Annotated in this window: 48 protein-coding genes and 2 riboswitches (1 of these 50 running past the window's edge); of the genes, 26 read left to right on the top strand and 22 right to left on the bottom strand. The window is 63.0% G+C overall.

The window, feature by feature from the left end; all coding sequences use genetic code 11:
- Both ACTHN9_RS00740 and ACTHN9_RS00735 read right to left on the bottom strand, forming a co-directional pair.
- Positions 1-1,037, bottom strand: partial view of a HoxN/HupN/NixA family nickel/cobalt transporter gene (locus ACTHN9_RS00740; RefSeq protein WP_440534835.1) — the 5' portion only. Its footprint begins 19 nt before the window's first position; 1,037 of the gene's 1,056 nt are visible here — the first part of the coding sequence; the start codon lies at positions 1,035-1,037; the stop codon falls past the left edge of the window.
- A 49-nt stretch (positions 1,038-1,086) separates the two neighbouring features.
- Positions 1,087-2,556, bottom strand: a complete 1,470-nt coding sequence (locus tag ACTHN9_RS00735) for a cobyric acid synthase (protein WP_440534834.1) — start codon at positions 2,554-2,556, stop codon at positions 1,087-1,089.
- Positions 2,557-2,712: 156 nt separating this feature from the next.
- Here ACTHN9_RS00735 and ACTHN9_RS00730 point away from each other — a divergent pair, with 156 nt between their 5' ends.
- From ACTHN9_RS00730 to ACTHN9_RS00720, 3 genes are read left to right on the top strand one after another with little or no spacing between them, the layout of a single operon-like run.
- Complete coding sequence (locus ACTHN9_RS00730; RefSeq protein WP_440534833.1) at positions 2,713-3,705, top strand: CobD/CbiB family cobalamin biosynthesis protein; 993 nt, start codon at positions 2,713-2,715, stop codon at positions 3,703-3,705.
- A gap of 6 nt (positions 3,706-3,711) precedes the next feature.
- Complete coding sequence (gene cobD / locus ACTHN9_RS00725) at positions 3,712-4,770, top strand: threonine-phosphate decarboxylase CobD (RefSeq protein ID WP_440534832.1); 1,059 nt, start codon at positions 3,712-3,714, stop codon at positions 4,768-4,770.
- Positions 4,716-5,003 carry a DUF1289 domain-containing protein gene (locus tag ACTHN9_RS00720; RefSeq protein ID WP_440534831.1) on the top strand — a complete coding sequence of 96 codons (288 nt, stop codon included), beginning with the start codon at positions 4,716-4,718 and terminating at the stop codon, positions 5,001-5,003. Before cobD ends, ACTHN9_RS00720 begins: the two co-directional genes overlap by 55 nt.
- On the opposite strand, the gene ACTHN9_RS00715 is transcribed toward ACTHN9_RS00720, so the two are convergent.
- From ACTHN9_RS00715 to cobA, 4 genes are all read right to left on the bottom strand, one after another.
- Entirely contained in the window at positions 5,004-6,131 is a 1,128-nt protein-coding gene (locus tag ACTHN9_RS00715) for an AVRPPHE avirulence protein (RefSeq protein WP_440534830.1), read from the bottom strand.
- 406 nt (positions 6,132-6,537) lie between these two features.
- A complete protein-coding gene (locus ACTHN9_RS00710; protein ID WP_440534829.1) occupies positions 6,538-7,839 on the bottom strand; it encodes a cobyrinate a,c-diamide synthase in 1,302 nt (433 codons plus the stop codon).
- 2 nt (positions 7,840-7,841) lie between these two features.
- Positions 7,842-8,444 carry a cob(I)yrinic acid a,c-diamide adenosyltransferase gene (gene cobO / locus ACTHN9_RS00705; RefSeq protein WP_440534828.1) on the bottom strand — a complete coding sequence of 201 codons (603 nt, stop codon included), beginning with the start codon at positions 8,442-8,444 and terminating at the stop codon, positions 7,842-7,844.
- 16 nt (positions 8,445-8,460) lie between these two features.
- Positions 8,461-9,645 (bottom strand): uroporphyrinogen-III C-methyltransferase, encoded by a 1,185-nt coding sequence (cobA, locus tag ACTHN9_RS00700; protein ID WP_440534827.1) that lies wholly within the window; start codon positions 9,643-9,645, stop codon positions 8,461-8,463.
- A gap of 214 nt (positions 9,646-9,859) precedes the next feature.
- Positions 9,860-10,136, top strand: a riboswitch (cobalamin riboswitch).
- A 58-nt stretch (positions 10,137-10,194) separates the two neighbouring features.
- Between cobA and cobW the strand changes: the two genes are divergently transcribed.
- The 4 genes from cobW (at position 10,195) to ACTHN9_RS00680 (ending at position 16,939) form a co-directional block, all read left to right on the top strand.
- Positions 10,195-11,286 (top strand): cobalamin biosynthesis protein CobW, encoded by a 1,092-nt coding sequence (cobW, locus tag ACTHN9_RS00695; RefSeq protein WP_440534826.1) that lies wholly within the window; start codon positions 10,195-10,197, stop codon positions 11,284-11,286.
- Positions 11,287-11,307: 21 nt separating this feature from the next.
- Positions 11,308-15,126, top strand: a complete 3,819-nt coding sequence (gene cobN / locus ACTHN9_RS00690) for a cobaltochelatase subunit CobN (RefSeq protein WP_440534825.1) — start codon at positions 11,308-11,310, stop codon at positions 15,124-15,126.
- Positions 15,123-16,256 carry an ATP-binding protein gene (locus tag ACTHN9_RS00685; RefSeq protein WP_440534824.1) on the top strand — a complete coding sequence of 378 codons (1,134 nt, stop codon included), beginning with the start codon at positions 15,123-15,125 and terminating at the stop codon, positions 16,254-16,256. Before cobN ends, ACTHN9_RS00685 begins: the two co-directional genes overlap by 4 nt.
- A gap of 206 nt (positions 16,257-16,462) precedes the next feature.
- Positions 16,463-16,939 (top strand): vWA domain-containing protein, encoded by a 477-nt coding sequence (locus ACTHN9_RS00680; RefSeq protein ID WP_440534823.1) that lies wholly within the window; start codon positions 16,463-16,465, stop codon positions 16,937-16,939.
- Between the two features lie 203 nt (positions 16,940-17,142).
- On the opposite strand, the gene cobJ is transcribed toward ACTHN9_RS00680, so the two are convergent.
- From cobJ to cobG, 4 genes are read right to left on the bottom strand one after another with little or no spacing between them, the layout of a single operon-like run.
- A complete protein-coding gene (gene cobJ, locus ACTHN9_RS00675) occupies positions 17,143-18,852 on the bottom strand; it encodes a precorrin-3B C(17)-methyltransferase (protein ID WP_440534822.1) in 1,710 nt (569 codons plus the stop codon).
- A complete protein-coding gene (locus ACTHN9_RS00670) occupies positions 18,840-19,574 on the bottom strand; it encodes a precorrin-2 C(20)-methyltransferase (RefSeq protein WP_440534821.1) in 735 nt (244 codons plus the stop codon). Before ACTHN9_RS00670 ends, cobJ begins: the two co-directional genes overlap by 13 nt.
- On the bottom strand, positions 19,571-20,197 hold the full coding sequence (locus ACTHN9_RS00665; RefSeq protein WP_440534820.1) for a precorrin-8X methylmutase: 627 nt from the start codon (positions 20,195-20,197) through the stop codon (positions 19,571-19,573). The genes ACTHN9_RS00670 and ACTHN9_RS00665 overlap by 4 nt, the downstream gene beginning before the upstream one ends.
- A 4-nt stretch (positions 20,198-20,201) precedes the next feature.
- Positions 20,202-21,683: a precorrin-3B synthase gene (gene cobG, locus ACTHN9_RS00660; RefSeq protein ID WP_440534819.1), complete on the bottom strand. Its 1,482-nt coding sequence runs from the start codon at positions 21,681-21,683 to the stop codon at positions 20,202-20,204.
- Between the two features lie 64 nt (positions 21,684-21,747).
- Positions 21,748-21,923: riboswitch (cobalamin riboswitch) on the bottom strand.
- Between the two features lie 77 nt (positions 21,924-22,000).
- Here cobG and cbiE point away from each other — a divergent pair.
- The 11 genes from cbiE to ACTHN9_RS00605 all read left to right on the top strand — a co-directional run bounded on the left by cbiE (position 22,001) and on the right by ACTHN9_RS00605 (position 32,293).
- Entirely contained in the window at positions 22,001-23,236 is a 1,236-nt protein-coding gene (gene cbiE / locus ACTHN9_RS00655; RefSeq protein ID WP_440534910.1) for a precorrin-6y C5,15-methyltransferase (decarboxylating) subunit CbiE, read from the top strand.
- Between the two features lie 2 nt (positions 23,237-23,238).
- Positions 23,239-24,342, top strand: coding sequence for a cobalt-precorrin-5B (C(1))-methyltransferase (locus tag ACTHN9_RS00650; protein ID WP_440534818.1), 1,104 nt, complete (start codon positions 23,239-23,241; stop codon positions 24,340-24,342).
- A complete protein-coding gene (locus tag ACTHN9_RS00645) occupies positions 24,339-25,112 on the top strand; it encodes a cobalt-precorrin-6A reductase (RefSeq protein ID WP_440534817.1) in 774 nt (257 codons plus the stop codon). The genes ACTHN9_RS00650 and ACTHN9_RS00645 overlap by 4 nt, the downstream gene beginning before the upstream one ends.
- Positions 25,109-25,834 (top strand): precorrin-4 C(11)-methyltransferase, encoded by a 726-nt coding sequence (gene cobM, locus ACTHN9_RS00640; RefSeq protein ID WP_440534816.1) that lies wholly within the window; start codon positions 25,109-25,111, stop codon positions 25,832-25,834. The genes ACTHN9_RS00645 and cobM overlap by 4 nt, the downstream gene beginning before the upstream one ends.
- Before the next feature lie 127 nt (positions 25,835-25,961).
- Positions 25,962-26,375, top strand: a complete 414-nt coding sequence (locus tag ACTHN9_RS00635; protein WP_440534815.1) for a VOC family protein — start codon at positions 25,962-25,964, stop codon at positions 26,373-26,375.
- Positions 26,376-26,444: 69 nt separating this feature from the next.
- On the top strand, positions 26,445-27,005 hold the full coding sequence (locus ACTHN9_RS00630; RefSeq protein ID WP_440534814.1) for a cupin domain-containing protein: 561 nt from the start codon (positions 26,445-26,447) through the stop codon (positions 27,003-27,005).
- Between the two features lie 113 nt (positions 27,006-27,118).
- Positions 27,119-27,493: a VOC family protein gene (locus ACTHN9_RS00625; protein ID WP_440534813.1), complete on the top strand. Its 375-nt coding sequence runs from the start codon at positions 27,119-27,121 to the stop codon at positions 27,491-27,493.
- A gap of 158 nt (positions 27,494-27,651) precedes the next feature.
- Entirely contained in the window at positions 27,652-28,629 is a 978-nt protein-coding gene (locus ACTHN9_RS00620; protein ID WP_440534812.1) for a chromate resistance protein ChrB domain-containing protein, read from the top strand.
- Positions 28,626-29,807, top strand: a complete 1,182-nt coding sequence (locus ACTHN9_RS00615) for a chromate transporter (RefSeq protein ID WP_440534811.1) — start codon at positions 28,626-28,628, stop codon at positions 29,805-29,807. Before ACTHN9_RS00620 ends, ACTHN9_RS00615 begins: the two co-directional genes overlap by 4 nt.
- A gap of 108 nt (positions 29,808-29,915) precedes the next feature.
- Positions 29,916-31,172 (top strand): MFS transporter, encoded by a 1,257-nt coding sequence (locus ACTHN9_RS00610; protein WP_440534810.1) that lies wholly within the window; start codon positions 29,916-29,918, stop codon positions 31,170-31,172.
- Between the two features lie 80 nt (positions 31,173-31,252).
- The gene (locus ACTHN9_RS00605; RefSeq protein ID WP_440534809.1) at positions 31,253-32,293 is read left to right on the top strand and encodes a hypothetical protein; all 1,041 of its coding nucleotides are present in this window, start codon (positions 31,253-31,255) and stop codon (positions 32,291-32,293) included.
- A gap of 163 nt (positions 32,294-32,456) precedes the next feature.
- Here the strand turns inward: ACTHN9_RS00605 and ACTHN9_RS00600 are convergent, their stop codons facing one another.
- A complete protein-coding gene (locus ACTHN9_RS00600) occupies positions 32,457-33,008 on the bottom strand; it encodes a hemerythrin domain-containing protein (RefSeq protein ID WP_440534808.1) in 552 nt (183 codons plus the stop codon).
- Between the two features lie 312 nt (positions 33,009-33,320).
- On the opposite strand from ACTHN9_RS00600, the gene ACTHN9_RS00595 reads away from it, so the two are divergent.
- A complete protein-coding gene (locus tag ACTHN9_RS00595; RefSeq protein ID WP_440534807.1) occupies positions 33,321-33,590 on the top strand; it encodes a DUF2249 domain-containing protein in 270 nt (89 codons plus the stop codon).
- Between the two features lie 20 nt (positions 33,591-33,610).
- Here the strand turns inward: ACTHN9_RS00595 and ACTHN9_RS00590 are convergent, their stop codons facing one another.
- A complete protein-coding gene (locus ACTHN9_RS00590) occupies positions 33,611-36,151 on the bottom strand; it encodes a penicillin-binding protein 1A (RefSeq protein WP_440534806.1) in 2,541 nt (846 codons plus the stop codon).
- Positions 36,152-36,402: 251 nt separating this feature from the next.
- Here ACTHN9_RS00590 and ACTHN9_RS00585 point away from each other — a divergent pair, with 251 nt between their 5' ends.
- Entirely contained in the window at positions 36,403-37,194 is a 792-nt protein-coding gene (locus ACTHN9_RS00585) for a hypothetical protein (protein WP_440534805.1), read from the top strand.
- Positions 37,195-37,367: 173 nt separating this feature from the next.
- On the opposite strand, the gene ACTHN9_RS00580 is transcribed toward ACTHN9_RS00585, so the two are convergent.
- The 5 genes from ACTHN9_RS00580 to ACTHN9_RS00560 all read right to left on the bottom strand — a co-directional run bounded on the left by ACTHN9_RS00580 (position 37,368) and on the right by ACTHN9_RS00560 (position 44,266).
- The gene (locus ACTHN9_RS00580) at positions 37,368-37,895 is read right to left on the bottom strand and encodes a ricin-type beta-trefoil lectin domain protein (protein WP_440534804.1); all 528 of its coding nucleotides are present in this window, start codon (positions 37,893-37,895) and stop codon (positions 37,368-37,370) included.
- Positions 37,896-38,687: 792 nt separating this feature from the next.
- Positions 38,688-39,788, bottom strand: coding sequence for a Rieske 2Fe-2S domain-containing protein (locus ACTHN9_RS00575; RefSeq protein ID WP_440534803.1), 1,101 nt, complete (start codon positions 39,786-39,788; stop codon positions 38,688-38,690).
- A 24-nt stretch (positions 39,789-39,812) separates the two neighbouring features.
- On the bottom strand, positions 39,813-41,513 hold the full coding sequence (locus ACTHN9_RS00570) for an NAD(P)/FAD-dependent oxidoreductase (protein WP_440534802.1): 1,701 nt from the start codon (positions 41,511-41,513) through the stop codon (positions 39,813-39,815).
- Positions 41,514-41,564: 51 nt separating this feature from the next.
- Positions 41,565-42,650, bottom strand: coding sequence for a monodechloroaminopyrrolnitrin synthase PrnB family protein (locus tag ACTHN9_RS00565; protein ID WP_440534801.1), 1,086 nt, complete (start codon positions 42,648-42,650; stop codon positions 41,565-41,567).
- Positions 42,650-44,266: a tryptophan halogenase family protein gene (locus tag ACTHN9_RS00560; protein WP_440534800.1), complete on the bottom strand. Its 1,617-nt coding sequence runs from the start codon at positions 44,264-44,266 to the stop codon at positions 42,650-42,652. Before ACTHN9_RS00560 ends, ACTHN9_RS00565 begins: the two co-directional genes overlap by 1 nt.
- A gap of 741 nt (positions 44,267-45,007) precedes the next feature.
- Between ACTHN9_RS00560 and ACTHN9_RS00555 the strand changes: the two genes are divergently transcribed.
- Positions 45,008-46,465 carry a phospholipase D-like domain-containing protein gene (locus ACTHN9_RS00555; protein WP_440534799.1) on the top strand — a complete coding sequence of 486 codons (1,458 nt, stop codon included), beginning with the start codon at positions 45,008-45,010 and terminating at the stop codon, positions 46,463-46,465.
- Positions 46,466-46,540: 75 nt separating this feature from the next.
- On the opposite strand, the gene ACTHN9_RS00550 is transcribed toward ACTHN9_RS00555, so the two are convergent.
- Both ACTHN9_RS00550 and ACTHN9_RS00545 read right to left on the bottom strand, forming a co-directional pair.
- A complete protein-coding gene (locus ACTHN9_RS00550) occupies positions 46,541-47,914 on the bottom strand; it encodes a type II toxin-antitoxin system HipA family toxin (RefSeq protein ID WP_440534798.1) in 1,374 nt (457 codons plus the stop codon).
- Positions 47,915-47,963: 49 nt separating this feature from the next.
- The gene (locus ACTHN9_RS00545) at positions 47,964-48,335 is read right to left on the bottom strand and encodes a helix-turn-helix domain-containing protein (protein ID WP_440534797.1); all 372 of its coding nucleotides are present in this window, start codon (positions 48,333-48,335) and stop codon (positions 47,964-47,966) included.
- A 144-nt stretch (positions 48,336-48,479) separates the two neighbouring features.
- On the opposite strand from ACTHN9_RS00545, the gene ACTHN9_RS00540 reads away from it, so the two are divergent.
- On the top strand, positions 48,480-49,541 hold the full coding sequence (locus ACTHN9_RS00540; protein ID WP_440534796.1) for an EamA family transporter: 1,062 nt from the start codon (positions 48,480-48,482) through the stop codon (positions 49,539-49,541).
- 96 nt (positions 49,542-49,637) lie between these two features.
- On the top strand, positions 49,638-50,090 hold the full coding sequence (locus tag ACTHN9_RS00535; protein ID WP_440534909.1) for an SRPBCC family protein: 453 nt from the start codon (positions 49,638-49,640) through the stop codon (positions 50,088-50,090).
- A 50-nt stretch (positions 50,091-50,140) separates the two neighbouring features.
- Here ACTHN9_RS00535 and ACTHN9_RS00530 read toward each other — a convergent pair whose 3' ends face one another.
- From ACTHN9_RS00530 to ACTHN9_RS00520, 3 genes are read right to left on the bottom strand one after another with little or no spacing between them, the layout of a single operon-like run.
- On the bottom strand, positions 50,141-51,004 hold the full coding sequence (locus ACTHN9_RS00530; RefSeq protein WP_440534795.1) for a class I SAM-dependent methyltransferase: 864 nt from the start codon (positions 51,002-51,004) through the stop codon (positions 50,141-50,143).
- Positions 51,005-51,020: 16 nt separating this feature from the next.
- Complete coding sequence (locus ACTHN9_RS00525; RefSeq protein WP_440534794.1) at positions 51,021-51,398, bottom strand: VOC family protein; 378 nt, start codon at positions 51,396-51,398, stop codon at positions 51,021-51,023.
- A 4-nt stretch (positions 51,399-51,402) separates the two neighbouring features.
- The gene (locus ACTHN9_RS00520; protein WP_440534793.1) at positions 51,403-51,576 is read right to left on the bottom strand and encodes a CopG family transcriptional regulator; all 174 of its coding nucleotides are present in this window, start codon (positions 51,574-51,576) and stop codon (positions 51,403-51,405) included.
- Between the two features lie 371 nt (positions 51,577-51,947).
- Between ACTHN9_RS00520 and ACTHN9_RS00515 the strand changes: the two genes are divergently transcribed.
- The 3 genes from ACTHN9_RS00515 to ACTHN9_RS00505 form a co-directional block, all read left to right on the top strand.
- Complete coding sequence (locus ACTHN9_RS00515) at positions 51,948-54,191, top strand: two-partner secretion domain-containing protein (protein ID WP_440534792.1); 2,244 nt, start codon at positions 51,948-51,950, stop codon at positions 54,189-54,191.
- A gap of 321 nt (positions 54,192-54,512) precedes the next feature.
- Entirely contained in the window at positions 54,513-56,795 is a 2,283-nt protein-coding gene (locus ACTHN9_RS00510) for a two-partner secretion domain-containing protein (RefSeq protein ID WP_440534791.1), read from the top strand.
- Between the two features lie 171 nt (positions 56,796-56,966).
- A partial coding sequence (locus ACTHN9_RS00505) for an ABC transporter substrate-binding protein (protein WP_440534790.1) occupies positions 56,967-57,671 on the top strand: 705 nt, incomplete at its 3' end.

Genomic DNA, 57,671 nt, shown 5'->3' with positions numbered 1-57,671 from the left:
TTGTCGTAACCGTTGATACGATAAACGACGATCGACGCAACCCACGCGAAGACGAACACGCCGATGATGACGAAACCCAAGTTGTTGAAGTTCTCGTTCAGCATCGCGATCAGATTCCAGAACCTGCCTTGCAGGTTGAATCGATCCGAGAGCAACCCTAGCGTTTCGATGCCGCCGATCAGCAACGCGGCGACGACCGACACCAGCGTAATCGTCAGGTTGTAGTAGAGCTTGCGAATCGGGCGGACGAATGCCCAATCGTAGGCACCGACCATCAAGATGCCGTCGGTCGTATCGACGAGCGACATGCCGGCGGCGAACAGAACCGGAAAGACGAGCACGGCGGCGATCGACAGGCCCTGGGACGCTTGACTGGCCGACATTCCCAGCAAACTCACTTCGGTGGCCGTATCGAATCCCAAGCCGAACAAAAAGCCGAGCGGAAACATCCAGACCGGTTTCGAGACGAGGCGAAACATGGGCCGGAACAAGCGGGCCAGCAATCCGCGGTTGTTAAGCAAGAGATCGAGATCGTCGTGGTTATAGGGTTGGCCGCGGCGTACGCGGTCGAATGCCTTCCATACACCGCGCAAAATCACGATGTTCATCGCGGCGATCAGAAATAAGAACAACGCGGAAACGCTGGTGGAAACGATCCCGCCGAATGCCTTCCATGCCTCGACTCGATGCTCCACCGCGGCCGCCGTCACTGCGACGATCGCCGTCACGATGAGCACGACGGCCGAGTGTCCGAGCGCGAAGAAGAAGCCGACGGACACGGGACGTTGGCCGTCTTGCATCAATTTTCGGGTGACGTTGTCGATGGCGGCGATATGGTCGGCATCGACGGCGTGACGAAGGCCGAACCCGTAGGCGAGCAGGCCGGTACTCAGTAGCAGCGGGTGCGCGCGAAACGCGACGAACGCCCAGATCCACGCGCCGATGTTGAACAGCGCGAGTACGCCATAGATGCCGCCGACGCGTTTGCGTAGTGCCCCTCGAGCCGTGACGGCAGCCGTTTGCGAATCGATGGCCATGGAGGATCCTCGAATTAAGTTGCTCTTTCGATCGATAACGACGCGCGCGCTACGTGCGGTTGTTCCAAAGCCCGTCGAGACGCACGTGCCGGGCGACCACATCCGCCAACGTGTCGATCGAAGCGAGCCTGCGTGCGTCGTGGTCGATACGCACCACATCGTGCACGCCTGCCCAGCGCAGTAGTGCTTCGCATGCATCCGGCGCGTCGAACAACCCGTGCAGATAGGTGGCTAGGATCTGACCGTCGTCGGACAATGCGCCGTCGGGGCGCGTCTCGTTGCCGGCCTGTAGCCGGAGCGCGGGACGCGCGAGCGCGGCGCCTTCGGTGGTTCCCATATGGATTTCGTAGCCCCGTGCCGGTACGCCGTCGCCTAGCAAAAGGGTGCCCGCCGTATTGACGAGTTGCTTATGCGGTTCGAGAGTCGTGACGAAGTCGAGCAATCCCAAGCCTGCGGTACTGGCCACATCGCTTTCGATTGCGAGCGGGTCGCGCAATTCGCGCCCCAGCATTTGCAGCCCCCCGCAGATCCCGATGACCTTGCCGCCGTAGCGCAGATGGCGCCGCAGATACGGCTCCCAACCGTGCGCACGCAGCGATTGCAGGTCGCGTTGCACGCTTTTGCTGCCGGGCAGGATGACAAGATCCGCGGCGGGAATGGCATCGCCCATGCGAACAAAGCGGAAATCCACTTGCGGATGCGCGCGCAACGGATCGAAATCGGTATGGTTGCTGATACGCGGCAGTGCCGGCACGACGACACGCAGGACGTCGTCCGAGGTGGGTTGCCGCCCTGGATTTTGCGGCAAGGCGTCTTCGGCGTCGAGCCAGAGCCCTTGCACGAACGGCACCACGCCCAAGACCGGCTTGCCCGTTTGCGCTTCGATCCAATCGATGCCCGGTTTGAGCAGCGAGACGTCGCCGCGAAACTTATTGATCACGATGCCCTTCACGAGCGCGCGCTCGTTTTCGGCGAGGCAGGCGAGGGTACCGAGAATTTGTGCGAACACGCCGCCTTTGTCGATATCGGCGACGAGCACCACCGGACAATCGACCGCGGTCGCGAACCCCATGTTGGCGATGTCGCCTTCGCGAAGATTGACTTCGGCCGGACTGCCCGCGCCTTCGACCAACACGAGGTCCGTCTTGGCGCGCACCCTGGCGAACGATTCGAGCACGGCCTGCTTGGCGATCGGTTTATACAGATGGTAGGCACGCGCATCGAGGTTGCCTATCGATCGGCCGTGCACGATCACCTGGGCGCCGATCTCGCTGTTGGGCTTGAGCAGCACGGGATTCATGTCGACTTCGGGGGCGATGCCGGCCGCCAGCGCCTGCCAGGCTTGCGCCCGACCGATTTCGCCGCCGTCGACGGTCACCGCACTGTTGAGCGACATGTTCTGCGGCTTGAACGGCGCGACGCGCAAGCCGCTGCGCGCGGCGATGCGGCATAGGGCGCCGACGAGGGTGCTTTTCCCCGAGTCGGAACTCGTGCCCTGAATCATCAACATGCCAGTCATGTCGCTCGTCCTAAACGGCACAACAAGGGTGCAGGGAACGCGTGGCGCCCCGCGCGGCGGGAACGTATCATGTCCACCCACGATTGAAAGACTAAAGGAAGGAGTGTAATTGAACGCTCGTCAAGGACGCCACCGCATGTTTCGCCGCCACATCGCATGAGTGGACTCTCCGCCCCGATCACGTGCGCGTTGTGCTTTGCCGGTGTCGCCGTGGATGCTTTATTCGGCGAGCCGTCCCGCGCGCATCCGCTGGTGGCTTTCGGCCGGCTCGCCGCGCGCATCGAGCGAACGCTGAATCCCGACCGGCATGCGGCGCATCGGTCGATACCAAGCGATCTTCCAGCGCCCGCCTCGCGACCGGTCACGGCGCGGATCGCCGGCGTAGTCGGCTGGAGCATGGCCGTCGTTCCGCCGGTCGCCTTGCTTGCCGTGTTGACGCACGCTTTGCCGCCGATGCTCTCGTGGCCCCTGCATGTCCTCGCGCTTTGGTTCGCCCTGGGCGCGCGGAGCCTCGTCGACCATATCGCGCCGGTGGAACAGGCGCTGAACGCGGGCGACCTCGTGCTCGCGCGCGCATTGACCTCGCGCGTGGTCACCCGCGATCTCGCCGATGCCGATGAACCCGCCGTCGCAAAGGCGGCCATCGAGTCTGCGCTGGAAAACGGCAACGACGCGATCTTCGGCGCACTATTTTGGTTCGTCGTTGCCGGCGGAGCTGGGGCCGTTGCCTTCCGCCTCGTCAATACGCTCGATGCGATGTGGGGCTACCGGACGCCGCGCATGCGATATTTCGGTTGGGCCGCGGCACGGCTCGACGATGCGGCGAACTACGTTCCCGCACGCCTCACGGCGCTGGCGTACGCCCTGTGCGGCAACGCGCGCCGCGCATTCGAATGTTGGCGAACGCAGGCGGCAGCATGGGAGAGTCCGAACGCCGGGCCTGTGATGGCCAGCGGCGCGGGCAGCCTAGAAGTGGCTTGCGGCGGCGCCGCTCGGTACCACGGCATGCTCGAGGCGCGGCCCGTGCTCGGCTGCGGGCCGGCGCCGCAAGCGAACGACGTCAAGCGGGCGTTGTCGCTCGTCAAACGTTCCATGGCTTTATGGCTTGCGGCCCTTGCAGCAGTGGCTGCCGTCTCGACGTTCTTTTGAAAGCCCATGTTCAATCTAGCTGACGCAATCGAAGTGCCGCACGGCGGCAATCTGGGCGAAGCGGCCGTGCGTTACGGCATTCCCCGTGAAAACTGGATCGACTTATCGACCGGTATCAATCCGCACGGCTATCCGGTCCCCCCTATCGATCCGCAGGCCTGGATCCGATTGCCGGACGACGACGACGACCTCGAAGCGATCGCCGCCGCGCATTACGGCGCGCCACGGGCGTTGGCTGTCGCAGGCACGCAGGCCGCCATACGTATGCTGCCGGCCGTGTTGCCCAAAGGGCACATCGGCGTGGGGCGGTTGACCTATGGCGAATACGCGCCGGCATTCGAGCGAGCGGGTTTTCAGGTCGAGCGGTTCGTGACGTCGCCATTTGCCGATTTGCACGCTCAGGCATCGTTCGTTCTCGATCCGGCGCGCGAATTGCCCGAGGATCTGCTGCATTTGATCCTCGTGAACCCCAACAACCCTGGGGCCGAGCGGTACACGCCGGACCAGGTGATGCAATGGCGCGAACAACTGAGGGCCCGCGGCGGAACGTTGATCGTGGACGAGGCGTTCGTCGAATCGATGCCCGAATTGAGCGTGGCGAACCGCGTGAACGACGAAGGGTTGATCGTGCTGCGCTCGATCGGCAAGTTTTTCGGTTTGGCCGGCGCGCGCGTCGGGTTCGTGCTCGGCTGCGCGCGTATCGATCGAGCCATGCGTTATCTGCGCGGCCCGTGGAGCGTATCGGGGCCCGCGCGTGGGGTCGTGCGTACGGCGCTGCTCGATACGGACTGGCAGGCGCAAACTCGAGCGAACCTCGCCGCTTCCGGCGCTCGGCTCGCCGAATTGTTAGCGCGATTTCATCCGGCGGTATCGCACACGCCGTTGTTTTCATGGGTGCGCGATGCGCAAGCGGCCCGGTGGCAGGATAAACTCGCGCGACACGGCATTTGGGTGCGTCGGTTCGACGCGATAGCGGGCTTCCGCTTCGGGCTTCCTGCCGATGAAGCGGCATGGGCTCGACTCGAGGCAGCGTTGAACGTGGTAAAGGCGGAGATGGGGATTTGATGGAAAAGGATGAAGTTGTCGATCGAAACGAAGCGCTTGCGCAGGCCATTGCCTTCGCCCGGACGCAAACGCCGGTCGGATCGCCCTGCATCGATGTGTGCCGGTTGGATCCGGCAAGCGGATATTGCGAGGGATGTCTTCGCAGCCGCGATGAAATCAAGGCGTGGAAGTCGATGGGCGATCGGGAACGGCTGGCGCTTTTGATGTCTTTGGGGACGAGAATGCGCGATTAACTACCGATCGTCGCGCTCGAACTGCTGCGGGTGCGGTTCCAGCGGGAAGCCGCGCAAGTCCACCGCCACGTCTGCAATGCGCGTGGCTGTGCGTACCACGCCTTGCACGCCCTGCGCGCCCAGTCTTCGCGCCATCGCGGTGGCGTGGATCTGATGGCGCATCGGAGCCATCCATTGTTCGCCGGTCAACACGGGGTCGGCCGATTCGTGCGCGGTGAACTCCGGCGGTGGCGCCAACGGCGCGGTATTCAACGGTCGGAAGATCGCTCTCGACGCACTCACCGCAAACTCGGGCCTGACGACGGCCGTCGGATCCCAGAGGTTTTCCTCCTGGTACCGAAACTTCGGCCCGACCTTTTTCATCTGTTTGCGGAACTGCGCTTCCAATCTCGCTTGCGGCAGCTTTTGCACCTCCGCGTGAACGTGGGCGCCGTAGGTCGGGTTGTAGTCGTGCTGGTGCACGGTCTCTTGTTCGTCGTGCGAGAACGCGCCGTCTTCCGCAAAGATCGCGGAGCCCTTGCCATGGGCATCCATGACGATCCGACGTTCTCCCTCCGACCCCTCGCCGCGCCATTCGGCCCACTCGTGGTCTTCTGTCTTGTGTCCCATGGTGTAGACCTGTTCGCCCTCCCGCATACGGGCCGCATGCAAAAAGGCAGCGATATCGGCATGTTCCGCGCAATTGCCTGCTTGCGCCGTCATCGCGCTAGCTACCCTGCTGACGTCCGGGGCCACTCCGGTAGCAAGAAGCTTCTGCTCCAACCGGCGGCCTGCCTCCGTACGAACGGTACTCTGCCCGCCACTGTAGTCGATGTCGGCTGTTACGTTGCCTCGGCCATGCCTGAGGGCCTTGCGCGTAGCGATGACGGTCTGGTTCGCGCTCCTTAAGCTGTCGAAATCCGCCCCCTCGACAGGGCCGGCGACGAGTTCTCTCGCCATCACGTAGCCGCCGAATTGGCATTCGCCATCGGGCAGCGCGTGGCGCGGTGCAAGGCCCGACAGCATCCCCGAGGCGCGGGGCGAGCTGCTCGTTGATTCGGCGACATGCCGCGCGTCGCGTGAGGTCTCGCCTTCCTCGGACACCGTAGGGTGAAAGCAGCACAGGACCGATTTCAACGGGGAGGGCATTGGGCGGCTCCTTAGGACGCGATATAAGCGGGGTGCGGGCAGCTTAAGCACGCTAGAGGCGTCACGCCAAAGGCCACAGCGAAATGGCGGGGCGGGGAGCGAAACATCGCTGCCTTGGCGTCTTTGGAGCAGCGAATCGAAGCGGGCGTTCGTCAGCCTACCCTGAGCGCCTCCTAAGGATCCGCTAAGCCTCGCGCGGATATCTTCTCCAGCGTGCCGATCGACGTTGGCAGCGCTGCGTGCCGGTGCGCCTAACCAGGCCGATTGCAAGGCGGCAATGACGCATTTGCTGGAAACATTCGACTCGCTCACGAGCAAGGCTTGATCGACGCTCGCACGGCGCTGGCGCAACGAGGACAACGGCCGGGCACGGCAACGACACACGACGCGGCAAAAACCCGGTGCCCTAAATCGCCGTCCCCACGAACAACGCTGCCGCCAGCGCCGGATTCGACGGCCAATAGCCGTGCATATAAGAGGCCGTGATCGCCCCCGAGCGAAACACGGGCTCTCCCGGAGGCCCGCCTTGCGGCCGCGTGGCGCGACATACCGGATGCATCTCGGTGGTCATGCTGGAGTAGTGAAAGGCGTGCCCGGTCATCGTGCCGTGCTGCGTCGAGTTCAGCATCTGCATCCCGAGCGCGCAAAGCCGTTCGTGCATCGCCGCGTGGCCCTGCAGCAGCCCGAGCATAGGGGTGCGAACGCCCTCGCTATCCGTCAAGCTTTCGAGCAAGTACAGCATTCCGCCGCATTCGGCCACGATCGGCTTGCCCGAGTGGGCGTGCGACCGTATCGCCGCGGCGCAAGCCGTATTGGCGGCGAGCGTGGCGGCATGCAGTTCGGGATAGCCGCCGGGCAAGAAGAGCGCATCGGCCGCGCTCGGAACGGGCTCGTCCGCCAGCGGCGAAAAGAATGACACACGAGCGCCAAGTGCCTGAAGCAGATCGACGTTGGCGGGATACACGAACGAAAACGCCGCGTCGCGCGCGATCGCAATATGCCGGCCGGCAAGCAACGGCGGCAGCACGCGCGCAGGCGGAGCCTCGAACGAGACCGGCGGCGGCAAGTCGGCCAGTGCCGTATCGGCCAGGGCATCGGCCGTCAGCGCGATGCGTTCTGCGAGCCGATCGATCTCGCTGGCCTGGTGCAAGCCCAGGTGCCGTTCGGGTAGCGCGATCCGTTCGGAGCGAGGGAGATGACCGAGCCAACGAACATCGGAAGGCAGACTCTCTTGAAGCATCTGCGCATGACGCGCCGAGCCGGTGTGATTGGCCAGCACCCCGTAGACCGATACGTCCGATCGATAGTGCGCCAACCCGAAGGCCACCGCCCCGAACGTCTGCGCCATGGCCTTCGCCGAAATCACCGCGGCAACGGGCACGCCGAAGGCCACGGCGAGGTCGGCGCTGCTGGGTGTCCCATCGAACAGCCCCATCACACCTTCGATCAAGATCAGGTCGGCATCATCGGCCGCCTCGGCCAACAGCCGGCGGCAGAGGTCGTCCCCCACCATCCATAGATCGAGCGATTGCACCGGCATGCCGCTCGCGCGCTCGAGGATCATGGGATCCAGAAAGTCGGGTCCCGTCTTGAACACGCGCACCCTTCGGCCAAGCCGGCGATGCAACTGCGCAAGGCCGGCCGTGACGGTCGTCTTGCCTTGCCCGGATGCCGGGCCGGCGATCAACAGGGCGGGGCAGGCAGGCATCGTCAGAACTCGATGCCGCGTTGCGCTTTCACCCCTTGCTCGCGATAGGGATGCTTGACGAGCCGCATCTCGGTGACGAGATCGGCCGCTTCGATGAGCGCATCGGGCGCATGGCGACCGGTCACGACGATATGCTGCATCGGCGCGCGCGCCGTCAGCACGCCAAGCACTTCGTCGAGCGGCAGATAGTCGTACTTCAGGACGGTGTTGAGTTCGTCGAGAATGACCAGCCGATAGTTGCCGCTCTCGATCATCGCGACGGCCTCGTTCCAGCCTTTGCGGGCGGTTGCCATATCGGCTTCGCGGTTCTGGGTGTTCCAGGTATAGCCGTCGCCCATCGTGACGAAATCGCATCGCGCGTGCGCGCCGAGGAAGTCTCGCTCGGACGTATGCAAGGCGCCTTTGATGAACTGGACGATGCCGACGCGTTCGTCGTGACCGAGCATGCGCACCGCCATGCCGAATGCCGCCGTGCTTTTACCCTTGCCGTTGCCGGTGTTGACGATCAACAAGCCTTTCTCGAGCGTGGCCGACGCTTGCTTCTTTTCGTGGCCTTCGCGACGCCGCTGCGTCATGCGCAGATGCGATTCATTGTCGGTCTTCATGATCCGTTCCTTGCACTTAGACTTGAACTCGCGGTAGGGCGCGATGCGTCCCATGTTCCGCCGACGAAGCGGCGATCGCCACCGTCACGGCGTCCGTCGCACGCTTGCCGCGCACCAGCGTCCCCCCGGGCGAGGCCAGCAACGCGCACGGCTCGCATACGCCGGGAACGCCGGCCCACTCCTGGACAACCTCGGAACCGCGTAACGACGAACCGGACGAACCGGACGAACCGGACGAATCGCGCGCGAAGCACTCTTGCACCTCTTTCGCCGAAAACGTCGTTAATCGTAGACGGTGGCGTTCGCAGAACGCAACGAGTCCCGGTTCGTCCGCTTTCGAATCGAGCGTCGCGACACACGCAACGTCGGCCATCGTATGCGGCGCGAGCGCCGGTAGAACCGCGGCTTCGATCTGTTCGACGGTGACGCCACGCCGACATCCAATCCCGACCGCCAGCGAGCGGCCAGGCGCGGCGGCCGCCTGTGTGTACGACGCGAGCGCCGCCACGCTGCCGATCACCAGGATCGCCGGCGATCCGAGGCCCATGCGCCGGACTTCGGCCGGCAAGGCTTCCAGCGATGCCAGGGTTTGCCGCTGCCCCGGCAGCGTAGCCGATTCGATGGCGGCACAAGGCGTGGCCGCCGGCATCTCGGCGCGCAGCAGGGCATCGACGATATCGTCTAGCCGCCGCATGCCCATATAGATAACGAGCGTGAGGCCCGTGGCGGCCAGCGCCCGCCAATCGGGTTCCTGCTCGCCAGCGCTGTGTCCGGTGACGAAAATTGCGCCCTGCGCCATCCCGCGATGCGTGACCGGAATCCCTAATGTGGCCGGCGCCGCGATGCCGGCCGTGATGCCGCTAACGATCTCGACTTGGATGCCCGCGGCGCGCAACGCCAGCAACTCTTCACCCCCGCGGCCAAAGACGAACGGATCGCCGCCCTTTAGCCGGGCCACGCTTCGGCCGGCGCCTAGATGCGCGAGCATCGTCGCGATGATCTCGTCCTGCGGCGTCGACGCGCTGCCGCCGCGCTTGCCGACATGCACGATCTGCGCGTCGGCGCGCGCCATGTCGAGGATCTCGGGGTTGACCAGATCGTCGACGAGCACGACATCGGCCTGCGCGAGCGCGCGCATGGCCTTGACGGTGATCAATTCGGCGTCGCCCGGGCCCGCGCCGATCAGCCAGGCTCGACTCATCGCGGCCGCCCCCAGGCGGATCGATGGACCGGCGTGCGCGGGAAGCGGGCGGCGCCGGCTCGCGTACCGCGCGAGCAGAGGGCCCATGAGGCGCCGAGGCGAGGGGACATGGTTGCGGAAAGCCGAATTCGAAGGGCAATGAAGATACCACAGGCCTTATGCCGTCGCGGCTGTACCGGGTCGGTTCTTCCTTGACGGACCCACCCCATGTACCTAAACTCGCGACTAATCTGGTGCTCGCGCGTGCGTTCCGATACGCGCAGTTAAACGGGAAACAGCGGTTCGGCATGGCGAGGCATCGCCGCGAACCTACCTGTGCTGCCCCCGCAACGGTAAGCGAACGTGTCGCATGCGTGCGATACACGGCCGGCTTCGGTACCTGCATCGGCATGCAGGTTCAATACCACTGCGCTTTAGCCTGACCGGCTGGCGTGGGAAGGTGAAGCGGTCTGTTCGTCAGCCCGGATACCGGCCGGAGAAGACGACAGGCGCTGCGGGTAGGCGGCGCGCTGTCGACACATCGGTGCTTCGTCACATTTTTCCGCCATTATGTCGACCCCCATGCGCAAGATCCCCGTGACCGTCATCACGGGCTTTCTCGGCAGCGGTAAAACCACGCTGCTGCGTCATATGCTGTCCCAGGCTAACGGCCTGCGTATCGCCGTGATCGTGAACGAGTTCGGCGAACTCGGAATCGACGGCGAAATCCTGAAGGGCTGCGGCATCGGCTGCGACGAGGCCGGCAACGAGCAGGCCGGGCAGTTGTACGAGCTGGCTAACGGGTGCTTGTGCTGCACCGTGCAGGAAGAATTTTTTCCCGTCATGGAAGCGCTGGTCGAGCGGCGTTCCACCATCGATCACGTGTTGATCGAGACTTCGGGCCTCGCGCTGCCGAAGCCATTGGTACAGGCGTTCAACTGGCCCTCGATCCGCAACAGCTTCACTGTCGATGCGGTGGTGACAGTGGTGGACGGGCCCGCGGCCGCTAGCGGACAATTTGCCGCCGATCCGAGCGCGGTGGACGAGCAGCGCAAGCGCGATCCGAATCTCGATCACGAATCGCCGCTACATGAGTTGTTCGAGGATCAACTGAGTTCCGCCGATCTCGTCGTGCTGAACAAAACGGATCTGCTCGACGAATCGGCGCAAGCGGCCGTTTCGGCGCTCATCCGCGAAGACATTCCCCCCCACGTGAAAATCGTGCCCGCTTGCAACGGCAAACTCGATCTGCCGGTCCTGCTCGGTTTGAATTCGGCGTCGGAGGCGACGATCGACGAACGGCCCGATCATCATGGTTCAGGCGATGATCACGATCACCATCACGACGATTTCGATTCCGTCATGGTCTCGGGTTCGCCGGCCACGCGCGAGGGGGCGGTCGCCGCGCTCGCGCAACTCGTCGAAAAACATACGATCTATCGCGCGAAGGGATTCGCCGCGCTGCCGAATGCGCCGATGCGGCTCGTCATTCAAGGGGTGGGCCAGCGTTTCGACAGCTATTTCGATCGCCGCTGGCGCGACGACGAACCGCGTGCGAGCAAGTTCGTTTTAATCGGCGAGGACTTGGACGTGGCGGTGCTGCAACGCGAGTTCGACGCGGCGCTGGCCGCTCACTCGGCTACGCCGGCCGCGGCCGTCTAGCTACCTTCAGGCGCACCTCGCATGCACTTGCTACGTACGGTCCCGGGCGGCTTCGTCGATGACACGGCCGGGGTCGTCCGTATCGATCAGCGCCCGGGCGATATCGTCGTCCTCAGTTCGGCCGATACCACGCTATCGCTGCTCGCCGGCGTAATCGACCGCCTCGGCCCCGGCTTTCCGAGCCTGCGGCTGACGAACGTCACCTACCTGCGTCAGCCCGCGTCCGTCGATTTCTATGTCGACGATGTCTTGCAGCATGCGCGCGTCGTCGTGATCGACCATCTGGGCGGAGAAAGCTACTGGCCCTACGGCATCGAACGCGTCGTCGATCTGGCGAGGCGCAAAGGGCAAACGCTCGTCATGTTCTCGGGCGATTTGCAGGAAGACCCGAATCTGATCGCGCAAAGCACGGCCAGTCCCGAGTTTTGTACGCGCTTATGGCGCTATTTGCGCGAGGGCGGGCCGGCCAACGCCGAAGCATTCCTCCGCGCGATTGCTTGGCGTGCGCTTGGCTGGGGCGAGGAGCCGCCGTTGCCGGTGTTCGTGCCGAACGCCACGCTCTATCATCCGCAGCACGATCGGCCGACGATCGCCGAGTGGCAGGCACGTTGGCGAGCCGGTTCGCCCGTGGTCGCCATTCTCTTTTATCGGGCGCATCTTCAGGCGTCGAACACGGCCGTATTCGATGCGCTCATCGACGCACTCGAGGCGCGCGCGCTAAACCCGCTGCCGATAGCGATTACCTCGCTCAAGGATGCCGTCAGCCTAGACTTGGTCGCGCAACTGTGCCGCGAGCACGAAGTCGGGCTCGTGCTCAACACAACGGCGTTCGCGGCGTCGGCACCCGGCGACGACGCTTCGCCCGAGTTCGGTCTCGATGCGCCCGTCTTGCAGGTCATTCTGAGCGGCGGCAATCGCGAAGATTGGATCAAGGACGATCAGGGCCTCAATTCGCGCGATATCGCCATGCATGTCGCGCTGCCGGAAGTGGACGGCCGCATCATTACGCGCGCGATCAGCTTCAAGGGCTTGGCGTATCGGTGCCCGCATACCGAAGTCGATGTCGTGCGCTACCAGCCGGATTCCGAGCGCGTGGCGTTCGTCGCTGAGTTGAGCCGGCGGTGGTGCCGGCTGCGCACGCTGCCCAACGACGAAAAGCGCCTAGCGTTGGTGCTCGCGAACTATCCGGCGAGCGAAGGGCGAATCGGAAACGGCGTAGGACTCGATACGCCAGCGTCGGTCGTCGAAATCCTGCGGTCGTTGCATAGCGAGGGCTATCGCCTCGACGCGCCACCCGCCGATGGCGATGCGCTCATGGCGCGCTTGACCGAGGGTGTGACGAACGACCCCGATGTGCGCGATCTGCGTCCGGCCTTGCAAAGTCTTTCGCTCGACGATTACCGAACTGCGTTCGCGGCGCTCCCGGCCGAAATCCGTCAGGCACTGAACGATCGCTGGGGGCCGCCGGAAAGCGACCCCACCGTGCGCCGCGGGCGGTTCATGATCGCCGGATGGCGATGCGGGCGCGTGTTCATCGGGATCCAACCGTCGCGCTCGCGCATAGCGGGCGATTATGCGAGCTATCACGACGCCGATCTCGTCCCGCCGCACGCCTATTTGGCGTTCTACTTCTGGCTGCGCCACGCCTTTCGAATCGATGCGCTCGTGCACGTCGGCAAGCATGGCAGCCTCGAGTGGCTGCCCGGCAAGAGCGTGGCACTCAGCGAACGTTGTTGGCCCGACCTGACGCTCGGGCCGATGCCGCATCTGTATCCGTTCATCGTCAACGATCCGGGCGAGGGCAGTCAGGCGAAGCGACGCGCACAGGCGGTCATCATCGATCACCTAATGCCGCCGCTTACGCGGGCCGAATCGTATGGACCGCTGCAGGATCTAGAGCGTCAGGTCGACGAATATTACGAAGCCCTGTTGGTCGACGCGAGGCGTGCCAAGCTGCTGCGCGGCACGATCCTTCAAACGATCGTCGAACACCGGCTGCACGAGGAGTTGAGTCTCGCGAAGCCTAGCGGACAAGACGAAGAAGATGCGCTGCTGACGCGCGTCGATGCGTGGCTGTGCGAGTTGAAAGAAACGCAAATTCGCGACGGCCTACATGTGTTCGGCCGCTCGCCGCAGGGGCGCGAGCGGCGCGATACGTTGCTCGCGCTGGCGCGTTTTCCCGTCGGCGACGGGCGCGGGAAAAACGCCGGTCTCATCGATGCGCTCGCGCGCGATCTGCAACTCGCCGAGGGGTTCGATCCGTTGACTGCGGATTGGTCGGCTCCCTGGACGGGGCCGCGCCCGGCGATGCTGGAACGGCTTGCCGATACACCCTGGCGTCACAACGGCGACACGCGCGAACGGCTGGAACTGCTCGCGCAGGCGTTGCTGGATACATGGGCGCCCCCGAACTCGAACCGAGAGAGTGCTCGCATCGACGCCGCGTCGATTTCATCGTTACCGCTGGCCTCGCAAGTGCTCGATCGCGTGCGCGAAGACATCGTGCCGCGTCTAGACGCATGCGGCAGCGAGGAATTGCGGCAGCTCAAGCGCGGCCTCGAGGGGCGCTTCGTGCCGCCCGGCCCGAGTGGATCGCCGTCGCGCGGACGGCCCGACGTGCTGCCGACCGGACGCAATTTTTATTCCGTCGACACGCGGGCCATCCCAACCCAGGCAGCCTGGGCGCTGGGGCTAAAATCGGCGCGGCAATTGCTCGAGCGGCACTTGCAGGAGCATGGCGATTACCCGCGTGCGATCGGGCTGTCGATCTGGGGCACCGCCACGATGCGCACGGGCGGCGACGACATCGCTCAGGCGCTGGCGTTGCTCGGGGTGCGGCCCAAGTGGGCGCCGGGCAGCCATCGCGTGACCGACTTCGAGATCTTGCCGGCCGGTGTGCTCGAGCGGCCCCGGATCGACGTCACGCTGCGCGTATCGGGATTTTTCCGCGATGCGTTCCCGAACGTCATGCACCTGTTCGATGCGGCCGTGCAAGCCGTGGCCGAACTCGACGACGAACCGGACGACGTCAATCCGATCCGTGCACGCGTGATGCGAGAGCGAGATGCGTGGGTGGCACGCGGGCTCGACGCGGCCGAGGCTCGCAAGCGCGCAGGCTGGCGCGTATTCAGTTCGAAGCCCGGTGCCTACGGCGTGGGATTGCAGCAAATCATCGACGCGGGAATGTGGGACACCGATGCGGATTTGGCCGATGCCTACCGAGCGTTCGGTGGGTACGCGTATGCCTCGTCCAGTGCGGGCGAGCATGCACATGGCGCCTTTACGACTCGGCTGGCGAGCATCGACGTCGTGCTGCAAAACCAGGACAACCGCGAGCACGATCTGCTCGATTCGAACGATTACTACCAGTTTCAGGGCGGTATGGCGGCTGCCGTGCGGCACTTCTCGGGGCAGCAGCCACGGATGTATCACGCCGATCACAGCAACCCCGACGCGCCGCGCGTGCGCCCGCTCAGCGAGGAGATTGCCCGCGTGATTCGTTCGCGTGTCGTCAACCCGAAGTGGCTCGACGGCGTCAAACGGCATGGGTACAAGGGCGCGGCGGAGATTGCGGCGACCGTCGACTACTTGTTCGGATACGACGCCACGGCACGCGTCGTGTCGGATCATCAATACGCGCTTGTCACCGATGCGTACTTGAACGATCCCGATACGCGAGCGTTCATGCAACGACACAATCCGCATGCACTTCATTCTGTTTGCGAGCGGTTGCTCGAAGCGATCGGGCGGGGGCTATGGCAAGCGCCCGGCGCCTACCGCGCGCAAATCGAAGAACACTTGCTGACCGCCGAGCAGCAAATCGAAGAGAGGTCGTCTTGAATCCGAATCGATCGAACCCGTCCCTATCTCCTTCGGGTGGGGGCGTGCCGCCGTTTCCGCTCAGCGCGTTGGTGGGCCAGGACGCATTGCGCGAAGCCTTGTTGCTCGTCGCGGTCGATCCGTCGATCGGCGGCGTGCTCGTGAGCGGCCCGCGCGGCACAGCGAAATCGACGGCGGCGCGTTCGCTTGCCGAATTGCTGCCCGATGGGCACTTCGTTACATTGCCGTTGGGCGCGAGCGAGGATCGGGTGGTGGGTACGCTCGATCTCGACGAAGCACTGCGCGCGGGCGAGATCAAGTTTTCGCCCGGGTTGCTGGCTCGGGCGAACAACGGCGTGCTTTATGTCGATGAAGTGAATCTGCTGGCCGATGCGTTGGTCGATGTGGTGTTGGATGCGGCCGCGAGCGGCATCAACGTGATCGAGCGCGATGGGATCTCTCATAGCCATCCCGCACGGTTCGTGCTGATCGGCACGATGAATCCCGAAGAAGGGGAACTGCGGCCGCAGTTGCTGGATCGATTCGGTTTGATGGTGCAGTTGGAGAACTGCTTCGATCCCGACGTTAGGCAGCGGATCGTCAAGGCTCGCATGGCCTTCGATTTGGACCCCGATGCGTTCCGCGAATCTTATGCAACCGAGCAGCAAAGCTTGGCGCGAGGCATTTGCGAGGCGAGGGCGGTTTTGTCGACACTCACGATCGGCGACGACGTTCATGAGGCCGTCGCGATGCGCTGCATCGAAGCGGCCGTAGACGGCATGCGCGCCGATCTCGTCATGCTACGGGCGGCGCGAGCCTTGGCCGCCTTGGAATCGGCCACGGCCGTCACGGGCGAGCACGTCGAGCGGGTAGCCGATCTCGTGCTAGGGCATCGGCGACGCGAGCCGACTCAGCGCACGAACGATGCGCAGAGCCGATCCGCGCCAGCGAATCGAGAACGCGAACAAGGCCGCGGCGACGAACGCGCAGCGGGCGACCGGAACGTTGCAGCCGGAGCGTCTGCGGGATCGGGATCCGACGGTCTCGGCGGCTCCGGCCATGACGATCCCGATTGGGGCTATCTACCGCCCGAGTCCGCGGGCATCGTCAACGTCAAAGGCGTGATCCCGCTCTCGGCAAAAAAACGCTGAGCCATCGAAAAGGCGCCGCCGCTGAGTCACCTAGCGGATTTCGATGGCAAACCGGCGTTCGTGGCGCTCATGGCGTCACGGCGCGCGGGGTATCGGCAGGCACCGGCCGCCGCATCGCATGGGGCAGCACGCTCGCGCGCAAGGGGCATGCTCCGTTGCGGAGCGAGCATCTTCGTTTCATCCTTCGCGAGCCCCGAGACGGTGCTTTGCATTGTTTTTTGCTCGACTGCTCGGCTTCGATGCTAGGCGGCGAGCGCCTATCGAAAGCCAAGGGCCTCGTGCTTGCGTGCTTCGATCGAGCAGCGGTGGAACGGGTGCATGCTGCGTTGATCTGTTTTGGCGGCGGCCGGGCCGACGTACGGTTCGGGCCCGCGATACCGCGCTGGTGGAACGAACGCTGGGTGGCGCCGATCGGCGGGGGCGGCGGGACGTCGTTCGAGATCGGCGTTGCCGCGGCAGCGAAGCTGATCGATCAGGCGAAACGCAGAAATCCGGCGCTAGAGTGCGTCCTTTGGGTGCTGGGCGACGGGCGCACACGCGAGCGCCCGGTCAAACCGCGCTCGGCGGATCGGGTGATCTTCGTCGACTGCGAAGTGGGCTATCCCCCGTTGGGAACTTGGGAGCGACTCGCCTCCGAATGGAAGGGGCACTACATGCGCGCCGAGGACCTGGTCGTTGCCTAGGAGCCGAGCGGCGGAGAGGGCGAAGAGGGCGAAGAGGTGGCGTCGGGATCTTGTCGCGGACTGTCGCGGCGAGAAGTGCGCGCATGCTGCTCTGTACCGATAATGTTCAACATACGTGACACTAGAGCAGGTTTGCCGCGTAATGTCATGTATACGATACACAACGGCTTTGCGTCGATGTGCCGTAAGCCCGCCGCCGCCCCTCACACTTCATACCAACGCGGCGTATAGATCCACTCGCCATGCGGCCCGCCCGGAATACCGCGAGTCGTCGAAGACCCGACGATGACCATCGTGCGCATATCGACCTGTGTCGATTGCAGCTCGCCTAACGTCGTGGCGATCAACGTCTCGCCCGGTCGGCCGATGTCTCGTCCCAGCACAACGCGTGTACCCGGGCTGCGATGGCCTCGCACGATCTCCAGCGCGCGATCGAGTTGCCAAGGCCGCGCACGCGATATCGGGTTGTAGAAGGCCATCGCCAAATCGGCCGCGGCCGCATGCTCCAACCGCTTTTCGATCACGCCCCAAGGCTTCAAGTTATCGGAGAGCGAAAGCACACAGAAATCGTGGCCAAGCGGTGCACCGGCTTTGGCCGCCGTCGCCATCGCAGCCGAGATGCCCGGCACGATGCGCAGATCGACGGTTTTCCAGCGCGGATCGTCGTTCCTTTCCAGCGCCTCGAATACGGCTGCCGCCATGGCGAATACGCCCGGATCGCCCGACGAAACCACGACAACCTGCCCACCTTCGCACGCCAATTCGAAAGCGTGCCGCGCACGCTGCAATTCCTCGCGGTTGTCGCTGCAATGCAGCCGTTGATCCGCACGAAACGGGCCGGCCATTTTCACGTACGTCTCATAGCCGAGCACATCGCTGGCTTCGTTCAAGGCCGCCCGGGCATCGGGCGCCATGAGCCCCGCGGCGCCAGGACCGAGCCCAACGACAGTCAAGCGCCCTTGTGGCCGGCCGATCCGGCTCGCATCGATAGGCTTGGCCGCGACGCCGAGCGCAACACCGTGCGCCGCCGACGTTCGCATTTCGTGGCTGACAGCGAGTGAATCGGCCAATAATTGCGACGCTTCTCGCGCGGTGCTGGAAGCGAAGCGCAGCGGGACGCCGAGACTTCTCGCCGCGGCTTCGATTTCCGCATCGCCGGTTCGCGCGGCGGGAGCCAGCAGCGCCGCCAGCGAGGCCGTCGCGAGTCCGTGCGCGTCGAGTGCGCGATAGACGATATCCGCCGTAATCGGGCCGTCTGCGGACACCGCTGCCACGATGCTGCGAGGGTGAATCACGAGCTGATCTCGGCGCCCGTTCGAGACTTGCGGTGTCACACGGATGGTCAACCGAGCGCCATCGCTTTGCGGAATCTGCGCGTCGTCGAGCCAAGGCGCCTCGCCCTCGATGCGCGCGCTTTCCCCCGAGAGCAAATCAGACACGAAATGCTTGCCTTGCTCTAAGTCGGCGAGGAGATAGCCCTCGGGCGGATTGAGCAGGCAAGTGCCGAACCTCAATTCGCCGCTCGTCGTAATGGCCGGGGCGACGCCGAGCGCCTGCGCAATGTTGCGCGCCATCGCGTTCACGCCGGCCAAGCCGCCCAGCAGCGGCACGACGGCGCTGCCATCCTCGGCCACCGCGAGCACGGGCGGCTCGATCCCTTTGTTCGACAGCATCGGCGCGACGCATCGAATCACGATCCCCGCTGCGCACAACGCGACGATCGGCGAGCCTTGCGCATACAGCGTGCGCAGATGTTCGCTCAGATGCGTGTAGTAGCCATCCGCTTCTGCGTCGACCCGCGCTTGCAACCCATGTATCGATGCGCCGGGGTAAGCGGCCCGAATACGCCGGGCGATGGGCAACGCACTGCGTCCCAATACGACGATGACCGGCGGTGCCGTTACGCCTGCCATTTTTTCCCCGGCACGATCAACAGCGAGAAGTAGGGCGAGGACATGGGATCGACATCGGCCAGCGGTACGACTCTTTGATTCGGCATCGTGGCGCGCTCGACATAAAGGGCTCGCTCGGCCATGCCGAGATCGTCGAGCACGCGCCGGACTTTGTCGAAATTGCGGCCGAGCTTCATGATGACGGCCGCATCCGTATCGGCCAGCTTGCGCCGCAATTCGTCCTCGCTCATCACCCCGGACAGAATCGATAGGCTCTGGTTGCGATAGACGAGCGGCGTACCGAGCACCGCGGTGCCGCCGAGCATCGAGCAAACCCCGGGAACGACTTCGACCGGAAAGACCGGCGCGAGCCGATCGTGCAAGTACATGTAGGACCCATAGAAGAGCGGATCGCCTTCGCACACGACGGCCACATCGCGCCCCGCGTCCAAATGCTCGCCGATAACGCCGGCCGCCGTGTCGTAAAAGTCGGCGATGACCGCCTCATAAGAGAGCGGCGGCTCGAGCGCTTCGGTCGTAACCGGATAAATGAGGGGCAACCGAATTTGCCCGTCCGCTAGGTGCGATTCGACGATGCTAAATGCGTTGCCTTTCTTGCCCTTCGCGGCGAAATACGCGACGACCGACGCGGCCTTCAGCAAACGAAGCGCCTTCAGCGTCAACAATTCCGGGTCGCCGGGGCCCACACCGATACCGTAGAGATGTCCGCGATGATTCATCATTCGAGTTCCGAGGCGAGTGCGTTGACCGCCGCGGCCGCCATGGCGCTACCGCCGCGCCGGCCTTCGACGATCACGTAAGGGACGCCGCGGCTGTCGGCGGCGAGCATCGCCTTCGACTCCGCCGCGCCGACGAATCCAACCGGGAAGCCGAGAATCAAAGCCGGGCGGGGCGCACCGGCGTCCAGCATTTCAAGCAGATAGAAGAGCGCGGTGGGGGCATTGCCGATTGCCACGACACTGCCTTCGAGCCAAGGGCGCCACAATTCGAGCGCCGCCGCCGATCGCGTATTGCCGATCGTTCGAGCGATTTCGGGGACGGCCGGATCGCCGAGCATGCAATGCACGGCATTCGAAGCCGGCAAACGAGCACGGGTAATCCCGTCGGCGACCATCCGGGCATCGCAGAGGATCGGCGCGCCGTTGGCGAGCGCCGTGCGGCCAGCCGTTCCCGCGCCATCGGAGAAACGGATGTCGCGTACGACATCGACCATGCCGCACGCATGAATCACGCGGACGACGAGCTTTTCGAGGTCGGCGGGAACAGCGCACAGATCCGCCTCCGCCCGGATCGTCGCGAACGATTGGCGGTAGATGGCTTGTCCGTCGCGGACGTAATCAATCATGAGTTCAATTCCTGGGCGATTGGGCAAGTCGCTGCGCGGCTTCGTCGATCGAGAGCGAGAGGCCGATACGTTCGCCGAAGCGAGCCGCATTGTCGCGAGCCGCGATGGAGTCGGGACGGGTTGCCGGTGCGCGGCGATAAACGTCGTAGCGCCCCGGCTCCACGGCCAGTAATGTGTAGGGCGCGCAATGCGCCGCGGCGCACGAGCGCACGCATCCGCTCAGGTGCGCTTCGATGCCGGGGGGCAGTCGATCCATCAAGCGGAGCGCATCGGCCTTCGTGTCGGCCAGTCCTTTCGAGCAACCGGGCGAGCCGGCACAAGCGATCGTCCGAGCGAGCGGGTGCTGCGCGTCGAGCACGAAGCCGAGCGAGCGCAAGCCGTGTTCGACGTGCGATACGGCCCCCTCGGCCACGTTGGGCACGAGCAGGCTTTGCCAGGGCGTGATGCGCAGGCTGCCATCGCCATGAGCCGAAGCGAGATCGGCCACGCCTCGTAGCGTGGCGGCATCGATCCGCCCCAATGGCGGTTGCGCGCCTACGTACCACCGGCCGGCCTGGCGCTGCGCGTGGGCACCGAATCGTCGCGCGGGTTCGGCGGCCGTTCTGCGCCAGGCGCCGACCGCCGGGTCTCGCTGCAATTCGATGCCCGCGCGTGCCGCGGCCCGAGCGAGGACGTCGTCGCTGTCGTTCGATCGCAGCAGGTCGCGCATACGGTGTTGGTCTGGCGCCGCGAGATCGAGGAACGTGTGCAGCAGCGCTTGCAGCAACGGCGCGACTTCATCCGCGCGAACCGCGGCGAGCGCGCCAGGTTCGATCGCCGAGGGGGGGCCCGCCAGACCGACCGCGAACCGCCGGTGCGCGCGTCGGCCCAGTTCGGTTTTCGTTTCCGTTTCCGCTTCCGCTTCCGAGGCGACCGCGGGCGCCATCGCGGCAAACCAGACATCGTGCGGATGATCGAGCGCCGCCAGCCGTTCGCCGCCGTCCAGCAGCACCGAAAATTTCGGCGAGAGTTCGGCCAGGCGCGGCTCGTTTTGCAGCAGGGCGAGCAACTGTTCCGCCAGCGGCGGCGTATCGTACAAGGCGTAGGCGTCGAGGCCCGCCGTGGGGCTGATCAGGAGATTGCGAGCGTCGTCGGCAACGGCGGCTTGCCGCTCGGCCTGTTCGGGATCGATCGATTCGTTTGCCCGGATGCGAGGACCGAGCCCAGCGTCCGACAAATGCCGGATCAACGACGCTCCAGCACCCGCGTTTACCCCGCGCAATTGCAGGTTCGCACGATTCGTCAATTCGACGACACCCGAGGCATAGGCCTGCGCGGCATCGGCGATGGCCAGCGCCTGCTGCGCAAGCAATTGCCCGCCGGGCAGCTTGACGCGGCAGAGCCCGCCGTCGCGTGCGGCGACGATCCGCGTCAGTGCGGGGCAGGCGGATGGCCGAGACGAAGAAGACGAAGGGTAGCCCAAGTTTCGACGAAGTTGGCGTCGCACGACGGCCGCGTAGTCTCGACGACGAGAAAACGTTCACCGGTGCACCCCGCCCGGTGATGGCTTGCGCGAACGATTAGCGCCGGCAGGTTTCCTGGCTCGCAGGTTGTGGCCCGCACCGGCCTTCCCGTATGACCAGTGGCATCGTGCAGTGCGGACTCGCTGCTTACAGTTGCGGGGGCAGCCACAGCATCGACTGTGTTCCCTTTTGAGCCCCGAAGGGCGCCGGCAAAGCGGGTATTATGCCCTTCTTGCAACGTTCCGAACACCGCGCGCGCGGAACACGATCGATACGAACAGGTATGGCTGACGAGGGAGCAATGGTGCCTTGGCTGACGATTGTCGGCATCGGAGAAGACGGTTTTTTCGGATTGGGCCGGGCGGCCCGGCGTGCGCTGCTGGAAGCGGCCGCCGTGATCGGCGGCGATCGCCATCTCGCCATGCTGCCGGCGAGGATCGGTGCCCGGCGTATTGCGTGGCCCAAACCGTTCGATATCGCGCCCATCGAAGCCTATCGGGGCACGCCCGTTTGCGTCTTGGCCAGCGGCGATCCGATGTGGTTCGGCGTGGGCGCGACGCTCGCGCGGACCGTCCCGCCCGGCGAGATGCGCGTGATTTCCGCGCCTTCCTCGCTGTCGTTGGCCGCCGCGCGGCTCGGTTGGCCGGTGCAAGATGTCTCGGCGATTACGCTAGTGGGCCGGCCGCTTGCCACGCTCAATGCCTCGTTGCGCGAAGGCGCGCGTCTGCTGATTCTGAGCCGCGACGGCAGTTCGCCGGCCCACGTTGCAGCCCTATTGAATGAACGCGGCTTCGGCGATACGTCGATGTCGGTGTTCGAGAATCTCGGCGGCCCAGGCGAACGCCGCATCGATGCTCAGGCCGATGCATGGCGAGAGCAAGTCGTCAGCGCCTTGAACATCGTCGCCCTGGATTGCCGCACCCGCCACGGCGTCGCGCTGCCGTTGACGGTCGGTTTGCCCGATAGCGCATTCGCCAACGACGGCCAACTCACGAAACGCGACGTGCGGGCGGTGACGCTCGCGCGTCTTGCGCCGTCTCCCGGTGCGTTGTTGTGGGACGTCGGTGCGGGGTGCGGATCGATCGGGATCGAGTGGATGCGCGCGCATCCCGCCTGCAGGGCGATCGCCATCGAATCGAACGCTGGCCGACAAGCACTCATCGCGCAGAACCGCGATGCGCTAGGCGTGCCCGGTCTGCAACTAATCGCGGGGCACGCACCGGAGGCCTTGGCCGGCTTGCCCGCGCCGGATGCCGTATTCATTGGCGGAGGGGTAACGGTACCGGGTGTGCTCGATGCGTGCTGGTCGAACTTGCGGGCAGGCGGGCGGCTCGTGGCCAACGCAGTGACGCTGCAAGGCGAGGCCGCGCTCGTCGAATGGCGCAATCGCCACGGCGGCACCTTGACGCGGGTCGCGGTCAGCGAAGCCCAACCGCTCGGCGGTTTCGATGCATGGCGGCCGGCCTTGCCGATCACCTTGCTCGACATTGCTAAACCGGCCGCCGTCGATCGGCAGCCACCGAGCGATCCGAGGTGACGATGCGCGACGAGACCCCCGAAGACGCCCGCCCGCTGCGCAGCGGCTACACGACGGGAAGTTGCGCCACCGCCACCTCTTTGGCTGCGGCGCGCCTGCTGCTGGGCGGGATCGTGAGCGATGCCGCCGACATCACGCTCCCGAAAGGACGGCACGTTTCGCTGCCGCTTGTCTTTTGTCGCTTCGTCAATAGCACGGATGGCTCCGGCGGCGCCGAGGCCGGAACGATTAAAGATGCGGGCGACGATCCGGACGTGACGCACGGTGCGCTCGTGTTTGCGCGTGTGCAGCTCGGCGCCGAAGCGGGTGTCCGTTTCCACGCGGGGCCAGGGGTGGGGACCGTGACGCGAGCGGGATTGACGTTGGCGATCGGCGAGCCGGCGATCAACCCGGTACCGCGCCGCATGATGCACGATCACCTCGTGGAGCTGGCCGCGCAATACGGCTACACGGGCGGATTCGATGTGACGATCGGCGTCGAGAACGGCGAAGCGCTAGCCTTGAAGACGATGAACCCGAGGCTGGGCATCCTCGGAGGATTGTCGATTCTTGGAACGACGGGCATCGTCCGGCCGTTTTCTTGTTCGGCATATATCGCCTCGATCCATCAAGGCATCGACGTGGCACGTGCGAACGGCTATCGGCATGTCGCGGCTTGTACCGGCAATGCGAGCGAAGACGCCATGCGCGCGCACTACGGTTTGCCGGACATTGCCTTGATCGAGATGGGGGATTTTGTCGGCGCCGTACTCAAGCATGTGCGCCGCGCGCCGGTGGATAAACTCAGCCTGTGCGGCGGCTTCGGCAAGCTGAGCAAGCTGGCTGCCGGACATTTGGATTTGCATAGTCGACACTCGAGTATCGACTTGCCGTTGCTCGCGCAATGGGCGGGCGAAGCCGGGGGGAGCGCCGAACTGCAGGCGCGGATCCGCGCGGCGAACACGAGCCAGGAAGCGCTGGCGTTGGCCTTGAAAGAGCAGGTTGCTCTGGGCGATATCGTCTGCCGGCATGCGCGCGAAGTGGCGCGAGGCATCGTCCCGCCCGAAGTCGCCGTCGAAGTCTTCGCGATCGACCGCGCAGGCCGGTTCGTCGGAGTCGCGCCGTGATTCGCGTCTTGCTGTTGGGCGGAACGGGCGACGCCTTGAAGATTGCCCGCCGTCTCGGCCCGGACGACGTCTACAGCCTCGCCGGACTCGGCAAGACACCGGAAGATTTGTCTTGTCGCGTCCGTGTCGGCGGCTATGGCGGTGTCACGGGCCTGGCCCGATACGTCGAAGCAGAGCGGATCGGATTGATCGTCGATGCGACGCATCCGTACGCGGCGCAAATCAGCGCAAACGCCGCGCTAGCCGGCCGCCTGGCCGGTGTCGACTGCTGGGCGCTGCGCCGTCCTCCATGGCAACCGCAGCCGGGCGACGATTGGCGCTTCGTGAGCGGGTGGGATGCGCTGTGCGCCGCGTCGATGCCATTCGCGCGCCCGCTTTTCACCCTCGGGCGGGAGCCGCTGTTGCATCTCGATGCCGTTCCGGCGCATCAATATTGGACCATCCGTTGCCTCGATGCGCTGCCCGGCAACGAGCGGGCGCGCGTGATCGGTGCGCGCGGCCCGTTCACGCTGGAGGGCGAACGCGCGTTTTTCGAGCAATACGGATTCGACGTCGTGATCAGTAAAAACAGCGGCGGCGCGGCCACGGAGGCGAAATTGGAGGTAGCGCGAGAGCGCGGCTTGCCGGTTCTGATGCTCGAACGTCCGCGCTTGGCCGAGGTGGACCGAACCTTCGAACACGCCGACGCGCTGCTCGCCGCACTCGAAACGTTGCACCTCGAAAACGAGGCCCGTATGATCCGGCCCGGCCCACGACGGAGCGAAGCATGACGGTTTATTTTATCGGCGCCGGCCCCGGCGATCCTGAACTCGTGACGGTGAAGGGGCAGCGGTTGATCCGCACCGCCCCTGTCATTCTCTATGCCGGCTCGCTGGTGCCGGACGCGGTGTTGGCCGGCCATACGGCGCAGCGCGTGGTGAACACCGCCGATCTCGACCTCGATGCGATCGTGGCCTTGCTGGCCGAGGCGCATGGGAAGGGCCAGGACGTGGCACGGGTCCATTCCGGCGATCCTTCGCTATATGGCGCGATCGGCGAGCAGATTCGCCGTCTGCGCGCCTTGGGCATCCCTTACGAAATCGTGCCGGGCGTGACGGCAACGGCGGCCTGTGCGGCGACGCTCGGCTGCGAGCTGACGCTGCCTGGCGTATCGCAAACGGTGATCCTCACGCGTTATGCGACGAAAACGGCGATGCCGCCGAACGAGGCGCTTTCCGATCTCGCGCGTCACGGTTCGACGATGGCGATTCATTTGGGCGTACGGCATTTGGCGCGGATCGTAGCCGAGCTGCGGCCGCACTATGGGGACGACTGTCCCGTCGCCGTGGTTTATCGGGCAAGTTGGCCCGACGAGGAGCGGGTGCTCGGCACGTTGGCGGACATCGTCGACAAGGTGGCGCAGACCGATATCGAACGCACCGCATTGATTGTGGTCGGCCGGGTGTTGGCGGCCGAGCAATTTGCCGATTCGACGCTGTACGCGCCGAACTGACGATCGCCGCTGGCCGCGGTGTTGCGCATTTGCCTGCGGCGATTGCGCGCGTTGTCATACGATGGCGGACAGGCGAGCGATGTCTGCCCGCTTCATCGACAACACGACCAAACGGAGAGACAACGCGATGCCGAGGCAAATTTTTATCAACCTTCCGGTGCGGGACGTAGCAAAGGCGACGGCTTTTTACACGGCGATCGGTGCCAGCAAGAATCCGCAGTTCAGCGACGATTCCAGCTCGTGCATGGTGTTCTCGGACACGATTTTCGTGATGATCATGACGCACGAAAAATGGGCGCATTTCACGAAGAAGCCGATCGTCGATTCGCGACGCGAGAGCGAGGTGATGCTTGCACTGAGCGCCGACGATCGCGCGAGCGTGGACAAGATGACCGATACGGCCGGCGCGAACGGCGGTCAGGCGGACGTCAATCCGCCGCAAGACCTCGGCTTCATGTACGGCCGCAGCTTCGAAGATCCCGATGGCCATATTTGGGAAGTCGTATTCGTCGATATGTCGCAGATGGCGCAACAGGGATGATGTCGACGCAGCGCTGCCGTTTGCGGGCGTCGTCTGATACCGTAACGGCCCTGACATGGAGCGCTACCCATGAGCGATGGCAACGACCCTAAGCAACGCCTAATCGACCGCTTTCACCTCATCCCGCATCCCGAGGGCGGCCACTATCGAGAAACGCATCGCGATTCGGTTCGGGTTGCCCGCCTACTCGGGCCTGCCGCCCCCGGCAAGGAAACGGGCTCGATTACGCGATCGGCCTCGACCTGCATTTACTACATGCTGTGCGATGGCGCCTACTCGGCCTGGCACCGAATCCGGTCCGACGAAGTCTGGCATTTCTACGCAGGGGACCCGCTCGATGTGCATGTGATCGACCCGGCGGGGCAACTCGTCACCCATCGGCTCGGGAATGCGCTTGTGGACGACGCCTTGGCATTCCAGGCGATCGTGCCGTCGGGCTGCTGGTTCGCGGCCGAATGTTCCATGCGCGAACACGATGCCGATTCGGCGGGATTCGCGTTCGTTGGCTGTACGGTCGCGCCCGGGTTCGAGTTCAGCGATTTCGAATTGGCGGATACCGAGGCGCTTGCGGATCAATACCCCGGCCATGCGGCATTGATTCGGCGCTTGGCTCCGCGGTCGACTACCTAGTCGTGCTGCGCCCTGCGTGCGGCGCCTCCACCGCACCGCAATTTTTGCAAAGTGTCCGCCTGTCGTGACAGCGAGAATTGAAGCTCGTCTTCAACACGAACAGGAGAAAACCTATGTTGGATCATGTGTCGATCGGGATGCGCGACGTTGCAAAGGCGAAGGCATTCTACGACGCCGCGCTCGGCGCGCTGGGCTACCACTGCTTGCATGCGAGCGCGGATTCGTTGGGATATGGGGCTCACGCCGTGCAGTTGTGGATCTCCCAATCGGATAGTCCCGTTCCGCCCGACATGCAATCGGGCCTGCACTTTTGTTTTGCCGCGCCGACGCGCGCGAGCGTCGACGCGTTCCATGCCAAAGCGCTGGCGGCCGGCGGGCGCGACAACGGCAACCCCGGGCTCAGAGCCGATTACGGGCCTCGGTATTACGCCGCTTACGCGATCGACCCGGATGGGTATCGCGTCGAAGCGTACTGCGGCGCCGAATGACCATCAATCGACCAATCGACTAGCGCAGCGGTTACCGCGCCCGTTTAAGTAGCGCCTGAACTCTGTTCCGAGATGCAGTAGCGCCCCGGTTGCAGCCGGATCTCTGCAGCCTCAAAGTAAACTTGTAGCATGATCGACATCGACGTAGCATAGTCGACATGACTCCATTATCGACCTGGTCGCTGCTCGTGCTCACGCTGCCCACCGAGAACGCGACCGCGCGCATGCGCTTTTACCGGGCCCTGAAGGGAAAGGGTTGCGCCGTTTTGCGGGACGGCGTCTACCTTTTGCCCCACAGCGAAGCACACGAACAGATCCTGCGCGAACTGGCTGACGCGATCGCCGAAAGCGGGGGCACCGCTCATCTGTTGCGAGCACCGAGCCTCGACGCCTCCCAGGAGGCGATGTTCCGAACCTTGTTCGATCGGCAAGGCGACTACGACACTTTCATCGGGTCGCTAGTCGAGGCCCGGAAGACAATTTCAGGCCAATCGGCCGCCGAATTGACTCGGCTTTTACGGCGCCTGCGTAAGGACTACGAGTCCATCCAGGCAATCGACTATTTTCCCGGCGAAGCCGCCACGCGTGCCGAGGCGGCTTACCAGGACTTCGTCGCGCTGGTCGATACGGTGCTCTCGCCCGGTGAGCCGCGTCCTGCGGAACGCACTATCGAATTGCTTTCGCGTGCCGATTACCAAGGCCGCACCTGGGCGACACGCCAACGGATGTGGGTCGACCGGCTAGCTAGCGCGTGGCTCATCCAGCGCTTCATCGATCAGAACGCGCACTTCCTTTGGCTGACGTCGCCCGATGTGTGCCCCGACGGGGTACTCGGGTTCGACTTCGACGGCGCGGCGTTCACCCATGTGGGGGAGCGCGTCACCTTCGAAGTCCTGCTCGCGAGCTTCGGGCTCGATAAGGATCCCGCACTGCTGCGGCTGGGAGACATCGTGCATGCGCTCGACGTCGGCGGGGCGGCCGCACCTGAGGCCGTCGGCTTCGAAGCCGTGATGGCGGGCACGCGTCAGCGCGTGCAGAACGACGATCAATTGCTGGAACAGATGAGCCCGGTATTGGACGCCCTATACACGCATTTCACCGCGAACTCACAGGAAGAACCGAGGAGGCGTTCTTGAGCACGGTCACCACCGCAGCGCCCGCCTATTCATTGGGCCAACTCGTTCGCTACATGTTGCGTCTGGGCACATTCGGCTTTGGCGGGCCGGTTGCGCTCGCCGGCTACATGCGCCGCGACCTCGTCGAGCGGCTGGGATGGATATCGGAATCGGACTATAAGGAAGGCTTGACGCTGGCGCAGCTCGCGCCCGGCCCGATGGCTGCGCAACTCGCCATCTACCTCGGCTTCGTCCACTACCGGATCTTGGGCGCCACGCTCGTCGGTTTCGCATTCGTCCTGCCTTCGTTTCTGATGGTGGTGGCGCTCGGCTGGGCCTACGCGCACTTCGGCGGCCTTTCGTGGATGCAGGCGGTGTTCTATGGCGTGGGCGCTGCCGTGGTCGGCATCATCGCCATGAGCGCGTACAAGCTCACGACGAAGACGGTCGGCAAAGACAAGCTGCTGTGGGCGATCTTTCTGACGCTTGCCATCGTCACCTTTGTAACGGAATCGGAGATTGCTTGGCTGTTCATTGCCGGCGGGCTGATCGGTTGGCTGTGGCGGGCACCGCCGAACTGGCTGCGCAAGGGCGACCTGCATGCCGTCGCTGCCGGGGGCCTGCCTGCGGCGAGCGGATGGGTCTCGGGTCTCGACTGGCCGCTGCTGGCGCAGATCGGCGCGTTCTTCATGAAGGCGGGGGCGTTCGTGTTTGGTTCGGGCCTGGCCATCGTGCCCTTCCTTTACGGTGGCGTCGTGACGGAGCATCACTGGCTCAACGACAAGCAATTCGTCGATGCCGTGGCCGTCGCCATGATCACGCCCGGACCGGTCGTGATCACGGTTGGCTTTATCGGCTACCTCGTGGCGGGTTTTCCGGGGGCGCTCGTCGCTGCAATCGGTACATTCTTGCCGTGCTATCTGTTCACGGTCATTCCCGCACCGTATTTCAAGAAGTACGGACACCTGCCCGGTGTTAAAGCGTTCGTCGACGGTATTACCGCAGCAGCAGTCGGCGCGATTACGGGCTCCGTGATCGTTATTGCGAAGCGCTCGATCGTGGATGTGCCGACCCTGCTGATCGGCCTCGTAACGATCGCGTTGCTTTGGCGCTTCAAGAAGCTGCAGGAACCCGTGATTGTCGTAGCCGCGGCGCTTCTGGGGCTCGTTGTTTACCCGCTTATCCATCACGGCGTCTGACCGCGCGCTGCCGAGAACGGATCGGCGCCAGCGAATCGGCGGATGCAACGTGGAGAGGACTCGCCATGCGGCTTGCCAGCACGCTGTACGTCTCGCGCAAAGGCAGCGATGAACGCGCGTGACGCCGGAAGCGCCGCCTCATTGCGCGACCGATTGTGGCATTGGCTTTTGCCGGCCGGCGCCGACAGCACCGCACGCGTGTTGCTGATCGGCCGCGGTTTGCGAGGCTTCTGTGACGGCTACATCGCCGTGCTGCTGCCGGCATATCTGCTCGCACTTGGCTTGGGCAAATTCGACGTCGGCCTGGCCAGCACCGCGACGCTGATCGGCTCGGCGGTGGCGACGATCGCCGTCGGTGCGCTCGCTCATCGTTTCGCTGTGCGCCAGATGTTCGTCTTCGCGGCGGCCTTGATGACCGCGACCGGCCTAGCCTTTGGCGCGGTATCGTCGCTCTGGCCGCTCCTGATCGTGGCATTCGTCGGTACGCTCAACCCGAGTTCGGGCGATGTCAGCCTTTTTCTGCCGCTCGAACAGTCGCGTCTTGCCGAGTCGGCTGCGGGCAATGCGCGTACCGCTTTGTTCGCCCGCTACAGCTTGGTCGGCGCAGTATCGGCGGCAGTCGGTTCCCTCGCGGCGGGCGTACCCGAGTGGTTGGCTGACCATACCCGAATCTCCGGTCTATTCGCGATGCGCCTGATGTTCTTCTGGTACGCCATCGCGGGCGCCGTCATCTGGTTCCTCTATCGTGGACTGCCGCGGGCGAGTCCCCACACCGAGCGTCACGCAGCGCCGCTTGGGCAGTCTCGGCGCATCGTGACGCGACTTGCGCTGCTGTTCAGTGTCGATGCGTTTGCGGGCGGCTTGGTCGTCAATTCCTTGCTGTCGCTATGGCTCATGCAGCGCTTCGGCCTGTCTCTCGGCGCGGCGGGACAGTTCTTTTTCTGCGCCGGGCTTTTGAGCGCGGCGTCCCAGCTCGCCGCAGCGCCGCTTGCAGGCAAGATCGGCTTGCTCAACACAATGGTGTTCACGCACATCCCCGCAAGCCTGTGCCTGATCGCTGCGGCCTTTACTGCATCGCTGCCGGCGACATTGACGCTCTTGCTGATCCGCAGCGCGCTTTCGCAAATGGATGTTTCCGCACGAACCGCCTACGTGATGGCGGTTGTCACCCCGGCAGAGCGGCCCGCTGCCGCGAGTTTCACTTCGGTGCCGCGTAGCCTTGCCGCATCGCTCGCGCCATCGTTGGCGGGCGGCCTGATTGGAATGGGATGGCTTGGTGTGCCGCTGGTTGCCTGCGGCGCATTGAAGATCGCCTACGATCTTTCGCTGCTTTTCGCGTTCCGCCACGTCAAACCGGATCCCTAATCGAAGCGTTACCGGCTCGCGTGGGCCACCGCCGGCTTCGGGACGCGCTGGATGGCCATCATTGCCGGACGGAGGCAGTCATGAAGACCTCGCTAAACTGGCATCAGCGTCTGTCGCTGCTCATTGGCGTATGCATGATGCTCGCCGGCGCAGGCCTACTCGCCGCGAGGATGTCGGCCGCGGCAGACGAATTATCGTTGGGCAATCTGCCGCTCGAGCATGTGGCCGACGTTCCGCTTCCTGGCGGTACCACCCGATTCGATTACGAAGGCTATGATCCGAATCGACATTTGCTCTTTATCGCGCACCTTGGCGATGGGGAGGTGATCGCCTTCGATGTCGTCGCATCGCGCGTCGTTGCACGTATTGCGGCGGTTTCATCCGTACACGGCGTGCTCGTCGTGCCTGAGCTTTCGCGCGTCTACGCTTCGGCCACAGGAGCGAACGAAATCGTTGCGATCGACGAAACCACGCTAAAGATCGTTGCGCGTATGCCGGGCGGCCGCTATCCGGACGGGATGGCGTACGCACCCGAAGTGAACAAGCTCTACGTATCGGACGAAACCGGCGACACGGAGACGGTCATCGACGTTCGTACCAACCATCGAGTGGCGACGATCCCGCTGGGCGGAGAAGTGGGTAACACCCAGTACGACCCTCGATCGCGTCACGTGTTCGTCAACGTGCAGACGCGCAATGAGCTTGTCGAAATAGACCCGAAGGCCGATCGCGTGGTCGGCCGTTTTCCACTCGCCGGTGCAAGGCAAAACCATGGGCTGCTCATTGATCCGAACGGCCATCTCGCTTTCATCGCGTGTGAGGGGAATGACAAGCTTCTGATCTTCGACCTGGATTCGAAGCGTGTGATGCAATCGTTCGATGTCGGCAGCGACCCGGATGTGCTGGCGTTCGATACGGCATCGAAGTCACTGTATGTCGCGGGAGAAGCAGGCATTGTTTCGATGTTCAGCCTGACGAACACCGGCGTTAGGAAGATCGGCGAAGGGCGGCTCGGCTCGAACGCCCACGTCGTCGCTGTCGATTCGATCTCCCACCGCTCGTATTTCCCGCTGAAAAACGTGGGTGGGCGGCCGGTATTGCGCGTGATGCAGACGCGGTGATCGACGCGTTCCGTGTCGATACGAGCGCAGACGACAAACGCATTCTTGAGCGCGTATCAGTCGACCCGATGAGGAACATCGAGCGCCGTGGCAATCGGCGATTCAATGGATTCCCGCTAAATGTCTAGGAAAAAGATGGCTACGGCAGTGCGGCCCGCTTGCCTTACCGCGTCGACGGTACCGCGACGGTGCGCCGCGCCACCATGGCGGCACTGAGTCGCGCCAGTTGCTGCGCACTCAAACACGCATCGGCAAACGGGAAAACGTGTGTCTCTTCCCGCGCGATGTGGCTCCGGTATGCGTACACGAACCCAGCCACCCGCAGACGTTCGAGCGGCCTCGCATGCCCGCCGGCAATATCGGCCAGGACCTCGCGCAATCGGGCCCATTCGGATTCCAACGTCCCATGCTCGTCTAGCAGCGTTGCGATCCACTCGGTCGACATCGATCGCTGCGTTCTGCCAACTTCGATCAACATCGGAAAGAGATCCTGCTCCTCGTCGGCATGGTGATGCGGCCCCGCCACGTCGAAATACCGCATGATGTTCGCGGCCGCCTGCTGCGCTTGCTCGTCGGCGCCATGCGAGGGCAGGTACGCCGCGAGTTTCTCCAACGTCGCGCACTGCGCTCTGATCCGTTCATGACATGCCCGCAGCATTTCGATCGGTTCGTCGAAAGAAGGCGCGGGCTTGAACAGCAGGCCATTCGTGGTCACTTTGCTTCCCGTTGGTCGAGGTCGACTTCGTCGTTTAACATTGATCGAGAATATATTATTTGCGTGGGTGGTGCAACAATCCGACCGAGGTTATGAGGCGATCTGTCGCGCATCGATTCAAAGAAATTTTTCAGGGAATCACATTGGCATCAAGTCGCTTCCGCACGATCGATATTGACCCAAATCAATGTAGTCGTTCGCTATGAAATATATATTTCTTACATATGTTTGTGCTTTGAGAAACGTACACGGTTGGCGTCCGTGCGCGCGGCACGTTCCCCTCGTACGTTTCATCGATCTGGGAGAAAAGAGATGTCCGCTGCTCTAACCATTCCGGTCATCGCGATCGTCGTCGATGTCGGCACGGTCGATCCTGGCGAGCGCCTGGAGATGGTGTTCGAAACGTTTGCAACACTAGGGCCAGGGCAGGCACTTGAACTCGTTTCCGACCGCAACCCCGAGCCAGTTCTCGAGCAATTCGCCGAGAAGCTGCCCGGGCAGTTCTGGTGGCAAGGCAAGCAAGGCCCCCTAGAGCAGTGGCGCATCGTGATCGGCAAACCCGAGGGCAACGCCGGCGCCTGAACCTCACAAGCCAGTTTCGACTAGTTTCCTGCCGCCGTACCAGAGGCGGGGGCTATCGGCGGGGCCGGGGGCGATCCCGGCGCGATGTCCGCCGGCTCGCCATTGGGCGCCGCGGGATGTTCCGTAGCCGTGGGCTCAGATGCAGGCCCGCCCGGAACCGCTGCCGCCGGTGGGGCAGAGGCCGCAGGCAGCGGCGACGCTCCAGCCGACGGGCTGACCGGCGACGACGCATCGGACAGAGCAAACGCACCGATCGCGTCGACCGCGGACGCAGCGCTTGCCGCGCTGGCGCTGGACGCTGCAGCGGACCCGCTAGCCTCAGTGGCCGCAGCGACGACCGGCGCACGTGGCCGAATCGCGCGCGGGCTAGATTCCGGCCGCGGCGCTTGTCCGAACAGCGCCTCGCGCCAGGCTTGCAGACGCTGCGTCAATCGTAGGCGGAATTGCTCGAACGCCGACGGTTCGACCGCCGTATCGAACTTCGCGTGCGGATCCACGATCCGTGTTCGCAACGCCCGCTGAAAGACATCCCCGATGATCGGCAACGCCGTGTGGGCGCCTTGTCCCCAGTAGTCGCTGCGCAGCGTCACACGGCCATCGTCGAACCCCACCCACGCCCCGGCGACCAATTGCGGATGCATGAGGATGAACCAGCCGTCGGCGCCGTCTTGCGTCGTGCCCGTCTTGCCGGCCACATCGGCGCGAATACCGTACCGGCTGCGGATCGCCGAGCCCGTGCCGTACGCCACCACATCGCGCATGGCGTCGACGAGCATGCGGTCCGCGTCGGGCGAGAGCGCACGCTCCGCCGGCTCGGGGTCGAATTCGGCCAGTACGTTGCCGTTCGCGTCGTCGATACGCGTGACCATCTGCGGCGCGCGATACAGGCCATCGTCGGCAATCGTGCTGTAGGCCGTGACCATCTCCTTCAGCGTCACCGGGCTCGTCCCGAGCGCGAGGGAGGGCACGGCTTCGAGCGGACTGTCCCGGACGCCCATTGCGCGAGCCAACTTCGCGACTTTGGCGGGCCCGACCTGCTCGATCACTTGTGCGGTGATTCGATTGCGCGAAAGCGCGAGCGCGCGCTTAAGTGTGAAGGGCTGTCCGTTGGGCGGCGACTCGTCGGCCGGGCTCCAAATTTCGCCGCCTTTGAGCGCGATCTGAACCGGGTGATCGACCAACGTATCGTCGAGTTTTGCACCGGCCGCGAAAGCGGCCCCATAGACGAACGCCTTAAAGGTCGACCCTGGCTGGCGGCGTGCTTGCTCGACGTGGTCGAACGGTTCGCGCGCGAAATCGCGGCTGCCTACCCACGCACGAATCTGGCCGTTGCGCGGATCGATTGCGAGCAAGCCCGCCTGCACATCGGTCTTGCTCGCGCACAGGCCGCGCATAAACGCTGGGTTGCGCGCAAGCTGTTTGATTGCGTCCGCATCGCTTTGTCCCGCCGTACGGGCCGCGTGATAGTCGGGCGTTTCGCGGATGAACGTCACGAATAGCGGGTTCGCTGCCGAACAGCCGTCCCGCCCGGACCATGCTCGGTTCGCCACGCCTTGTAGCTGGTTGGCTTGCGATGCGACGGCCTGTGTCGCCATCGCCTGCAGCCGCGAGTCGATCGTCGTATGGACGACCAGGCCATCCGCGTAAATGTTGTAGTCGTTGCGATCGGCCCATGCGATCAGCCACTTGCGCAATTGCTGCGCGAAGTGGGGCGCAGGGCCGGGCGATTCGGTCTGCCGTTCGAAATCGATGCCGAGCGGCCGGGATTTGAGCGATGCATATTGACTCGGCGTGAGCCGGCCGTATTTGACCATCTGCGCCAGCACGGTATTGCGCCGCAGGAGGGCGCGCGCGGGATTCAGGCGCGGGTTGTAGTAGGCGTTGCCTTTCAGCATCCCGATCAAAGTTGCGGCTTCGCGCACATCGAGATCGGAGGCCGACTCGCCGAAGTAGGTGCGCGCGGCCATTTCGATGCCGTACGCGTTGTACAGAAACGGAACGGTATTGAGGTAGGTTTCGAGGATTTGCTGCTTGCTGTAGACCGCTTCGATTTTGAGTGCGGTGATCGCCTCTTTGATCTTGCGCGTGAGCGTGGGCGCTCGTCCGATTTCGTCGGGATACAGATTGCGGGCAAGCTGTTGCGTGATGGTTGAGCCGCCTTGCCGGTCGCCCGAGAACGTATGGAGCGCCGCGCCTACCGTGCGCCGCCAGTCGATTCCGTGATGCTCGTAGAAGCGATGATCTTCCGTCGAAATGAGCGCATCCACCACGTGCGGCGAGATCTCGGCCAACGTCGCCCACTCGCGGTTCGAGGGCTTGAATTCGGCCAACAACTTTCCGTCAGACGATAGGATTTGGGCGGGACGGTCGACACGGGCTTTGCGGATATCGCCGATGCTTGGCGTGAACGGGATCAGCACCAGCGCATAGAGCGCCAATAGTGCAGGCGGAATGGCGACGGCAAGCAGCACACCGCGTCGGGTAGGGTGACGCGCACGCGCAAGCCCGGCAAGCGCGAGCTTGCGCGCGGATAAAAGCAATCGTTGAGCGGGCTCGATCATCTTTCTGAGCGAAGGCGAAAGGGGGGATCGTACCAAATGCGGGAGGGCGGGCCGTGACATCGGCGAGCTGGTCGGTACAATCCGCGAGGGCAATTCAGTCGATACGGAAAACCTTGAACTCGAAAATCTTTGCACTGGCGTGTGCAATCGCTGCGGCCTCGCCTGCATGGGCGGACGGAAAGCTGCTGATTCCTCGCAGCGGCAATGTGGAAACCGCTTACGTTTCGACGCGGCTCCTGCTCGAGCCTTGCATGAGCGACGCGGCGCTCGATGAAATGACTGACGACTCGTCCGTTCGAAAGGACGCCGCAGCGGCGCGAAAGGCGCTGCCGCCCGGCACGTGCGATGACCCGGCACTCGTCGAAAACCTTTTCAAAGCGAGATTTCTCGAATACGCGACGCTGAATATCGTCGGCGATCCGTGGAATTTCGATAACACGATATCGGCCCAGGATAAAGCGATCGATTCTTGCAAGGACACTCGATGTTTGGGCCGCGCGTTGGGCGCGGTTATCGGCGCACTCTCGCCCGTCTACCTGCAATCTCACCCGCATTGGCCGTCAGGTGAGGGCCTGTGTACCGGCGACGCCGTCGATACGTCGGTCAAGGGTGCCATGTCCCAACTGGGCATCGCAACAGGTAAAGCGATCGCGAGGGAATGCGGCGGTGACGAAACCATTACGGCACGGACTTGCGATGGCCCGCACGGAAAGATGCTGTTCGTTAGCTGCGCGATGGAAGGCAACCAGGTCAACGCGCCCCAATGGCTTTATCGCGCTGGCGAGACCGGCCTTCACGCCATGCTTATCGTGGAAAACGGCCCCGTGGGTGTGATGGAAAGCACTTGCAACGGGATGCCCGATCTAATGACTGCAGCAAGGGAAAGCATGGGTGAGCAACAGATGGCTTTTTACCGTTACGACGGAAAACAGTATCGGTCCGTTTATGCTTTTTCCTCGATGGGGATCGGTGCCGATGATAACGGTAACGAATTGGAAATCGCGGTCGATGGAATGCCGGGCGCGAAGGTGGTCTGCCGGTGATTGTGGGGAGTAATGCCGCGAAGTCTAACAACCGCCTTCACTTCGCACCACCACAAAATGCTGCGGAAGCGGCGCCGTCGCGTCTTCGTGCCGAATTGACCGTTGCGGAAAAGAACCGAACGAGCGTCCCGAAGCCGACCGTACCGACTTCGGGACGCTGCTCGTGCCGAAGCTTATTTCTTCAGTGCCGCGAGATGCTGCCCCTGAACCGCTTCGTCGTCACGAACGACGCCAAGCTGAGGACTTCCCGACAGATGTGCGACGCTCTTTTGATGGATGGTCAGCAACGGCACCGCCAGCGAGGCCCATTTTTGATTTTGTCCGCCATTGAGCGGCCAAATCAGAATAGGATTTCCCGGTTGTGCACTACCACCCGAATTGTCGATCACCATGTTCGGGTATGCAACGTTTGAAATGTACGGCGGGCTGCCAACCCAATTCCACTTCTGACTTGTCCGTCCCAACACCAGATCTGCAATGATGACCTGTCCTTGCTGACCATCGTATCCTTGAACATCCAGACATTTCGATGTATCGGCCGCCAATGTGATATAGCCGGAATTGGGGTCCATGTTCCATTGAGACAACGTTCCTCCGACGCCGGATAGAACTTGCAACGTGACAAGCGAGCCTGCGGCCGTACTGCTGGCACCAATGCACAGGTTGGTATTTTGTAAACTCTGAATCACATACGCTGTCATGTCCATCTCCTGTCTGATGTAGTTGATATCAAGGTACCCGTTTTGGGCATATGGGGATTTGCGACAATTTTAAGAGCCAATTGCAATCAATTGTTTGATTGCGACGATAATGGAACCGAAAGCTGAAAAAACTGACAGCTATAAGAACGATCAGCTATATAAGCTGCTAGTTGACAATCCTAAAGATCGGCCCGTACGTTCCGGGCGACAGGCATCGCGGCCTAGCTAAAGAGCGGTGGCCCCCTTTCTTCCGGAATCTCCGAGGTCAGGCGTCTGAGGGCGCGAGGGCTCTCGCCTTGGACATCGACAGCAGTGGCCATAAGTCCCGAGCGCCCGGTCCGCATTGGGAGTGTGCAGCGCATGATCGAGGAGAGCCGAGCCGCTCCCTTGCTCTGTAGGCACTTTGACTTTATCGAGACTGGCGATCAGCCACTTGACATCCGCATCGTCAAAATTCCTCACACACGGCTTTTCACCGGCATTCGACAATGCTTTGAACGGATTTGCCAAGGATCCGCCAGCGCGGGGAAAGGCGGATAATGCGCTCTCATTCGGAGGGCTTACACTGCTCTCGTTACCGGGGGCCTTGTTCGGGAGCGGCGCGCGGAATCGGACATGACGCTTGCCCGCAAGCGTTCTTTAATCGCGCGGACCACTGCTACGCGACAGCGCTCGAAGCGTTGCGGCGCGGCGGGGCCGACAGGCTCAAGGCAGTCTTACTGGAATTGAAGCCTGTGGCCGCCGAGTGCTTGAACGGTTGAGATGGATTTGGGTTCCCACCCGTACCGGCTGTCAGGCGAGGGCCTCCACATCGGCCACCCGATCGACCCACCCCCGATAAAACGCCCGATACTTGAGCACAAGCTTGTCGTATTTGCTGTACGCACCGCCGCCGTCCGCCTTCATCCCGTTCCAAATCTTGACGTCGTACCCGGCCGCCTGTCTGGTCTGCAGCCCGAACAGCACGAAGTCGGTCGCGCGGCGCAGCGCGCCACGCGCCTTCTTGATCGAGATGAGCATGTGCATGACGTTCTTGCCGTCGCTTACCGGCGTCACGCATTGGAGCAGCTTGTACTTGGCGACCCCATCCAAGGCGACGGTCATGACGCACCCGCCAGGGTAGCCGTCGAAGTGCAGATTCATCTGCGACATGTTCATGCCGAGCGCGCGCGACAGCATGCCGAGCGGCCCAAAATACCGGTCCACGGTGAAGTCGATACCGGCACCGAACCATGCGCCCGCGCGGGCCAACGGCGCGACCTCCGGCCATTGGCGCCAGTCGTCGAAAAGCTTAAGCTCGAACGCCGAGATCGGGAGTGCGTGCACAGGATTCGCGTGCTGCGCGTCGTAGAAGTTCTCGACGATCCGCAACACCGCTGTCGTTGTCTCGAACGCAAAGTGCAGATGCATGAAATCGCCGTTGTCGACGTCGGCCGCGGCGATTTCAGGAAGTGGGTGCAGCGGCTGCGCGGAGCCGTACCAAACCCACACGTAGCCGTACCGCTCGGCGGTGGTCAACGTCGGCTGACGCGCCCCGCGCGGAACGGGGTCCAGCCGGCACACCGTCGCGCTATGGCCGGGGATGTGAACGCACTGACCCTGCTCGTCGTACCGCCAGTGGTGAAACGGGCACTGGATGCACCCGTCCTTGATCAGCCCGTCGGCCAGATTCGCGCCGAGGTGCGAGCAGTGGCGATTCATCACCACGGCCCGCCCCGTTGCGCCCCGCCAAGCCACGCACGGCCGGCCGAAAAGCGTCAACTCCGTCGGCTTGTCCTTGAGGTCGTCCGAACGCATCGCTACGTACCAGCTCGCGGCCAAGCGCGTGGTCGCATCGTACGCCGCCGCGGGATGCTCCTTGGCGACCGGTTGCTCCAATTGAGTGTCGTCCATCGCTTTCGTATAGGTGTCGGTCGATTATTTCAACGCCAAGCCGATGCGGGTCGTGACGTATGCCTTGAGCAGCGCGAACATCGGGTTGTAGTCGAAGTACTTCTTCACCTCCGCCGGCGCACTGGTCTGCGTCCAGTGCATCAACTTCATCGCCGGCACGAGGCTGTACTTCGAGTTGTTGAGCTGCGGTTTTGCGCCGTTGATGCAGTACCCGAAATTGAACATCGGCTTGGCGAACTCTCGTTCGTCGATGAGGGCATGAATCCGCGCCGCGGCCTCCTCGGCTGGCTTGCGCCCCGCGCTCACGGCCTCGACCTCGCCTTTGGCGTCGTTGAACAACTGGTAGTACCCATCCATATCCGCGCACAGGTACCCGAGGTAGGGGGGATCGTTGTCGAGATGATCGAGGTCGCCCTCGTCGCGCGACGCGCGGAACCGCGCGTGGGCTTGCACGAGCCGGAACTGCCCGAGTATCGTGCCGACCGCCCACAGCCGGTGGAACGCATCCCACAGGCGGAAGTCCGAGAACGCCGTGTAACAGCAGCTAACGAAGTCGTCGTTGTGGTCCAACAACTTCTGCTGGAGGCGCTCGATGTACTCGAAGCGCTCCGGGGAAAAGTCGTCGTCGCGCAGCGCCTTGATGAGGCGCGCTGCGAGCGCGTGGATGGTCACCGCCGTGTTCTCGAGCCCCCGGGAGAAGAGCGGGTCGATGAACCCGTTCGCATGCAGCATCAGGCAGTAGCGGTCGCCCACGCAAGCGCGCGACGAGAACTGTAGGCGGTCGGTCTTGACCCAGTCGCGCACCGGCACGGCGTCCCTGAACTGCGCCCCGATACTCGGGAACCGCGAGAGGAACTCGTCGAATTCCTGCTGCGCGGAGATGTCCGTTTTCGGGTAGATACGCGGGTCCAGTTGCAGGCCGACGCTCACCAGGTTGTTGGTCGATCGCGGGTGGTTGTTGAACGGAATCACCCAGAGCCAACCACCTTCGAACATGTGGTGCAAGGTTCCCTCGTGCCAACGCCAGCGCTGCCCCTTGACCTGGAAGATGTCGTCGAACGGCTTCACCCCGAGCATGTGCGTGTACAGGCTGCGCGAGTGCGTCTTGAAGCGACACGGCTCTTCGCGGAGCTTGAACTTGGTCGCCAGCGGCGCGCGGGGGCCGCCGCAATCGATCATGTACCGGCCGGTGAACCGTTCGCCCTGGGCGGTGGCCACCGCCACACCGTCTTTGTCGGCGTGATATTCGGTCACGCTCGTCTTCTGACGCACTGTGCAGCCGTATTTAATGGCGGCTTGCAACAGGTAGGCGTCGACGTCTTGCCGGTAATAATGGCTCTCTGGCCCCCAGGGCAGTTCGGGAATGATGCACTGCGTAAACTCCTTCGGATCGTGCTCCTGGCCGGGCTTGTGGAACACGAAGCCGAAGTTGCGCTTGATGCCTGTGCTCGAGGCGACGTAACGCTGCGTCGCATAGAACGATGTGATGTGATCGAGTTCCGGAATGCCGTAGCGGTCGGCGATGATGCGGTTCATCAGGGACGTTTCGGGGATCGACGATTCGCCGATCGTGAACCGCGGGTGCGAGGACTCCTCGATGATCAGCACACGAAACTGTTGTTTGGCGAGGATGGCCCCCATCTGGGTGCCGGACATGCCCGAGCCGAGAATGATCACGTCGAAGTGGTTGCTGTCGCGCCCGTTCGCGGGGCTCTTCTGAGTCATGGTGGCAAACTCTCCTGGTGAGATGGAATGCATGGCCGCGTGCGTCGGGCGTCAACGTTCGCTGAGCGCGGTGCGAAGCCGCGACTGCGCGGCACGCGTGAGCGCGAGTAAATCGCCGAGCATGCCGGGCGCGTACCCTCCGCTGCCGACTGCGGGGCCGCTTCGCCCGGCTTCATAGGCCCGCTCCGCCAATTTGACGTGAGGCGCCCGGAAGCGCAGCAACACTTCGAAGACCCGGTCGAGGGCGGCCAGCCCAGCCCCGACAGCCTCGTCGCGCGCACCGAACGCTTGCGCTTCGGCGAGCGCGCGGTCGACGAGCGCCTGTCTCCCTGCGAACCGAGCGTAGACAGCCCTGAACGCGGGAAGCACGTAGGGCACGTAGGTCTCTTTGAATTCTCGATAACCCGGGTGGTCCGATTGCGAGCCCCACAGAACGTGCTCCAGCACGAACAGGGGCATTTCCACCGCACCGGGGCCCAGGTAGCTCCGCCCCCCGACGCGAATCGGTTCGTAGTACGGGCGCAGTTCGTCGTAGAAGACCTGCACCGAGATGTAGCGGTAAGCGTAGACGATCGATTCGACCATTTTCTGAAGGCGGGCCGCTAGCTCGTCGCACCCTTGCGCGAATGCGGGCGACCGCAGGGGCACGTCGGACAGCTCGACAGTCAACGCGATGGCTGCCTCGAGAGCCGCCATCGAGATGCGTACGCTCTCGAGCAGGTGCGCTTCGTCGCTGAGACCCGTGTAGGTCCGCTGCGCGTCGGCCGCCGCGGGGTTCCAGACCGTCACATGCAGAAGCGTCTCGCGCGGCGGCAAGTCGGTCACGCGCGCCAGATCGAGCAATGTCGGCTCGAGCCCGGCCACCGCGTCCACAGGCTCGCGTCCGTGCCGCTTGAGCGACCCGAGAAAGAACCCTATGTCCCGCATTGCCGCGGCGGCTTCGACGAAGCCCCAGCGGGAGGGCACGCCATGCGCCGGGAGAATATCGCGCAACAGGCCGACGATGCCGGGCACGTCCTTTTTACGGTTCAGGATCGGTAGTTGCCGAACGATCGCCCGCGCCTGCAGCGGATCGCAGGCTGCCACCGCGGCGTGCGTGTCCGTGCAGGCGCATACCCGCTCCAGGGCGCGCTCCACTACAGGATGTCCGGCGTCGCGAGCACCGGTCCGTGCTGGTTGCCCGATAGCCTCGCGTAGTGCCCATGCAGCGACCGTAAGTACTCGTAGTTCGTCGGCAGGCTTGTCCGCAGACGCTCGGCCTCGCGCCGGATGCGGGCGTACATGGCCTCGGCCTTATCGATCGACTCCGGGCGGTATCGCAACAGCGGCAGCGAGCGGTCGGGGAGCATGCCCAAGCCCGCAAAGACGCAGTAGTAGTTTCCGTTCAACCAGAAGTTCTTGAATTCGTAGTCGAAGGTCTCGTAGTACGTGGAATCGTCGAACGACGTGGTGGTGAGCGGCAGCCCCGCCTTGTAGCGCTCGACTTTCTCTTTGATGGCGTCCGAGAGCCGCAGCTCGTGGCGGTTCGCAAGCCAGAACGGCGTGTCGTCGCGCGACGTGGTGAAGTAGTGCGCCTGAACGAAATCTCGGCAATCATCGAACATGCCGACGATCTCGGCGTTGAATGCGTCGGCCAACCGCGGGTCGAACGACGTGTCGGGGAAGTGCTTCACGAGCTGGTAAAGCGCCGCGTAGATGAAGTAGATCCCCGTCGATTCCAAGGGCTCCAAAAAGCACGACGACAGCCCGATAGCGACGCAGTTGTTGACCCACGCCCGCCCGTTGCGCCCGACCCGGAACTTGATCTGGTTGAGCGGCTGCTTATCCGAGAGGCCCCAGAGGTCGAGGAAGTCGGCGGTAGCTTGATCGCGCGAGGTGAACTTGCTCGAGAAAACGTAGCCGCTGCCGAACCGGCCCAGCATCGGAATTTTCCAGGTCCACCCGGCGTTCATGGCGATCGAGGAAGTGTACGGCTCGATGCCCACGCGTGCGTCGTCGTTGGGCACGGCGCTGGCGACCGCGCTGTCGCACAGCAGGTAGTCGGACATGTCGATGAAGGGCTCTTTCAGGGCTTGATTGATCAAGAGCCCGCGCATGCCGGAGCAGTCGATGAACAGGTCGGCCTCGAGCGTCCGGTTCTCCTTGGTGGATAGGCTGGAGATGTAGCCGCGATCGTTCAGGTGAACCTGAACGACCTCGTCGACCACGCGGTTCACCCCGCGCTCGACGGCCCAACGCTTCAAGAAATCGGCCACTAAGTGCGCGTCGAAGTGCCATGCGTGGGACATTTGGCGGGTGCCGTCGAGCAGACACGGTGCGAGTTTGGCGTCGAGCGCCTCGGGCTGCGGATAGCAGGCGTACTGCATCGGCTGCTGGAAACCCTGTTCGCGTTTGCGCAGCCAGTAGTGGGTAAGCGGCACGCCGTCGCAATTGGGCACGTTGCCGAACAAATGATAGAAATAGTCGTCGCCCGAGCGGCCGGGGGATTTCCGCCAGTTCACGAATTTGATGGCGGACTTGAACGCGCCGTTCACCTGGGGCATCCATTCCCGCTCCGGTATGCCGAGGAAGTCGAAGAACACCTTCTGCAAACTCGGGATGGTGGCCTCCCCCACGCCAATTCGGGGGATCGCCGCCGATTCGACGAGCGTAATGTTGACCTGTCGTTGCAACGCCCGTACGAGGTACGAGGCGGCCATCCAGCCTGCAGTGCCGCCGCCCACGATGACGATATTCTTGATCGGTTTACTCATGCATTCTTCCCTTAGGAGATAGAGCCGCCTTATCGAGCCGTACTCGCAGCTCGTCCTGTAACGCGTCAAAACGTGTCTGGCTCATCACGAAAACGTGAATGTCGAGAGTCGCAAACTTTGCTGGCGATGATTACGAAGCGTGATAGAGGTTAGGCGACTCAAGCTGCCGATTACATTCGATTTCCGCTTCCTGCCGGGGGCGCTGGCGGAGTGGCGATTACGGCACATTTTTTGCCGCGACATTCGGGAGGCTTGCTAGAAGCCAAAGCGTCGTTTCGAATTTCCACAACAACGGTTGGCGATACATAATTCGCGTATCGCAGACAATATCCTCTCTTTTTGATGCGAGAGTACCTATCAGAGTAAACAGGTTTCATCGATGATTAAATGCAGTAAATGCGAATGGAAAAATCGATCGGTACGACTAAAATTAATTGCGCGATAAATAGTTTGACACTATGCGTAATAGTCGAACAGGTTTGTCTCTCGATTGGATGAGAGCGCAAAGAGCACAAATGGTCTCTCGACCCGTTCGGCACCGTACACTCGATCGCCGACATCCCGGAAACGTTCTCGTTGCTTGTCGCATGAGTTAGCGCGAACCTCTGACGAACAAGACACTGCGCCCGCATTACCCGATTTCCCGGATGGACAAACGCCCGCAAACTCCCTAGCATCAAGCGGTCAAGAAAATTCGCGGTGCAAAATTCGCGGTGCAAAATTCGCGGCGCAAATTCGGGGATGACGGGGATGCCAACCTATATCTGCGGTAACAACGCGTGCAAAGCAACTTTCGACGTCAACCCCGCTCAAACCAGTCCACCGTGCCCGAGGTGCCGTTCCAAGCGGAGCTGGCCGTGCAAGCCTTATATTTGCACCCGATGCTTGATTCGTTTCCCGGCACGCGAGCCGAGCCCCGGCAAAGCACCCAACTGCGGATACTGCCGGAGCAACGCCGGCGTACGCGAACTCAAAGAGCGGGAGCTGCAAACGTACACGGGCCTGCCCCCCTCGATTCTCCGTAACATCTTCGAGATGTGCGACGAGCGGACCCTCGGGTTGCTCGCGCTGGTCTGCACACGGTTTCGCGATTTGGCCGTGCCGTTGTTGCAACGCTGGGCTCCGCAGATGGAGGCATTCGGCTCGACAACTCATCGCCTCAAGGACGTGCTGATCGCACCCGACGAAGGCATCCTCACCGGTGCGCACGCGCTGCAGGTCGCCGTCGACAAGTTCACCCATCCCGGCCGCCGCAACTATGAAGGCAGCATCCTCGAGTACATTATCGAGAACGACATCTCCATCAATCTCAACCTCGGCACTGCGAGCCCGGAGGTTGCAGCGGCGCTGAAGAAGGCCGCGAAAACCATCCGCGGTGAGTCATCGAATTCCGTGAGCGTGTCGGATCCAAGCGCTTTCCACAAGATGCACAACAAGGTGTGGGTGATCGATAAGGACGGCGTCATTGTCGGCTCACCGAACATCAGCTATGCGGGCATGGAGGGCGGCAATTTCGAAAGCTTTATCTATATTCGCAGCCAGCGAGTCGGCGCGATGTTCGGAAAGTATCTGAGGTACTTGAAGGAGCCGAACAATAACGCGCTGTGGAACGAAGTAGGGTACGCGGTGACGCAATACAACCGCGAGCAGCACGGCTTGAGGCTGGCCATGGCCCCGCTCGTGAAGATCACCGATTTTCTTGTGACGGAACTGGCCGGGGCAACGAAGGTCGTTATTCGGCAGTTCCTGATCAGCAGTTGGAGGCCAGGCAGAAAGGAAGTGAACGTTCTGCAGACGCTGTGCGGCATGGCAAAGAATGGCGTCGACATCGAGATCTATCTCGACGAAGAAGCCTACGTCACGCAACACCATGTGCGCGAAGCGGTCGGCTATCTGCTCGAGGCAGGCGTCAAGGTGTTTACGCAAAAGCCGGTGTACGTGGTGAATGCCGGTAGCGAGCGCATTCAGCATGACAAACTGATTCTGGCCACGATTCGCACCGGCAAGATGGTGACGCCCGTTCATCGCACGTTGATCGGCACCGCAGGTCTGACCAAGGATGTGATCCTCAACCATAACGCGGAAACCTTTATCGCTACCGATAGGCCCTCCATCTACCAGGCGATCGAGGCGCACCATTTGCAGACGCTCAACCCGAAGATCGCCGATACGAGACAGGTCGTGCTCAGAAAGGAATAGGCGCGGGCGGTTTCGGAAAACGGAAAGTAAAGCACGCTATGCCGATGAAACCCGATACGCGAGACAATCGCGATATCAACCGGCCTTGCGCCGCCGCATGAGCGAATCCACCAACGCATGCGCGCCGAAATGCGCCATCAACCGTTCCTTCTGGAGAGCGGTGAGCGGCGACGCCTGAATCATCGCCGGCCATGTTCGCACCGCGTCCGCCACGCACTTGCGAATGACCGCCGCCGCCGGCTTTTCCGGAATCCCCAACTGCGCGCAAAACTGCCTGACGACGTTAGGACCGATGTTGGGTTTCGCCGCTTTCCCTAAGCGGGCGTCTTCTACCGACATCCGGGGCTTCTCGTGTCCGGCCGGCAGAATGTGGAGCGCATGTCCTACGCGACGATGGTAGGCCGCGTAGGCCACGATGTCGTATGCGGGGGGCATCTCTGGGGTGCGCCCATCCGGATACCAGACGCCGATGTTCTTCAGATGCATGTCCGGATTGCCAAGCATTTCGTTGACGACGATACGTCGCAACAATTCGTGCACGGCTGCCTCGCCTAACGACGGAAAGGCCATCATGACGCTCGCGATATCCAGGTAGCTCGCGCCGAGATACTTCTGCTCCGGCGGGATCCCAAGCACCTGTGCGAAGTCCTCGCAATGGACACGACCGTTCTGCGTACGGTCATAACGGTCCACGGCGAGGAAATTCGTCTTCTTATCGGCATCGCCGAGATCGTAGCCGTGCTCGACCGCCAGCGCTTCGAGGGGCTCGAGGTGCGCTTGCGTCACGCTAACGCCCGCGGCGGCGGCCAAGCGCAGCGACAAGTATTCGACCTCGGGCAAAAGGGGCTGGCCGACGACGGGCAACTTGGCGATGATGTGCGTGTCCTGCATTTTCGTGCGTCCGACATAGCGTCCGCCTTCCTTGCTGACGCCGACTTTCGGCTGCACACCGGAAAGGGAGACGCCGTCGTCGAGCGGCTCGGCCGTGACCGACATCTCGAGCGAATCGGCGTCTTGCGTGACATAGCGGGCCAGTTCGCCGCGAGTCAGTTCGAGCGGAAGGGCGTACACATTGCCGGGCAAATCGCGGCCGCACGCGGCCAACATTTCGAAATGGTCTTTCGGGTCGCAACCGCGCTGGGCTGCGACATGATCGCGGAACACGCCCTCAGGCAGCAGATTTTGAAAGACGGCCGGCAGCAGCCAACCGTTCGCATGGCTAAACGACCCATTGAACAGCGTCGATCCGACGTCGGCCCAGAGCGCTTTCTGCGCGCCCGGGTCGTCCGCAAGCATCGATAGCGACAAAACCGGGGCGTGACCGGCGGCAGCGAACCCGTCGTCTGCAACGAATCGGTTGACAACCTGGCTCTCGCCTAGCACGTACTGGAAAAGCACCCCGATACGCTGCGTCGTTCCGATGAAGATACCCAGCGCTTTGACGTTCATTTGGTTCCTTGCCTTGCTTCCCGCATCCGCGGCCGTTGCACGCCTTGCCTTATTCGGCCTTCCCGCGCTTCGGACCGATGGCGGCCATCGGCGATTGGACTTGCTCTCGGGCGCGCTCGACCCGTGTTTTGACCGTTGGCGGGGTGGGGGCGAGCGACGCTTGCGCGGTCAAACCGGCGGCAGCCTGCTTAGGGACGAAGGCGAGTTCGTAGCCCAGGCGGTCTAGCACGGCGATGAGCGTCGTGACCTTGTAATCGGCTTGACCGCTGAGCACGCCCGTGAGGGTGCGCCGCGCGAGCCCGGCGTCCGCCCCCAATTCCCGCTGAGTGATCGAAGCGGTTTTGAGCTGTTGCCGGAGGAAAGCCGCGATATCGGTGAGCGACTGCATGAGCATCAAAGTAGGATATTTGTTGAAAATCATACTTTGTTACGCTCCCAACGTCAAAGAATTAGGCGCAACAAAGTAGGATATTTCGAGGAAATCCTACTTCATTGCTCACGACGTCCGGTAAACTAGCGGTTCCGACCGTTCGACGGTCGCCGACGGCACTGCGCCCGAAAAAAGATGAACTCGAAAGTCAACGCGATCGTGATCGCCCTTACTGCCGCGGCCTTGTTCGGTGCCGCCACCCCTCTAGCCAAAGCCTTGCTGGGCACGATGTCGCCGTTCATGGTGGCGGGACTCTTCTATTTGGGAAGTGGGGGCGGCCTCGGCATCGGTATTCTCTTTCGCCGATTCCGGCAAACGGCGCAGCAAACGGAACCGGCCCAACGCCTACGAAAGGCGGAACTTCCATGGCTCGCGGGCGCCATTGCGGCTGGGGGCGTTGCTGGGCCCGCGCTGCTGATGCTTGGTCTATCGAGCACGCCCGCTGCCACGAGCGCGCTGTTGCTGAACCTGGAGGGCGTGCTGACGGCCGTCATTGCATGGGTGATCTTCAAAGAGAACGTCGACCTCCAGGTGTTCCTCGGCATGGTGGCGATCGTTGCCGGCGGCGCCGTGTTGTCGTGGCATCCCGGCGCCGCCGGTGTGCCGGTCGGGGCGCTGTTGATCGTCGGTGCTTGCCTTTGCTGGGCGATCGATAACAACCTCACGCGCAAGGTTTCGGCGAACGATGCGATGGTGATCGCTTGCCTCAAAGGGCTGATCGCGGGCCCGGTAAATATCGCCATTGCCGTGACGACCGGCGCCACGGCACCGACGTTGCCGACAACGGCCGCGGCGATGTTGACGGGGCTAGGTGGGTATGGCGTCAGCCTCGTGTTGTTCGTCGTCGCATTGCGCAACTTGGGAACGGCGCGAACCGGTGCCTATTTCTCGGTCGCGCCGCTGTTCGGCGTGGCATTGTCGCTACTGATTTGGCCGGAGATGCCGTCCGCAACCTTCTGGATCGCCGCCGCGTTGATGGCACTCGGTATCTGGTTGCACGTCCGGGAACGGCACGTTCACGAGCATATGCACGAAAGGATGGAGCATACCCATCGGCACCGGCACGATGAACACCACCAGCATGCGCACGACTTTTCATACGAAGGCGACGAGCCGCACACGCATCCGCACGTGCATCTGCCCATCACGCATTCGCACGCGCATTTTCCGGATATTCATCACCGGCATCGGCATTAGGCGGCAATGGTCGCCGGTGCTTCAACCGATTGAATTCGCCATAATCCCGCGCATCGGAATTTGCCGGACGAGACCGGCCTTTGAACCCACATGCATATGCGAATTTCTTTGAGTCGAACGATCCAAGTAGAACGCGAACGGCTCTTCCGGTGGTCGCAGGACTATACGCAACGGCTCGCCTGGGACGTGTTCCTGTCCGAGGCGTACTTGATCCATCGAACCGCGCCTGACGTCGGCGCAGAGGCGTTTTGCCGGGCCCGGTCAGGCTCGACGATGGTGTCGCGCTACATATCCTGGTGCCCGCCGCAAGTGGCAGCCGTGGAGATGGTCGACGGCCCAAAGGTACTCGCGCGGTTCAGCGGGAGTTGGAATTTCAGAGAGACGGCGCCCGGCTCGACAAGCGTGAGGTTCGTCTACAGTTTCCGCACGCGCCCTCGCTGGTTGCGCTGGCTCGTCGAACCGCTTGTCGGCATCATTTACTTCGCACAGACCCGCAGGCGTCTCGATGCATTCAAACGCTGGGCCGAAGCGAGGGGACAATCGGATTGAGGCGAGTCACGACCCATGCTCGCGTGGAATGCCGATGACGCCGAAACGAGCTACGTCGTCGCGATCAGCAGTTCTTCGGCATTGCGCGGCGGGCGCAGGCCGTCCGTTCGACCCGCGAAGTAGCGATTGGCGAGGTCGTCTGCGCAGACGTGATACGCATTGCCGAAGCCCGCCTCAATGGCGAGCGCGAGTATCCGTGCCGGCGTGAAGAAGCTGACGAAGGGCGTCCCGCTTGCATGCGCGCCGCGAGCGGCCATTTCGAGCGCGGGACGCACAGCGGGATCGGCCAGTTCGAGCGGAAGCAGGAAGGTCATGGCGAGCGTCGAGCCGGGTGCAAGCGATGCGACTTCGCGCAAGGCAAGCCGGTTCGCTTCTTCGGTCAGATACATGCTGACACCCGTCGATACGACGACGGCGGGCTTGCTTGCGTCGAACCCGGCTGCCGCGAGCGCGTGCCGCCATGAATCGCCCGCCTCGAAATCGACCGCGACGAAGCGTAGCCAGTCCGGCGAACCGAAACCGAGTTCGATCAGACGCCGGCGCTTCCACTGCTGCGCACCGGGCCGATCCACTTCGAAAACCGTCATCCGCGACGCGAGATCCGGGTGTCGTTGCGCAAAGCTATCGAGGCCCGCACCGAGAATCACGTACTGATCGAGTCCGTGCGCAGCGCGTTCGATGACGAGATCTTCGATGAATCGCGAGCGTGCAACGATGGATGCACGAAATGGCCGCGTGAACGTCGGATCCATATCGCCACGTTGCGGCCAATCGTTGGGCGGAGCAAGCAGTCGAAGGCCGATCGTGTCGTCGAGCACGTGCGGCGGCGGATCGATCTTCGCATGCAGCGCACGCCACAGCGCCACACGTGCGGCGGTGCTGTCCGGCCCGTTGTCCGAGTTTTCATGGGTCATCGGCGGCTCCTCGCGCTTATCGATCGCCTGTGTTACCGGGCGCCTGCAGCCGCCACACTCGACCGTCCGGGTCGCGCACGGTCATCTCGCGGGTCCCCCAATGCGTGTCCTCGAACGGCGTGACGACGTCGACGCCCGCACCGGGCGCGAACCCGCGCTCGTCCGGTACGCGGACAACCACCTGTGCCTCGGGCGAATCGCTCGCCGGCACCTCGGCAATGAACAGGTAAGGGCCGTCGCCTTGAGTCAGCCGGCCCGACTGGTGGTCGGTCTCGAAGTCCAGCTTGAAACCCAGCGCCTGAAAGAACTTTGCCGATTTGCCCCAGTTGTGGGTCGTCAGGAACACGGCTTCGATACCGTCTTTGGCGCCATCGTTAGCTTGCTTGTCGGTCATGATCTCACTCCTTTCCGGGAGAGCGTGATGGGGAGGTCCTCGCCGCAAGGTATTCGCGTAACGCATCGGCAACCAACGCCGAAAGCGATTGCTCGGATTCGATCGCGTAATGCTTGACCTCCCGAATCAGACCGATCGGGAGGTACACGTTGAATTGCTTGACTTCGTCTTGGCTCATGAGGGCTAGTTTGCTAGCAATCTAGCCTGCTGTCAACGCACAACGCGAAGGGAGACGGTACAAGCCAGCGGGGGAAGGGGATCGAAGCAGGCCAATCGCAGCCCATCGCTTCAACGCTTGCCTCCCGACGAAGAAGTCTCCAAACCACTAAACGTTGGCGGATCGCACCGCGCCGCTCGGCACCCCGACCGGCTACTCTCACTAGCGATTCATCCGATGTATCGGATCTTGCCTGTCCGCCAGTCGAAATCCTTGCGTCAGCGCGTCATTGCTTTGCCCAGCTTCAATGTGCCATGCGTCGCCTCAGGCCGCGCCGTGCCGCTGCGCTGCGCGCTTAAGGCGATGAAACCGAAACCATCGAGAGAGAGACCATGAAACCGTTCAATTACGCGTCGCGTAAAACCCGATCCGTTTCCGCTATTTCATTCGCCGTGGTGACGCTGTTCGGCTCGGCTGGCGCGCACGCCGGCGGACTGCTGCCTGTCGGCGGGCAATTTGTTGCGGGCGCCGGATCGATCGACAGCAACGGTACGCAAATGACGATCAACCAGACGTCGAGCCGCGGCGTCATCGACTGGAAGGGGTTTTCGATCGGCCACGACAATCGCGTCGATATTCATAACGGCAACGGTGCGACGCTCAATCGCGTCACGGGGAATTACTCGTCGTGGATTTCGGGCATGCTCACGTCCACCGGCAGTGTCTACCTGATCAACCCGCAAGGCGTCGTGATCGCGCCGAGCGGCGTGATTTCGACAGGAGGACGCTTCGTCGTATCGACGCTCGATATCGACAACACAGCATTCATGAACGGCGGCCCGTTGACGTTCACCGGCAACTCGAACGCGCAGATCGTCAACCTCGGCACCATCGGCTCGAGCGGCGGCGATGTCTTCCTGATCTCGCGAAACGAGGTAAGCAACTCGGGCAGCATTTCGGCGCCCACGGGCTCGGTCGAACTCGTTGCCGGACAAAGCGTGCTGCTGCAGGATTCGACGTCGAGCCGACAGATATTTGTCCAAACGGGCAGCCATGGCAACGTGACGAACCGGGGCACATTGGAGGCTGCACAAGTCAGCCTGCAAGCGGCCGACGGCAACATCTACGCGATGGGCGGCAATCATTCCGCGATTCGCGCAACCGGCACGGCAACGCGCGATGGGCACGTCTGGCTGGTTGCGGACACCGGCTATGTGAAGCAAGTCGGGCGAGTCGATGCGACGAATGCCGACGGCACGGGCGGCACCGTCGATACGGTCGCCGGCCTATTTTCGCCGTGCCTGCATGGCCATACCACGGTGGTAGCCGGCCTTTGGAACATCACGACGCCGAGTTTGGTCATGACTTGGCCGGTCAGCGCAGCGTTCTCGAATAGCTTGAATGCAGGGACATCGGTGAACGTCACGACAACGCAAGGCGATATCGAAGTCGGCTCGGACTTAGATTGGAGGGGCAACGCATCGCTATCGTTGGGCGCCTATCGCTCTATCGCGATCGATCCGGGCAAGAAGATCAGCAATCGGGGCGCCGGCAATCTCACGCTGCGCGCCGACCTCACCGGCTTCGACGTACAAGGCAGCGTGACCAATCGCGGCACGCTCGACTGGTCGAAGAGCACCGGCGTAGTCAGCGCGCAATACGACATGAATGGCACGTACACGCGGGGCACGGTAGTCGCGAACACGGCGTGGACGCCCAAGCAAGGCCGCGGACTCACGACACAGATTACGGGCTACGCGCTCGTCAATTATTTGTCGGATCTGATGAACGTCGCGACCAACCTCGCGGGCAACTACGCACTCGGCCGCGACTTCAACGGCGTGAACCGCGTTTTCACCGGGATCGGCAACGCCACGACGCCTTTTACCGGCCAATTCGACGGCATGGGGCATTCCATCTTGCTCTTGATCGCAGGTGCCACTGCACCTGACGGCTCGCCATTGCCTGCCGGGCTCTTCGGCGTCATTGGCAGCACCGGGGTGGTTCGCAATCTAAATTTGACGGCTCTCTTGGCGAGCGACGGCACGCAAGCGGGCGTGCTCGCCGGCATCAATCGAGGCCACATCGCGAACGTATTCGCGAGCGGCTCGGCGCTCTTTTTGAAGGGCGCGGTGGTCGGCGGCCTGGTGGGCGAGAACGATGGCTTGATCGAGCGCTCGGGCGCAAATGTCAACGTCATGGCCTCGCAGCACACATTGGGCGGGCTGGTCGGGATCAACAACGGCACGATCACCCAAAGCTATTCGACCGGGGCCGTTTCCGGTTCGAGTCCCTTCGATGCGGGCGGGCTCGTGGCTGTCAATCACGGGACGATCAGCCAATCGTTCACCACGGGGCAGGTCGGTAGCGATCCATCGAGCGATCCCAATCCTGGCGCGCTCGCGGGCAACAGCGGAGGCACCGTAACGGGCGACAACTACTGGAACGTGCAAACGACAGGGCTGACAAACGGCGGTGGGGCGCCTACCGGCAATGGCTTGACGACGGCGCAAATGAGCAATGCGGCGAGTTTTGCCGGATGGGACTTCAGCGCAAACGGTGCTTGGGCGATGCCGGCGGGTTGGACTCATCCGGTGTTGCGCTGGCAATTGGCCGCGGGATTGCCTCCTCAGTAAACAGAAAGTGCGTCGATGCCGAACGTCGAAAACGCCCACTCGATACAAGAGTGGGCGTTTTGCTTGAGTGCGGCGTTTGAGATGAAGAAGTCCAAAAACCACTAAACATTGACCGATCTCGCCGCGACGTTTGCGGCGATGGTTGCCTACGCTCTTATCGATTCGTCAGATTATTTCGCCGCCGAGGCTTCGGGCCGCCGAAATATTCGGGGCAGCGTTTCATGGGTTTGTCCAAATGCGAGGCAAAACGCGCCGCCCTCGGTCGCCGCGCGCCGGCGCTGCATTCAAAGCAACGTTATCGAAACCACCAGGAGTGAGACTATGAAACAATTGAATTGTGCGCCGCATAAATCCACCTCTTTCTCCGCTATTTCATTTGCTGTCGCCGCGCTATTTGCGTCGGGGCAAGCGCACGCTAGCGGACTGCTGCCGGTCGGCGGCCAATTCGTTGCGGGCACCGGGTCGATCGACAGCAACGGCACGCAAATGACGATCAATCAGACATCGAGCCGCGGCATCATCGACTGGAAAGGGTTTTCGATCGGCCACGACAATCGCGTCGATATCCATAACGGCAACGGTGCGACGCTCAATCGCGTCACGGGGAATTATCTATCGTGGATTTCGGGCATGCTCACGTCCACCGGCAGTGTCTACCTCATCAATCCGCAAGGCGTCGTGGTCGCGGCGAGCGGCGTCATCTCGACCGGTGGCCGCTTCGTCGCATCGACGCTCGACGTAGGAAATAACACATTCATGAACGGTGGCTCGATGACGTTCACCGGCGACTCGAACGCGCAGATCGTCAACCTCGGCACGATCGGCTCGAGCGGCGGCGATGTCTTCCTCATCTCACGTAACGAGGTGAGTAACTCGGGCAACATCTCGGCCCCGACAGGCTCGATCGAACTCGCCGCCGGCCAAAACGTACTGCTGCAAGATTCGACGTCGAGCCGGCAAGTGTTCGTGCAGACCGGTAGCCACGGGATCGTGTGGAACCGAGGCGCTTTGCAGGCCGCACAGGTCAGCCTGCAAGCGGCCGACGGCAACATCTACGCGCTAGGCGGCAATCATTCTCCCATCCGCGCCACCGGCACGGCGGCACGCGATGGCCATGTGTGGCTCGTTGCGGATACGGGCTACGTCAAGCAAGCCCAGCGAGTCGATGCGACGAATGCCGACGGTTCGGGCGGCACGGTCGATACGACCGCGGCGACGTTCTCGCCATCCTTGCTTGGCGATACCACAGTGGCAGCCGGCACCTGGAACATCGCAACGCCGAGTTTGGACGTGACTGGGACCGTCGGCGCCGCGCTTTCGAACAGCCTGAACGCCGGGACATCGGTGAATGTCACCGCGACGCAAGGCGATATCGACGTGGGCGCGAACGTGGGGTGGAACGGCAACGCGTCGCTCACGTTGGGCGCCTATCGCTCGATCGCCATCGACACGGGCAAGTGGATCAGCAATCAAGGTGCGGGCAACCTCACGGTGAGAGCCGATGCGACGGGTATCGACAATCACGGTAGCGTCACAAATAACGGCGCGCTCAACTGGCAGTACAGTACCGGTACTGTGAACGTACTCTACGACATGAACGGCGCGTACACCGGTCCGCAATTCGAGAACTTGGGGCCGCCCCGTTCGGTCACTGGCGTGTCGCAGATGAACATCTACGAGCTAGTGAACTCGCTCTCCGATCTGCAAAACATTTCGCAAAACCTCGCCGGCTTTTACGCACTCGGCAAGAACATCGATGGCGCGGGTGCCTCGGTTGCATCGATCGGTAACGACGCGACGCCGTTTAGAGGCGAACTCAATGGACTGGGCCATTCGATCGATCACATCACGATCGTGCCAGTGGTGTATTCGGCGGATCCCTCGCAGCGGTTATTCGGCCTCTTCGGCGAGATTGGCGCCGCAGCAACGGTTCGCAACTTGAACCTGACGAATAGTCAATCGTTGCAAGGCAATTCCGTTGTCGGCGCGTTCGGTGGTTTGCTCGCCGGCATCAATGGCGGGTTCATTTTTAACGTATTCGCTAGCGGTACACTGAGCCCTTCGCCGGGCATGGGTGCCGGCGGCCTCGTGGGTACAAACTACGGCGTCATCAATCAATCGGCCGCCGACGTCTCGATCGAGGCCGTTTCGGGCGGGGTGGGGGGGCTCGTGGCGTCAAATTACGGCCGAATCACTCAAAGCTATGCGACGGGCGCGGTCGAAAGTATCGGCCCTAACTCGCTGGCGGGCGGCATTGCCGCCGGCAATAGCGGCGTTGGGGAGATCTACCAGTCGTTCGTCACGGGGCCTGTCCGGATCGACTCGTCCAATGGTGCGGCAGCTGGCGCGATTGTGGGCGGCAATATCGCAGGCGTCGCGCCCCAGAACTACTGGAACGTGCAAACGACAGGGCTGACCAACGCCGTTGGGGGAGGCGACGTTGGGGTGCCTCCTGACAGCCACGGCTTGACGACGGCGCAAATGAGCAATCCCGACAGCTTCGTCGGTTGGGATTTCAGCCCAACCGGCGTTTGGGCGATGCCGGTCGGTTGGACTCATCCGGTGTTGCGTTGGCAATTGGCAGCAGGTCTTCCACCGCAGTAGTGCATACGGCGCGTCCGCCAGCGCGCCGGCCATATGACGCATTGCGCATTGCTCTTGACGATTTTTTCGTTCACCGCGACCGCCCGCGTTGTTAAAGTCGCTGCTCGTTGCACGTGATAGATGCCCAAACGGCACACGCGGCAAAGCGAAAAATATCAAAGGGCTCGTACCATGAAGATCAATTATCTCGGCGCAGCGGTCATTGGGTTGACGCTTGCCGTATCCGGCCTCGCGCATGCAGACCGTCTCGACGACATAAAGAAAGCCGGTGTGCTGCGCGTCGCCACCTTCGACAGCAATCCGCCATTCGGTTTCGTCGATCCGAAGAACAACCAGATCGTGGGCCTCGACGTGGACTACGCGCGTGCCGTCGCGAGCAAGCTTGGTGTGAAGCTCGAAATCCAGCCGACCAACCCGGCAAACCGCATCGCGTTCCTGAAGTCCGGCAAGGTCGATCTGGTGTTTGCCAATTTCACGATTACCGACGAGCGTAAGAAGGAGGTCGATTTCAGCACGCCGTATTTCGCGTCGGGCACGCAGTTCATCGCGAAGAAGGGTGTTCTCACGTCGCCGCAGCAGCTGAACAGTCTGCGCATTGGCGCCGACAAGGGCACAACCAACGAACAGCAAGTGCGCGCAAAGTTCCCGGGGGCCACGATCGTGGCCTACGACGACACGCCGTTCGCATTCGCCGCGCTGCGCGCGGGCAATGTGCAGGCGATCACCCAGGATGGGCCGAAGCTTGTGGCATTGCTCGCCAATGTGCCCGACAAATCCAATTACGAGATTTCGGCTTTTACTATTTCGAACGACTATGAAGGCGTCGGCGCGCCGAAGGGCGAAACGCGGCTCGTGAATGTCGTCGATGGCACGCTC

Origin of the sequence: Trinickia sp. (genome assembly GCF_051953405.1) — a bacterium.
In the GTDB taxonomy this organism is placed as follows: domain Bacteria; phylum Pseudomonadota; class Gammaproteobacteria; order Burkholderiales; family Burkholderiaceae; genus Trinickia.
Note: the sequence above shows the minus strand (reverse complement) of the source record. Positions and strands in the feature narration are given on the sequence as shown.

What these genes read in the sequence shown, in the direction of transcription:
- ACTHN9_RS00630 (WP_440534814.1), top strand. Translation starts at nt 26,445, where the DNA reads ATGAGCGATGGCAACGACCCTAAGCAACGCCTAATCGACCGCTTTCAC.
- ACTHN9_RS00620 (WP_440534812.1), top strand. Translation starts at nt 27,652, where the DNA reads ATGACTCCATTATCGACCTGGTCGCTGCTCGTGCTCACGCTGCCCACC.
- ACTHN9_RS00575 (WP_440534803.1), bottom strand. Translation starts at nt 39,788, where the DNA reads ATGGACGACACTCAATTGGAGCAACCGGTCGCCAAGGAGCATCCCGCG.
- cobD (WP_440534832.1), top strand. Translation starts at nt 3,712, where the DNA reads ATGTTCAATCTAGCTGACGCAATCGAAGTGCCGCACGGCGGCAATCTG.
- cobA (WP_440534827.1), bottom strand. Translation starts at nt 9,645, where the DNA reads ATGAGTCGAGCCTGGCTGATCGGCGCGGGCCCGGGCGACGCCGAATTG.
- ACTHN9_RS00610 (WP_440534810.1), top strand. Translation starts at nt 29,916, where the DNA reads ATGAACGCGCGTGACGCCGGAAGCGCCGCCTCATTGCGCGACCGATTG.
- ACTHN9_RS00665 (WP_440534820.1), bottom strand. Translation starts at nt 20,197, where the DNA reads ATGATTGATTACGTCCGCGACGGACAAGCCATCTACCGCCAATCGTTC.
- ACTHN9_RS00670 (WP_440534821.1), bottom strand. Translation starts at nt 19,574, where the DNA reads ATGATGAATCATCGCGGACATCTCTACGGTATCGGTGTGGGCCCCGGC.
- ACTHN9_RS00520 (WP_440534793.1), bottom strand. Translation starts at nt 51,576, where the DNA reads ATGAGCCAAGACGAAGTCAAGCAATTCAACGTGTACCTCCCGATCGGT.
- ACTHN9_RS00560 (WP_440534800.1), bottom strand. Translation starts at nt 44,266, where the DNA reads ATGAGTAAACCGATCAAGAATATCGTCATCGTGGGCGGCGGCACTGCA.
- ACTHN9_RS00540 (WP_440534796.1), top strand. Translation starts at nt 48,480, where the DNA reads ATGAACTCGAAAGTCAACGCGATCGTGATCGCCCTTACTGCCGCGGCC.
- ACTHN9_RS00515 (WP_440534792.1), top strand. Translation starts at nt 51,948, where the DNA reads ATGAAACCGTTCAATTACGCGTCGCGTAAAACCCGATCCGTTTCCGCT.
- ACTHN9_RS00595 (WP_440534807.1), top strand. Translation starts at nt 33,321, where the DNA reads ATGTCCGCTGCTCTAACCATTCCGGTCATCGCGATCGTCGTCGATGTC.
- cobM (WP_440534816.1), top strand. Translation starts at nt 25,109, where the DNA reads ATGACGGTTTATTTTATCGGCGCCGGCCCCGGCGATCCTGAACTCGTG.
- ACTHN9_RS00525 (WP_440534794.1), bottom strand. Translation starts at nt 51,398, where the DNA reads ATGACCGACAAGCAAGCTAACGATGGCGCCAAAGACGGTATCGAAGCC.
- ACTHN9_RS00735 (WP_440534834.1), bottom strand. Translation starts at nt 2,556, where the DNA reads ATGACTGGCATGTTGATGATTCAGGGCACGAGTTCCGACTCGGGGAAA.
- ACTHN9_RS00555 (WP_440534799.1), top strand. Translation starts at nt 45,008, where the DNA reads ATGACGGGGATGCCAACCTATATCTGCGGTAACAACGCGTGCAAAGCA.
- ACTHN9_RS00625 (WP_440534813.1), top strand. Translation starts at nt 27,119, where the DNA reads ATGTTGGATCATGTGTCGATCGGGATGCGCGACGTTGCAAAGGCGAAG.
- ACTHN9_RS00590 (WP_440534806.1), bottom strand. Translation starts at nt 36,151, where the DNA reads ATGATCGAGCCCGCTCAACGATTGCTTTTATCCGCGCGCAAGCTCGCG.
- cobN (WP_440534825.1), top strand. Translation starts at nt 11,308, where the DNA reads ATGCACTTGCTACGTACGGTCCCGGGCGGCTTCGTCGATGACACGGCC.
- ACTHN9_RS00715 (WP_440534830.1), bottom strand. Translation starts at nt 6,131, where the DNA reads ATGCCCTCCCCGTTGAAATCGGTCCTGTGCTGCTTTCACCCTACGGTG.
- ACTHN9_RS00730 (WP_440534833.1), top strand. Translation starts at nt 2,713, where the DNA reads ATGAGTGGACTCTCCGCCCCGATCACGTGCGCGTTGTGCTTTGCCGGT.
- ACTHN9_RS00650 (WP_440534818.1), top strand. Translation starts at nt 23,239, where the DNA reads ATGCGCGACGAGACCCCCGAAGACGCCCGCCCGCTGCGCAGCGGCTAC.
- ACTHN9_RS00510 (WP_440534791.1), top strand. Translation starts at nt 54,513, where the DNA reads ATGAAACAATTGAATTGTGCGCCGCATAAATCCACCTCTTTCTCCGCT.
- ACTHN9_RS00570 (WP_440534802.1), bottom strand. Translation starts at nt 41,513, where the DNA reads ATGACTCAGAAGAGCCCCGCGAACGGGCGCGACAGCAACCACTTCGAC.
- ACTHN9_RS00535 (WP_440534909.1), top strand. Translation starts at nt 49,638, where the DNA reads ATGCGAATTTCTTTGAGTCGAACGATCCAAGTAGAACGCGAACGGCTC.
- cobW (WP_440534826.1), top strand. Translation starts at nt 10,195, where the DNA reads ATGTCGACCCCCATGCGCAAGATCCCCGTGACCGTCATCACGGGCTTT.
- cobJ (WP_440534822.1), bottom strand. Translation starts at nt 18,852, where the DNA reads ATGGCAGGCGTAACGGCACCGCCGGTCATCGTCGTATTGGGACGCAGT.
- ACTHN9_RS00710 (WP_440534829.1), bottom strand. Translation starts at nt 7,839, where the DNA reads ATGCCTGCCTGCCCCGCCCTGTTGATCGCCGGCCCGGCATCCGGGCAA.
- ACTHN9_RS00550 (WP_440534798.1), bottom strand. Translation starts at nt 47,914, where the DNA reads ATGAACGTCAAAGCGCTGGGTATCTTCATCGGAACGACGCAGCGTATC.
- ACTHN9_RS00530 (WP_440534795.1), bottom strand. Translation starts at nt 51,004, where the DNA reads ATGACCCATGAAAACTCGGACAACGGGCCGGACAGCACCGCCGCACGT.
- cobO (WP_440534828.1), bottom strand. Translation starts at nt 8,444, where the DNA reads ATGAAGACCGACAATGAATCGCATCTGCGCATGACGCAGCGGCGTCGC.
- ACTHN9_RS00720 (WP_440534831.1), top strand. Translation starts at nt 4,716, where the DNA reads ATGGGCTCGACTCGAGGCAGCGTTGAACGTGGTAAAGGCGGAGATGGG.
- ACTHN9_RS00635 (WP_440534815.1), top strand. Translation starts at nt 25,962, where the DNA reads ATGCCGAGGCAAATTTTTATCAACCTTCCGGTGCGGGACGTAGCAAAG.
- cbiE (WP_440534910.1), top strand. Translation starts at nt 22,001, where the DNA reads ATGGTGCCTTGGCTGACGATTGTCGGCATCGGAGAAGACGGTTTTTTC.
- ACTHN9_RS00545 (WP_440534797.1), bottom strand. Translation starts at nt 48,335, where the DNA reads ATGATTTTCAACAAATATCCTACTTTGATGCTCATGCAGTCGCTCACC.
- ACTHN9_RS00605 (WP_440534809.1), top strand. Translation starts at nt 31,253, where the DNA reads ATGAAGACCTCGCTAAACTGGCATCAGCGTCTGTCGCTGCTCATTGGC.
- ACTHN9_RS00580 (WP_440534804.1), bottom strand. Translation starts at nt 37,895, where the DNA reads ATGACAGCGTATGTGATTCAGAGTTTACAAAATACCAACCTGTGCATT.
- ACTHN9_RS00585 (WP_440534805.1), top strand. Translation starts at nt 36,403, where the DNA reads ATGAGCGACGCGGCGCTCGATGAAATGACTGACGACTCGTCCGTTCGA.